Genomic DNA, 57671 nt, shown 5'->3' with positions numbered 1-57671 from the left:
GGCCCAGGATCTCGCCGCTACTCGAGTACAGCCCGACGCCGGTTTCACACACTTCCTTGATTCGGCCATCGGCACAACATATCCGGTATTTCAGCTGAAATGGCTCACGCTTGAGCAGTGCGCATTGCACGCAGTACCAGACATAGTCGCTGTATTCCTCAAGAATCAATGCGCCATAGCTTTGTTCGCGAGTCAGTTGTTCGGCGGAGTAGCCAGTCAGGTGCAGGCAGCCTTCACTGACGTACTGCATGCGCCAGGCGCGCGCGTTTTCACCCTTGTAAATCAGCGCCGGCAAGTCGTTGACCAAGCCGCTGACACTGATCGTAGTGGTGGCCTGCGGGGCCTGTTCAGTGAGCGTTATCGGGTCATGCCCTTGGGGCTGCGCTTCATGACGATGCATCCAGGACGCCAGCTCCAGGCGTGAGTGCAGGTCAAACTTGCGCAGGAGGTTGCGCACATAAATCTTTACCGTGCCATCGCTGATGCCCAGCTCCCGGGCGATCTGCTTGTTGTTGAGGCCGTCCCTGATCAGGCTGAGGGTTTGCGTTTCGCGTTCGGTCAGCGAATGGGTGGTCGATAACGGCGAAGGCGCGGGGCTGATTGTGTGCATTTTTTCCTCCCGTCTTGTCGATATGAATGCTGTAAGACAGCAAATTCCATGCCCCTGACTGTCAACTACCCCTTTGGGAGTAGCTCATCGTGAGGATTGAGCATGCATGCCGCATAGGAAATTATCTTGCCCATGAGGAAACACCTCAGGGCAATTCCGCCCTCGTCAGCACGAGGATCGACATGAACAATCCGATTCCAGCGTCGCGCCCTGTCAGCCTGCCGACGTATGACGCAGTACCACCCATGCAGTTGTGCCGTGATTACTTGCTGGTGACCCAGACGCAAGGCCTTAAACTTCATGCCGAGCTACAAGACCGGCTTGCACAAGCCCGCCGCCTGACGCACCTGGCCTTGCCCGAACTGGAAGATCTACAGACGTTACAGGGGGTACTGGCCGAGCATTTACGCAACAGCCATGTCGGTGTGCAGTTGCATGTGCAGGGCGATGAGTCGTTTCTCTGGAAGGTGCGCACGGTGGCCGTTGACGCGGGGCTACTGACCGATGAAATCACGTTGAGCCTGAACTCGGGACCGGGCGAGGGCGGTAACCGTTCGGTGTTCTGCGTGCACTGTGCCACATTGCAGGACGCTACTGATGCCGCACTGCACACCTGTTGCCAGTGCGCTGTAGTGCTCGAAGTTCGCCAGCACTTTTCCCAGCGTTTGGGCGCGTATATTGGCGTTTGCGCCGACGCCGACCGTCCATACGGGGAGGCCTGCGCATGAGCCGCACGATTGCTGTTCGAGTGGCGCAAACCCACTTGCTGACGCCGATGGTGCGCGAACTGTTGCTGGAGCCGCTGAGCGGTTCTTTGCCGGCGTTTTCAGCGGGCAGCCATGTACAAGTGCACTTGCCCAATGGTCGGCGCAATGCCTATTCGCTGCTGGGTGATCCCGCTCAGACGGGCCATTACCGCATCGCCGTGCGTCGTCAGTCTCAGTCGCGGGGTGGCTCGCACTTTATCCATGACGAACTGGACGTCGGTGACCGGCTGACTATTTCGGCCCCGGCCAATCTGTTTCCGGTACACAGCAAAGCGCGCCTGCACCTGTTGATTGCCGCAGGCATCGGCATTACGCCGTTCATGGCGTATTGCGCGGAGCTAACGCGTCAGGGCCAGGATTTCGAGCTGCATTACGCCTGCCGTCCCGGCATCAGCGATGCCTATCTGGACACGTTGCGCGAGCAGTTGGGGCCACGCCTGCATGTGTATGCCAGCCCCACGCGACGACTGGATCTGAACACGTTGCTGAGCCAGCGCCCACTGGGCACACATGTTTACGCCTGTGGCCCGCAAACGTTGATCGATGCCTTGCGCGAGCAGAGCCAGGCGCTGGGCTGGCCGGCCAGTCGCGTGCACTGGGAGGCGTTCGCCGCCCCGGAGCCTGGTAATCCCTTCGATGTGCACCTCGCACGTAGCGGTCGACAGTTAAAGGTCAATGCCGAGGACAGCCTGCTAGAAGCCCTGGAAGCGGCTGGCATCGAGGTGCCCAACCTCTGTCGCGGCGGGGTCTGCGGGCAGTGCCAGACAGCCTATATAGACGGCGCGGTCGAGCATCGGGATCTGTTTCTCAGCGACCACGAACGCAGCACTCACCTGATGCCCTGTGTGTCGCGCAGTTGCGGCAGAGCGCTGGTACTCGATATCTGATTGTGGAGTTTTGTCATGACCCTAGCCTTCAAAGCGCCGCAAACCTACTGCGACGACTTCAGCTTTCGCAATAGCCCGCAGGCCATCGCGCGCTTCCCGTTTCCGTTTCCTGAAGACCAGTACATGTATTCAGTGAACATCGAGCCGGCGATTTCCCGTGATCCAGGGTCGATCTTCGAGCACCCGTTCGACATTGACGAACATTACCTGTCCGAGACCGCCGAACGAGCCCGTGTACTGGAACGCGACCCCGGACGCTGTCTGGTCATGCCGCATATGACGCTGGCCGCCTGGGACATGGTGCAGGTGCTGATGGAGCATCTGTCTGAAGACTATCCGCAGCACTTTCATCTGCAGCGCGACGGCGACGCCTGGCACTGGCAGAACCTGCCCATGGGTATTGATCAGCGTTTCACGTTCGGTGATCCGGCGAGTCTGCCGTGCGAGCCACTGGAGTACATCACCCGCCAGTTGCAGGGCGACTTCGCTGTGCTCGATCAGCGCGATGGTGACTTGTTCATGGACGCGGGCATGGTCACCTGTCCGGCCGACTGGTCATTGCGTTTCGACGCTGGCATGAGCTTCAAACAATGGCACTCGCCGGTACCGATGGCGCACCAGATGGGCATCTTCGACCGGGCGCTGAAATACCTGCTGAATGTGCAGGTCGGCCAGCCGGTGCGTCGCCTGAACTGGACGTTGACGATCAATCCGCGACTGGATTCGTCGCCCGAAACCTTTCATGAATGGGGCAACGACCGTGGCAAGGTCACCGCCGAAAACGCGGGGCGGCTGGTTCATTTGCGCGTTGAGATGCAACTGATGATGCGCCTGCCGCGCTCCAATGCGCTGATGTTCGGCATTCGCACCTACCTGATCAGCATGGACGAACTCGTCACCAACCCGGCCTGGGCGCAACGCATGCACCGGGTAATTCGCGATTTGCCCGAGGCCATTGCCGACTACAAGGGCATGACCCGTTATCGGCAGGTCCTGATCGACTGGCTGCGACGCTTTGATTTCGATACCTGAGATCAGGCCTGACCTCCAGCTCTGACCTCAAACCCTCACTCAATCCAAGAGGAATACTCCATGACTCATTCATGGCGCACCCCTGCGCTTCGCGAACGGCATCTGGCCCTTGGCTCACAGCTGGAAGACTGGAACGGCATGCCCACCGCCTGGACCTACGCCAGCGACCTGGCTGACCACCATGAGGCCATTCGCACTCGCGCCGGTTTGATGGACGTGTCGGGCCTGAAGAAGGTGCATTACGTCGGGCCGCACGCCGAAAACCTGCTTCAGCAGGCCACTACTCGCGACATCGCCAAGCTGTATCCGGGCAAATCGGTATACGCCTGCATGCTCGATGAAGACGGAAATTTTGCCGACGACTGCATTGTGTACCGCACCGGCCCCAATGCATTCATGGTTGTGCATGGAGCGGGCAGCGGCCATGAGTTGCTGGTGCGTTCGGCACTGGGCCGTCAGGTCGCGGTGTTGTTCGATGACGACCTGCACGATCTTTCACTGCAAGGACCGAAGGCCGTGGATTTCCTCGCCAGTCACGTACCGGGTATTCGTGATCTGGCGTATTTCCACCATCTGCAAACCCGCTTGTTCGACCGCCCGGTGATGATCTCGCGCACTGGCTACACAGGGGAGCGCGGTTACGAAATTTTCTGCAAGGCTGCCGATGCCCCGCTGATCTGGGACGGCATTCTTGAGCAGGGCCGCGACCTGGGCATTATCCCGTGCGCTTTTACCGCACTGGACTGGCTGCGTGTCGAAAGCTCACTGCTGTTTTTCCCCTACGACAACTCGCAGATGTATCCCTTCGCCGATCAGAAGGCCGGCGACAGCCTCTGGGAACTGGGCCTGGATTTCACCGTGTCGCCCGGCAAACAGGGGTTTCGGGGTGCTGAGGAGCATTACCGACGCCAGGGCTCTGAGCGCTTCAAGATATTCGGTGTGCTGCTCGACGGTCAGGTGGCGGCTCAGGCGGGCGACACCCTGTGGTTCGAGGGCCGCGAGGTGGGCTTGATCACCTGCGGCATGTACTCGCGTCTGACCGGCAAATCCATGGCGATCGCCCGGGTCCAGCCGCACATTGCCGAGCAGGGCGTCGCCCTGGAAGTGCGGGGCAGCCTGAGCGTCAAGGCAATCAGTCACAGCCTGCCGTTCGATGACCCCGAGAAGAAAAAACGCACGGCCAAGGGCTGAGTACGCGATTTTTTCATGACAAGAGAACATGCCATGTCCACCTCGCACTACATACTCAACGTCCAATGCCCGGCGACCTCGGGCATTGTTAGCGCCGTGACCACATACCTGGCCGAGCGCGACTGTTACCTGAGCGAACTGGCGCAGTTCGACGACGAGCACACCGGGCGCTTTTTCATGCGGGCGGTGTTTCGCTTCAATGCTGGCATCACTGGCGATATTAATGCTCTGCGCCAGGGCTTCGACGATGTTGCTGTGCCCTTCGACATGCGATGGGCGCTGCACGCGGGTGATAAACCGCTGCGGGTGCTGCTGATGGTCAGCAAGTTCGACCATTGCCTGACTGACCTGCTGTATCGCCACCACAAGGGCGAGCTGAGCATGCACATCACCGCCATTGTTTCAAACCATCTGGACCTGCGGCCGATGGCTGAGCGCGAGGGCATCCGCTTCGTGTATCTGCCCGTTACGCCCGACACCAAGGCACAGCAGGAAGCCGAGTTGATGAGCATCGTCGAGCAGACCGGGACCGACCTGGTGGTGCTTGCGCGCTACATGCAGATTCTGTCCGATGATTTGTGTCACAAGCTCGCGGGGCGGGCGATCAATATTCACCACTCGTTTTTACCCGGCTTCAAGGGCGCCAGGCCCTATCACCAGGCCTATGCGCGGGGCGTCAAACTGATCGGCGCAACGGCGCATTACGTCACCGGCGACCTCGACGAGGGGCCGATCATCGAGCAGCAGGTGCAACGGGTCGAGCATGACCATAGCCCGGACGATCTCGTCGCCATCGGCCGGGATACCGAGACCGTGGCGCTCTCGCGGGCCCTCAAATACCACCTGGAACATCGCGTGTTCATCAACCACGACAAGACGGTGATCTTCCGATGAGCCCCCGATGTTCGTCACCTGCCTGATACGCAACGCCTTGGTTGCCAGCCGCTTGTACTGCCTGTGAGGCATCGAGCTTTTCTCATTGCGGAGAATCGAACATGAAAAAACGAGTCGCGATTATTGGTGCGGGCCCCTGCGGACTGGCTCAGTTGCGGGCATTTCAGTCGGCCGTGGAGTCGGGTGCGTGCACGCCGGAACAGGCGCCCGAACTGGTCTGCTACGAGAAACAGGCTGACTGGGGCGGTATGTGGAATTACACCTGGCGCACCGGGCTGGATGAACATGGTGAGCCGGTTCACGGCAGCATGTATCGCTATCTGTGGTCGAACGGCCCAAAAGAGTGCCTGGAGTTTGCCGACTACAGTTTCGATGAGCATTTTGGCCGTCCCATCGGCTCTTATCCGCCGCGCGAGGTGCTCTGGGATTACATCAAGGGTCGGGTCGAAAAAGCCGGTGTGCGTGACTACATCCGTTTCAACACGGTGGTGCGCAGCGTGAGTTTTGACGAGGTACAGGAGCAGTTCACTGTCACCGTTCATGATCACGGCAGCGACCTGACCAGCAGCGAAGTCTTCGATTATGTGGTGGTCGCGAGTGGGCATTTTTCCACGCCCAATGTGCCGCATTTTCCGGGTTTCGAAAGCTTCGCCGGGCGCGTGCTGCATGCGCATGACTTCCGCGATGCTCTGGAATTCAAAGACAAGGACGTCTTGATCGTCGGCAGCAGTTATTCGGCCGAAGACATTGGCTCGCAGTGCTACAAGTACGGCGCGCGGACCATCACCAGCAGCTATCGCAGTGCACCGATGGGCTATCACTGGCCGGAGAATTGGGAAGAGAAGCCACTGCTGACTCATGTGCAGGGCAATCGCGCGTTTTTTGTCGACGGCACGAGTAAGGCAGTCGATGCGGTGATTCTGTGCACCGGCTACAAACATCATTTTGCTTTTCTGCCCGAAGAGCTGCGCCTCAAAACGGGTAACCGCCTGTGGCCGCTGAACCTGTACAAAGGCATTTTCTGGGAAGCCAACCCTCGGCTGATTTATCTGGGCATGCAGGACCAGTGGTACAGCTTCAATATGTTCGACGCCCAAGCCTGGTACGCCCGCGATGTCATTCTGGGGTGCATCGATTTACCGGATAAAGCCCACATGGAGGCGGAAAACCTGGCCTGGCGCCGTGAGGAAGAAACCCTTGAAACCGCGCAACAGATGTTCGAATTTCAGGGCGAATACATCCGCCAATTGATCGAAGCCACTGATTACCCCAGTTTCGATATCTCGCAGGTTAATCAGACTTTCCTGCAATGGAAGAAAGACAAGTACGAAGACATCATGGGCTATCGCAACAACTGCTATCGCTCGCTGATCACCGGTACGCTGGCCACCGTTCACCACACCCCGTGGCTCGACGCGCTGGACGATTCGTTAGAGACCTATCTGGCCAGCGATGGTTTTGATCGCCTCAAATCTGCAGGTTGAGGTTGCCATGAATCTTCCTGTCACAAGCCGGCCTCTGGAACCGGCCTTGTTTGCCCGCACGCCTGGCTACGAACGCCACCGGGTTGCGCCGGGTGGGTTGACGGTGATTGCCTTGCAGGCTGGGGATCGCTTGCAGGTCATTGATCTGGAAGGTGACCAGGCCGCTGAATTGCTGGCCTTTCTCGCCAATGGCCGCGAAGCGCTCTCGGCGTTGGGTTTAAAACGCACCCCCGGGGCACGCTTTATCGGCCAGAGCCTTGGCCAGTCCAGTCGTGAGGCGCAGCATGCTGTGGCGGGCCTGACGCAGCGCGGGGTGGATTGCCGTCATCTCGCTGATGCGTGCAGCCTCTGGCCGAGCGCCACACCGGCAGGCTTCAGCCGCGCAATGACCGCCAGTGCCGATCTGTTGGTGGTGGTCGCCGCACCGGGTGGGCGCACATCGGTGGATGAACAGGGCAGGGCCAGCGAGTTGCGTCTGATCATTGAACGGGCCAATCCGACAGCATTGTGGGTGCCACCGCTGCCAGCGCCTTTGGGTGAGGTCATTGACGAGTTCACCATTACGCCGGGTACCGCGCGGGACTATCGAGTGGGCGCGGGTCAGTTCATTCAGGTAATTGACGTCGCCGGACGCCAGTGCTCTGACTTTGTCGCCTTCGATCGGCGCGGGCTGGATGTCGGCCGAGAAATTGACCTGGACCCCACGGTCACCCGCACCCTCAACGGCAGCGCCTATCCGGGGCCAGGCCTGTTCAGCCGTTTCTTCGACCGCAACCTGCAACCGATGCTGGAAGTGGTGCGTGACACGGTCGGCCGCCATGACACCTTTGCCTTGGCCTGCACCGCACGCTATTACGAATCCCAGGGCTACTTTGGCCACGAAAACTGCAGCGATAACATCAGCCGCGTGCTGGCCGCGCATGGTGTACAGGGGCGGGCGGGGTGGCCTGCGATCAACTTCTTCTTCAATACCGGCATCGATGCCCATCAGCACCTGACCCTCGATGAGCCATGGTCTCGTCCCGGTGATTACGTGTTGCTCAAGGCTATGACCGATCTGCTCTGCGCCAGTAGCAGTTGCCCGGATGACATCGACCCGGCCAATGGCTGGCAGCCCACCGATATTCATGTTCGCGTGTATTCCGAAAAGGAGCGTTTCAGTATCGCCATGACCACACGACAGACAGCTGACGCCGACCCGGTGCTGACCCGCAAAAGCGGTTTTCATGCGGGCACTTCAAGCCTGACCCGACAGTTCACCGACTATCGTGGCTTCTGGACCCCAAGCCGCTTTGATGGCTACGGCGCCCTTGAGGAATACCACGGCTGCCGTGAACGGGTAGCCGTGATGGACCTTTCGGCGCTGCGCAAATTCGAAGTGCTTGGCCCGGATGCCGAAGCGTTGCTCGACTATTGCCTGACCCGTGACGTACGCAAACTTGCCATCGGCCAGGTGGTGTATTCAGCGATGTGTTACGAGCATGGTGGCATGCTCGATGACGGCACTTTACTGCGACTGGGCCAGGATGCGTTTCGCTGGATCGGCGGCGAAGACCATGCCGGTGTATGGCTGCGCGAGCAGGCCGAAAAACTCGGCATGAAAGTGTGGATCAAGAGCGCTTCCGAACAGATTAGCAACGTCGCGGTGCAAGGCCCGCTGAGCCGTGAATTGCTCAAGCAGATGATCTGGACACCAGGCACCCAGCCTGCCCTGGAAGAACTTGGCTGGTTCCGTTTTCTGACTGGACGCCTCGATGACCATAACGGCCCGGCGCTGATGGTTTCGCGTACTGGTTACACCGGCGAACTGGGTTTTGAAATCTGGTGCCACCCCGATCACGCGATGCAAGTCTGGGAACGGCTCTGGGCGCTTGGCAAACCCTTGGGGTTGGTGCCACTGGGGCTTGAAGCCCTGGACATGCTGCGCATCGAGGCCGGGCTGGTATTTGCTGGTTACGAGTTCGACGACCAGACCGATCCGTTTGAAGCAGGGATTGGGTTTTGCGTGCCACTCAAAAGCAAAACCGCCGATTTCATTGGTCGCGAAGCGCTGTTGCGGCGTACCGCTCAGCCTCGACACAAGCTGGTGGGACTGGTGCTGGAAGGCAATGAAGTGGCGGCACATGGCGATTGCGTGCGGGTGGGAAGAGCTCAGGTAGGGGTGATCACCAGCGCGACGCGCTCTGCGGTGCTGGGGCGCAACATCGCGCTATGCCGACTGGACGTTGCCTATTGCGAACCGGGGACCACTGTGGAAGTCGGCAAGCTCGATGGCCAGCAAAAGCGTATTCGCGCGCAGGTGGCTGCCAGTACCGTAGCGTACGATCCAGACAAACTCCGGGTTCGTAGCTGAAGTCTTTCCATCGGTTAAAGGCGCCAGTGCAGGATGTATCTTGCACTGGCGCTTTTTTCTTTTAATTGGAGAGGAGGGAGGGGGCGTGTAGCTGCATCCCCCTCAGAGCCATAGCTTCTTCATCGTCAGAAATGCCGCCTTCCCGGATGAATCCGGTCCCACAGGATCGCGGTGGATCTGAGGTTGGCACATACCCCGTGGGAGCGAATTCATTCGCGAAGAGGCCGTTACATCCATAGCCTCTTTATCGTCAGGAATACCGCCTTCCCGGATGAATCCAGTCCCACAGAGATCGCGTCGGTGCAAACCCCGTGGGAGCGAATTCATTCGCGAAGAGGCCGTTACATCCACAACCTCTTTATCGTCCGGAATGCCGCCTTCCCGGATGAATCCGGTCCCACCGAGATCGCGTTGGTGCAAACCCGTGGGAGCGAATTCATTCGCGAAGAGGCCGGTGCATCCATAGCCTCTTTATCGACAGGAACACCGTCTTCCCGGATGAATCCGGTCCCCCACAGGGATCGCGTTGGTGCAAACCCCGTGCAGACTGTGTGAAAACCTCCCGAGCCAATTAGCTGGCTAAAAAACGCTCAAAAAACCGCGCTCCTACGTGAGTTTGAGGTCTGTGACCCACACAAACTTTTAAAGATTTCACGTGAGCGCACGCAGTTTTTTTTTGTCTGAGGGTTTTCACACAGTCTGCGTGGGAGCGAATTCATTCGCGAAGAGGGCGGTGCATCCATAGCCTCTTTATCGTCAGGAATGCCGTCTTCCGGATGAATCCAGTCCCACAGGATCGCGTTGGATTTCAGGTTGGCGCATACCTCGTGGGAGCGAATTCATTACTTTTGCAGGGCAATCAAGACACTGATTGTGCAGCAATGCCGAATCGAAAGCAGTCGGGCTGAATACCTTCAGCCCGACCATCAACCCCGAATAATCCTGAGAGTCAGTTAGAGTATTTGTACCCGACCTCGCCGTGGGCGGCCAGGTCCAGGCCATCCACTTCGGCATCTTCATCCACACGTAAGCCACCGCATAGCATCGCAGCGATCTTGAACGCCACCAAACTGCTCACCGCCGAGAACACGATGCTGAACAGCAACGCGCCGCCATTGACCATCAACTGACTGATGAGGTCACGGCCTTCAGCAAATCCTTGACCACCCAACGCTGTCATGGCAAATACCGGGGTCAAAAGCCCACCCAGAATACCCGCGACACCGTGCACGCCAAATACGTCGAAGGCGTCGTCCAGGCCCAGCATAGGCTTGAGTTTTTCCACCGACCAGACACACAGAGGGCCTGCGATGAAGCCAAGGACGATGGCGCCCATGGGCCCGACGAAACCGCATGCCGGGGTAATTGCCACCAGACCCGCGATAGAGCCCGATACCGCACCGAACAGACTTGGTCGGCCACGGTGTTTCCATTCCACAAGCATCCAGCCCAGCGCACCGGCACAGCTGGCCAGCATGGTATTGACCATCACCAGCATGGCGAAACCATTGACGGCCAGCACGCAGCCACCGCAGAAACCCAGCCAGCCAACCCACAACAGTGAACCGCCGGTCATGGTCATCGTCATGTTGTGCGGTGCCAGCGCTGAGGTGCCGAAACCGCGTCGCCGACCGATCAGCCAGGCACCGACCAGCGAGGCAATACCGACATTGAGATGCACGACGTTACCGCCGGCAAAATCCTGCACGCCCAGACTGAACACCCAGCCACCGCCCCATGCCATGTGCGCCATGGGAATGTAATTAATGGTGATCCACACCGCCATGAACACCATCACCGCTGCAAACTTCATGCGTTCGGCAAATGCACCGACAATAATTGCCGGGGTAATGGCGGCAAACAGCAACATGAACAGAAAGTACAAATACTCAGGAATGGTCCCCACCACTGTATGAATGGTTACGCCCTGCAAAAACAACTTGTCGAAGTTGCCAATGATTGCATTCAGCGAGCCGCCGTCGCCAAACACCAGACTGTAGCCATACACCGCAAAAATGACCGACATCAAGGCCGCCGTGCAGAACACCTGCATCATCACCGATAGCACATTCTTGGTTCTGGCCATACCACCGTAGAACAGCGCAAGGCCGGGCAACGTCATCAACAACACGACCAGCGAACACAGCGCCACAAACGCTGTGTCACCCGTGTTGATCACTGGCGTAGCTTCATCGGCATACCCTGAAGAGCAAGCCACAACAAGAGGGAGGCCGCAGATGGCGCGGCCTGTGCGAGTAAGGCGGATCATGGCTGAGTATCTCCAGAGGTCAGGAATTTCGCTGGCACGACCCTGCGGGGCAGAGTGCGTCAGCGCTTGGATTTACGCCTCAGGGTGAAATTATTCATTCCCTTTGAGTAAATTAGTTTCCTGTAAGGAATAGCAATTTGCTTGCCATTTCCGCCTAGGTCAGCGGCGTGGATCGCCGTTATTGCCGAGAACTCGGCGTTTGCCTGTTGTGAGGAAAGGTTTTTGTTTGCGGCAGGTGGTGGATGCCAGCAACGGCAATTATGCAGGCTGGGAATATGCACTGTTACTGCACACTTTCTCGAGTCGAGCGCCTTTATGGCTATATGCATAATGGGGTATTGCCAAGACATTCCCAGGTGTCGATCGCCAGCCAGCAAGTTGCGACTTATCCAAAAATAGCAGCTACATATTTGCTAATTTCTTCCACTGCCAAAACAGGCATGTATGAAAAAGCTCAAACAGACGATGTAGCCAGCCGCCCGCGATCAGCACGTCTCACCACGTTCGTTACACGGCAAAATGTCCAGGGCACGCCATTCGTTGATCATCTGGCGGCGATTGCGGGAGTAGCGTTCTGCAAGCACTTCAACGTGTGTCACGTTATCCAGGTCTATCATGCGAAATTTGCCGTCAGCCTCGCACCAGGCTGCTACTGAACGCCGGTTTTCAATAAACCCCAACATGATTGGCCAGATGATCTGGTCCATATCGGGTGCATGTGTGATCGACAACGTGATACGCAGCTTGCACTGGTTGCGCAGGGCACGGCGAATCTCGCTCAAGTCGATGGGTGTGGCATGGGATGCAGGGCCGCTGACATAAAATGTTTCATCGTCGAAGGCCGGTCGCATGTCCGGAGGCAGGACAGCGTTAATCTTCGCTAATGCATTTTTAACGGCGAAGGCAAACTTGTCGTCGGTATGACGACTGACCCATAAAGCACCGGTTACCAGTGCCTGTATTTCTTCCTCCGTAAATGAGAGCGGAGGCAGAAGAAAACCCGGCTTGAGCACGTATCCCAAGCCGGGTTCACCCTCAATCTCGGCCCCCATGCCCTGCAATGTCAGAACGTCGCGGCGTATGGTGCGAAGCGACACTCCCAGCTCTTGAGCGAGTGTTCGTCCTGATACCGTTCTGCGATGACGCCGAAGCACTTGCATCAGCTCAAACAAACGATCACTTCTGGCCATAGCTACCCTATCTCGTTAACCATCTCGATGACGGCCTTACCGCCAGGTTTGCGACCGTTTTCGATGTCCCCGATCAGTTGTATAGCATCGTGTAGGGCCACAGATATGCCTATCGGGATTCTGAAGCTTCCTGCACTGGCAGCCTTGGCGAGCTTATCCAGAATTTCTGCGCGGGGCGACCCAATGATGGGTTTGAGTCGGCGATCAAAGATCGCTCGAATGAATTTGCCAGGGCCTGGGTTCAGATCCAGAAACACGCCTCCCGGGCGCAACATTGCAACCCCTGTAGAAACAGCTAGCGTCGCCGCGGTGTCGTAAACGACATCGAATTGGACCGCGATACTGGATACCTGTGTATTGCGGTAGTCATAGACGGTTCGCACACCGAGTGTTTTTGCCCTTTGTATGTCCCTGGCGCTGCAACTGCCTGACACGATACCGCCATGCATAAGCCCTATTTGTACAGCGGCTTCGCCCACGGCACCGGCACAACCGTTGATGAAGACCTGCTGGCCTGCTTGCAGCCTGGCTTTGTCGATAAGGCCGTTCCATGCGGTTACGCCAGGCGTACCAAGGCACGCAGCTTCCTCGAATGAAACATCGTCGGGCTTATGGGTTAGAAATGCTTCTTTCGTGATAACGGCCTCGGCAAACGCGCCGCTTTCCTTGAATCGGGCCAACCCGAAAACCGCATCGCCCACTTTCAAACGTGTCACACCTGGGCCGACCGATAAAACCGTTCCGGAAAAATCCATACCCATCGCACGAGGAAATTTCTTCCCGGTGACGATTTTCATTTGCCCACTGCGCAACTTCCAGTCAATCGGATTGATCGCAGCAAACCTGACACTGACTGCAACTTCGCCTTCGCCTGGGGGAGGGAGGTCAAAATCCTCGACCCGCATCACTTCCGGCCCGCCGTACGTGTGATATTGAATGCGTTTCATGATACGTCTCCGAACCTGGTCCAATAGTTGAGCTGGCTTCGGAGTTGAATCTATAGCGGGATGTGGACAGTTTTTGTCACCATTCGGATGGGGCATGCCAACGCTATGGAAGGGGACCCATCGGTTCGAGTTCGCGGATGAGGTCAATGAGCAGGCGAAGGCCTACAGGAACCAGCCTGAAGCTTGAGTAGTAAATGTGAAAACCCGGATCGTAATGAGTCCAGTCTTCCAGAACTCGCTGCAGCGAGCCTTCCGCAATCTGTCGTTCAACGACCGTCGCGGGAACGTACATCAAGCCGGCGCCACGCATCGCCATTGCTACACCGACGCGGGTTTCATCGATGGTTATCGTGCCGGGCGCGTCAATCTCCATCTGTTGATTCTCTTTCGAGAATTGCCAGTGATAGATGCGTGCGTTACCCAGGCGTACGCGTAGACAACGGTGTTGGTATAGATCTTCCGGATGTTTCGGGGTACCGAATCGCTCAAGGTAATCAGGCGCTCCAACAACGGCCCATGCCACATCGGGAGACAGGCGTTGAGCGATCATGTCTTCGGGGACCGTGCCACCAAAACGAATGCCTGCATCGTGTCCGTCGCCGATGATATCGACCATCCGGTTGGTCACGGTCAGGTCGACCTCGATGTTCGGATAGCGATCGACGAATACCGGCAGCACAGGCCCCAACAGCAATTTGGCTCCGTCACTCAAGACGTTCAGACGAATACGCCCGGCGGGCTCATCACGTAAGCGGTTCAGAGACTCAAGCGCTTGCCCGATATCATCTATCGGAGAGCTGATGAGGCCCTGCAACTCCTCACCGGCAGCCGTGAGCGTCACGCTTCGGGTTGTGCGATTAAGCAGCCGAACACCAAGACGCGCCTCAAGGCCTTTCATGGCATGGCTCAGCGCTGACGCACTGATGCCCACCTCCAGGCCCGCCTTTCTGAAGCTCTGATGCCGAGCGATGGCGAGGAAATAAACAATATCGGCCAAATTCGTCCGGCTGAGCTGCATTGATGACTCCGAAGCCAAGTGAGTTGAAGGTAAGGTCAGCCCAGAGCGGGCAAATGATCAATGAGCTTATCGAGCGTGATGGGGTAATCGCGAACCCTTATGCCGGTCGCGTTGTAGACAGCATTGGCAATCGCCGCGGCAGCTCCGGAAATACCAAGCTCGCCGACACCCTTGGCCTTGAGAGGTGTTGCGTAAGGGTCTACTTCATCCAGAAAAATAACCTCTTGATGAGGGATGTCGGCATGCACCGGTACCTCGTAGCTGGCAAGATCGTGATTAACAAAAAATCCCAGGCGATGATCCACAATCATTTCTTCCATAAGCGCTGCACCAGCGCCCATGGTCATCCCGCCAATGATCTGGCTGCGGGCTGTTTTGGGGTTGAGTATCCGTCCTGCTGCACAGACCGCCAACTGGCGGCGAATGCGAATTTCTCCTGTGGCGGCATGGACGCCGACCTCGACAAAATGAGCGCCAAAGGTTTGCTGGGCATACTGTTTTGCCAGGTTGCCGAACTCCATGACGTCCTCGGCCATTACGTCGCCGTCCATTGCCGCTTGTGCCAATGGCATGCTTTTCAGACCATCACGAATCTGGCCATCGATAAATTCCGCTGTGGTTGGGTCCAGTCCCAACTTCGTCGCGATGGCTTCCCTGAGTTTCACACAGGCAGCGTAGACGCCCGCCGTGGATGAGGCTGCACCCCATTGGCCGCCTGACCCGGAGGACTCCGGGAAGCGTGAATCCCCTAAATGCACGTTCACCTTATCCATGCCCACACCCATCATTTCCGCTGCAGTCTGGGCAATGATTGTGTAGGAGCCAGTTCCGATGTCTGTCATGTCGGTTTCGACGGTGACGATGCCATCGCGATCCAGCCGGACGCTAGCGGCGGATTTCGTGGTGGGCGCTCCACGGATGGCGGATGCCATGCCGATGCCGCTCCACCAGCCGTCATGTAGCTCCTTGCCGGGCAGGGGATTACGTCGAGCCCAGCCGAAATGATCAGCTCCCGTATTCAGGCACTCGACTAACTGGCGCTGCGAAAATGGGCGATCTGGCTGCTCCGGATCTACCTGAGTGTCGTTGATGACGCGAAACTTCACAGGATCCATGCCCAGTTTCTCAGCCATTTCGTCCATGGCAATTTCCAGCGCCATCATGCCTGGAGCCTCACCGGGCGCTCGCATGGCGCTGCCTTCAGCCAAGTCGAGTTTGGCCAGGTACAAACGGGTCATGCGGTTCGCGCCCGCGTACAACGTTCGGGTTGATGCGGTGGCGGCTTCAGTACGACCACCGCGCAGATTGCCGGACCAACTCTCATGGCCGATGGCGGTGAGTGTGCCGTCCGGATTGGCACCCAGCCGTATTCTTTGAATCGTCGCTGGCCTATGGGTCAGGTTGTTGAACATCAGCGGGCGGGGAAGCGCTACTTTTACCGGCCGCCCGGCTTCTCTGGCCGCAAGAGAGGCCAACACGGCGTCACACAGAATGGTGCCTTTCCCGCCAAAACCGCCGCCAATGTAAGGCGAGATCAAGTGAATGTTGTCTTTGGGGATTCCAAGTGTCTTGGCCAGGTCTCTGACGCCCCAGTTCATTTGCTGAATGGACGTCCATAGCGTCAGTTTGTCTCCTTGCCATTGAGCAATGGTGGCATGGGGTTCCATCATCGCGTGGGCATGATCCGGGGTGGTGTAATGACCGTCGAGGGTGAAAGCTGCTTGCTTGAACGCGCCTTCGAAATCCCCGATAGCGGTTTGTGGAGGAGGGCCGAACGCACCCGGCGGGGGTGTCTTGGCCGACTCTCGCTGCGCGGCAAGATCATAGGCTCCAGCTTCCTTGACGTAATCGACGCGAAGCAGTGCCGAGGCGGCGCGGGCTTGTTCGAACGTGTGGGCAACGACGATTGCTACTGCCTGGTGATAGTGATCCACCTCAGGACCGGCAAGTGCGCGATCAACGTAAAATTCCCCCTTGTCCAAATGCCCGGCATTTTCATAGGTTACGATTGCAATAACACCGCTGGCCTGGCGTGCTTCGCTCGAATCAATTGAGGAGATCCGGCCTTTTCCAATGGATGCACCTAATACATAGCCGTAGGCGGGCGCGCTGGCAGTGGCCTGCTGTTCGTAAGCATACGTCGCCGTGCCGGTTGTTTTCAGTCTGCCTTCAACACGATCCTTGGGTTGACCAATCACTTTCATTTGATCGATGGGGTTGGTGCTCGCAGGCGTCTCAAACTTCATGGGGCTTACTCCTTGTCAATCGACCGCCGTCTTGCGTCGCAGGTGCACTGAATGAAAACAGGTGTGATGGACTTTTCCATGGCTGGAGCCTATGGCACCAGGCTTGCGCTGATAACAGGGCTTTACAACATGAATCCATGAGCAGGGCTCAGCAGTACTACGTGAACTTCATGCAGTCTGTAGGACCGAATTTATTCGGGAAGAGATCGGTACATCCGCCACATCATTGCTGTCTGGAATGCCGTCTTCCCGGATGAATCCGGTCCTACCAGCCTCGCGGCAAACATAGGGCCTGTAGGAGCTGCCGAAGGCTGCGATCGCGGCGTGTCAGGAGAAAGGCTTCGCAGCCTTCGGCAGCTCCTACAGAAAATGCATCGCCCGTACATCACCTAAAAACCGCCCAAATCCATTGCTGAACAGATTTCTGGCACATGTTGCATCATTCGAGGTCAGAGTTTTGCTCGGTCGTCCGACATCTCGGCGAGCGCCCTTACTCCACTTTGACGTGGACCCCATGACGTTTAAAGGATTGGCAACATGGAAGAGCAACGCACGCATACCGTGACTACAGCCCCTGGGCAGGTTTATGTAGCCCCCACAAACTTGGGTGATAAGGCCAACAGCGTCGCCATGCAGGCGGATGGCAAGATACTGGTTGCCGGCTTCAGTACCTATGTTCTGGGGCGCTTGGGCGATTCTTATGAAGAGCACGAAACACGCGACAACTATTCGGTGATTCGCCTCAATACGGACGGTACGCTGGACACCACCTTTGGAGAAGACGGCGTGGTGATGGTTCAGGCTAGCGTAGACCAGGACCAGGGTATCTATATGACGGTACAGCCGGACGGCCATATCCTGTCAGCCGTCGCCGGGCCGTTGGGCGTACGTGTTCAGCGCTTCAATGAGGACGGCGTAGCGGATACCTCCTTTGGTGGCGCGGGGGTTGTTGACGTCGATATCCCGCCCGCCGACAACGGCGGACATATTACGGTGAACCCGGACGGGACCCTCTACATCACGGGCATGGAGGGTGACTACCCTGCCGTGGCCAAGCTCAACGCTGACGGTTCCCTGGCCACTGAGTTTGGTGATAACGGCAAGTTCACCTTTACCGGCGCAGGTGAGTTCATCGGAGTATACAATTCGACGACAGTACAACCGGACGGCAGCTTTCTGTTCGGCGGCAATTACTCGGCAATGAGTGACTACTCCTACAGCATCGTCAGAGTCTCTGCTGATGGTGAACTGGACACCAGCTTTGCTGACAACGGCACCCTGGTGTTCGAACAGTCGTTTGGGCTACAAGGGCAATCTGCTGTCACTGTGCAGCCCGATGGCAAGATCATCGTTGCAGGTACCAGCACGACTTACGACGCCGCTACTGTAGTGCGCCTCAACGCGGATGGCAGCTTTGATACGAGCTTTGGCGACAACGGTGTTGTACACCCGGCATTGGGTGCTAATGAAGGCTACTCTGCGCGCGGCGTAACCGTGCAGGAAGACGGAAAAATCGTGGTTGTCGGCCAGGCTGGTTACGCTATTACCCGGCTTAATGCTGACGGATCTCTGGATACTACGTTCGGTAGTCAGGACGGTAATCGCCACATTGATGGATGGACCGGCGCGGACAACCTGATTGGTAACGATCAGGCTGAAATCATAAAGGGTCTGGGCGGCGATGACGTATTGCAGGGTAACGGCGGGCGGGACGTCCTGATCGGCGGCACCGGCGCTGACATTTTCAGGTTCGACGCGGTGGGCGACAGCTACCGTACCGGCACCACCACTGGCAGTGACCGTATTGTTGATTTCGACGCGACTCAAGATCGTATCGACCTGATTGGTCTGGGCTTTACCGGCCTGGGCAATGGTCTGGACGGCACGCTTTCACTTCAGGTAAACGCTGAAGGTACGCGTACCTACCTGAAAAACTTTGAGACCAACGCTCAAGGGCAACGCTTCGAACTGGTGCTTGAGGGGAATTACCTCGATCAGTTGAACACCGACAACCTGGTATTCGAACCGGTGAACATCAAAGGCACCGCAGGCGCTGACGTGATCAACGGCTCGGCCATCGCCGAGATAATCCAGGGACTGGGCGGTAACGACCATATCAATGGCGGCGGGGGAGATGACGTTATTCAGAGTGGTGCCGGTCGCGATATTCTGGACGGCGGGGAGGGCGCAGACACTTTCCTTTACACCTCCATCCGCGATAGCTACCGCACTGCCACGGACAGCTTCTCCGACGTCATTGAAAACTTCGACAAGAGGTTTGATCACATCGATGTTTCGGCTCTGGGCTTTACCGGGTTCGGAGATGGTACTGGCGACACGCTTAAACTCAGTTACAACGCAGAGTTGGGCCGCACTTACCTCAAGAACTACGAGACCAACGATCTGGGCCAGCGCTTTGAGTTAACCCTGGACGAACGCTGGCCGTTGACGGAGCTGCAAGACACCGTAATCTTCGCGCCGCAGAACGTCGCCGCCGCAGCTGTAGAGGTGGAGCTGGTGGGCGCTCAATCAGAACCTGCGCAGGATTGGGCGTTCTCCTGAGTTATAGAGCCTGAGTTAGAAAGGCTGAGTTATAGAGCCTGAGCTGCTCTTTCTAGCGTTTGTGAAACAAAGAGCCCCGGTAGCTTTGCAGGCTACCGGGGCTCTTTAGTGATGTCCGTGCGCACAGAATTAACGTTAAAGGTTGTGCCGAAGAATATAAAAATTCAGCGCTGCCGCTACGGAGAGCCACGCCAGATAGGGCAGTAAAATGAGCCCCGTAACGATGTCCAGCTGAAAAGACATCACGACCATGGTGGCGACCACTGCCCAAAGCAGCGCAAGCACTACCATCGCAATGGCGATGCGGTGCGCGCCAAAGAATACCGGTGTCCACAACGTGTTCAGCGCTATTTGTGCAGCCCAAAGCGCGAGCACGATCTCGCTGCCGGGGATCAGGGTCAAGCGATACCCTGCCCATGCGAGCAGCAGATAGATCGTCGTCCACGCCACCGGGAAGGCCCAGTTCGGTGGGGTGAATCCTGGCTTTTGAAGTGACTCGTACCAGGCCCCGGGTTTGAAGATGATGCCCGTTGCGGCTGCAGCACAGCATGCGAGTAGATAAATGTAGAAGGTCATAGGTATCCCTGAACGGAGAACGTGTGATTCTGAAAAGGCAGTGCCTGTATCGGAATTGGATACTTATGCGATGAAAAAGTCCGTGCGGGATTCAACAATCAGCGGCGTTCGGTGGTAGATACCTTTGACTATTGATTGATGCGCACTCAGGGCCTGCTCGGCAGACCCGTTTTCCTGAAGCCTTGGTATAGTCACCGCTCATTACGCGCAAGGAGACGTTGCAGGATGTTGAAGCTCAAGTCGTTTCGTGAAACCGTCGAGGCTATTGCTGCATGCTCCGATGATCGGGCTTTATGGAACCGATACGTCTGGGTCTACGTTCAGGGTGACACAGCATTGCTGGACAGCCGCTTTTACCTGGTTACGCGCGATGAAGAGGATGAGGACGAGCGTCGCGTGTCGGAGTTTGGCGCTCAGCACGATCTGTCGTCGTGCCTTGAGGCGGCTACTTTTGCAGACGTGTTATCCGTACAGAAACGCCAGCAGCCGCACTCTAGCCTTGAAGACTACGCCATCGCCCTTGAGCATTATTCTGAGCGGGATGCCTTTCTGGAGGTGCCAGGCGGTGATGAACCAAAGGCAGCAGAACCCGGTTTGGCGCGGGACTTGTACGCTGAGTACGACCTGTTTCTGGCTGAATGCGCGCCTGACCAGTTGAGTGTCGCGGCGCGGGAGGTTAGCGCGATTCTTGAGATCAACATTGCCAGTGCGCTAGAGGGATGTCGGGCGTTGCCCTTTTGCCTGGGAGAGCGCATAACCGGCGATCAGTGTATGCAGATCGAAGCGCGTTTTTCCGCGCTCTCGATTCCGTTGCAGCGAGTGACCCATCGCTCATTTCCCTGGCAGTAAGCAGGCGTCAGGTCTCCCGGCGAATGAACGGGTAGTCGTGATCAATCAGTTGTTGCAGGTAATGATCGAAGCTGGACGCAATCACTTCATAGTTATCCGGGTCATGCAGAAAGCGCATGATCTGACCCACTGTCCCGCCCGGTGACGGATTGAAATCAATATACAGTCTGGAAGTGCCCCCGTTGTTGAGGCAATTTGAAAAGCAAAGCCGCTCGTTCATGCCCACCGTGCGGTCAATGCCTTCTCCGGCGAGTTCGCCTTCCTCATCCGGCCAGCCTTCATAAATTTCTGCGATGCTTTCGGTACAAAAGCCGTCAGCCTCGGCAAGTATGTCTTCTACCGAATTCAGGTAGTAAGGAAAACGGGCCAGGTCGGAGCCCAGTATCAGCGCTACGAACTCGTCGTCCGGGGATTCCCAATGCGTGCCGTCGAAATGGCCAAGCAGTTGCAACAGGCTAGCCGGGCACAACGGATAACGTTCGGTGAGCCGCTGCAAGTCTGCCGCAGAAGCACCTTGTGCGTGTTTCAGTAGATCGAGATCTTCGGCCGGTAACACCTCGCGCAGACCGGCAAGATAAGTTTCGACGAGGCTCATGATGGGGTGCCTTTAAAAAGAAAAACTGGATTCAGGTTGCCACGTTTATCGTCCAGGCTGAGCTGTAAAACCCTGGACTTACAAAACGTCAGTAGTCTTCATCCTCGAAAACGAAGGCGTAATTATCGTCAATCAACTGTTGCAGGTACTGATCGAAGCTCGGCGCAATCACCTTGTAACTGTCAGGATCGTGAAGGTAGCGCACGACCTGACCCACAGTGCCACCGGGCGCTGGATTAAAGTCGATATACAGTCTGGAACTGCCGCCATTGTTCATGCAATGCGAGAAACACAGACGCTCATGCATGCCCAGCGTTATGTCGATCCCGGGGCCGACGAGGTCGGGTTCGTCAAGATAGCCTGCATAAATTTGCTCAATGCTTCGGGTGTAAGTCTCAATTTCTTCAAGGATCTGATCGACCGAACTGAGGTAGTAGGGGTACTCGAATACATCGGAGCCAAGTATCAGGACCATGACTCTGCCGTCCGGATAATCCCGGTAATGCGTGCCGTCGATCTGGCCGAGCAACTCAAGAAGGCTTGCCGGGCACAACGGATAACGATCGGTGAGCCGCTGCAGGTCAGCCGCTGAAGCGCCGTGTGCATGTTTCAGCTCATTGAGTTGTTCGGCTGGTAAGGCTTTGTGCAGGCCGACGAGGTAGGTATCGACGATGCTCATGATTCAAGTCCTTGTATAACTATTGGATATCCCGGTATTCGCGGTTTCAGCTGGAGGGTGACTCCATCCATGTCCTGAATTCGTCGGCCTGTTCTGGAGTGTTGAGAGCTGTAACCCAGGCAATCTCGTCTTCCGGGCACTCAAAGTCCGAAACCGCAAACACGTAAATGGCATCGTCGAAGGTCGTTGTCAGCTTTTTCAGGGCGATGACACATTGCTCAAATACATGTTTGCGGTGCGCCACGAAATTGTCCTCGGTGGTCGCGTCGGCCAGGTTCCAGAGCATTTTGCACAGATCGTTGAAGTAATCCCCAGCGTAGGCTTCGTGGCTCCATTCGGCGGGATACCACTTGAGGTATTGCCATTCCTCGGGATATTCAGCTTTGACACGTTCCAAATGGTCTTGAGTGTTAAAGGCGGGTACCAGCGTTCGTGCATCGCCATCGGAATACAGCGCGAATCCGCAGACCTTTGCGTTCGGGAAGTCCGCTCGAAACTGTTCGATGGCGCTCATGGAGGCCTTCAGTACATCCCGTTGAAACTGCTCAATGTTCAAAGTCGACATGGGGTTCTCGTGGCAGCTTATGGCTAGCGATCATTGTTCATCAGCGCGGGTCTGGCTGAAACTCCATGAACGCATCGTTTTGGTAAAAGAATTCAAAGGCCTGGAAGTAGTTCTCCAGCGATGCTTGAGGCAATTGCTGGTCGGCGTTGAAGATGACGTCCTCAATCATGGCCTTCTCCAAGGTCTCCACCCAACCTTCACTGGCCACCTGCGGGGGCAGGTAGTCGGTGGAATCGGGTGCGAAATCCCGGCTGTCCAATGAGAACGCGCCGCGGGTATCTAGCGTCCATTGAGTCGCTGGCAAGTAGTACCAGCTGTCGGGCATGTCTGCGATGTTCTGCAGTACTTCGCGAATGCTGTAAGTTTTCATCAGGCCTCACTCAGGCTGTTCAAGCAGCGGTATCAAATCATTCCATCAGGTTGAAAAACAATCACAGCCTGTGGGGTGAAGTCATTGCTTCGATTAATTCAAATGTGGCGGGCTCTGCCGAAGAAGTGGTTGCTGCCTGCTCCAGCAAGTTATAGAGAACATGCTGCTCTGCGGCCGTCAGTTCCATTTGTAGGTAGTCAGGGTCGCGTTCGTAATACAGCAAGTCAACGTTTTGCAGGGTCATGTCGACACTGCGCTGCAATAGAGCAGCGTCCCCGGTAGCTGTCGCTTCCATCAGATAAAGCAGGGCGATAAACGCGTTTTGTGCATAGCTCGCTTCCTGCTCACTGAACTCATCGGTGTCAGGTATGTGGGCCTCGATCTCGGTGTGCAGGTCGCTTATATCACTGGCACGCCCGGCGACGTAAGCCGATAAGCCACGGCAAAAGATATCTGCCAGACGTTGGTTATAACGACGATCAAACATCTCGACCAAACGCTGACTTCTGAGCGTATAGCTGGCGATCATCAGTCTTTGTTGTTGCGCGGACAGCGCCTGATAGTCAGGCTGGTGGATAAGGTCTTGTGAGGGTTGCATGTCAGCGATGTGCTCCATGTGGTTATGCTCAGTCTCCGTCAACGACAGCTCTGACCAGTGCGTCAAGGGACGAAAAAACCTCTGCGTCCTCGATGAAAGGATCTCCCGAGTCCTGCAGGTAAAACCGGGGTTCTGCCGAGCGCTCCAGTAATACAAAACGACCGCCAGAGTCGTCACCAATGAGCAGGTGATCAGGAAAAGACGTCGCTATGTCGAAGGCCTGTTGGCGTTCAGGGATCTCGTCCGTGGCATAGATAAGCACAAGGTCTTCGATCATCGCGCCGTTGCACTGTGCCCAGAACCCGGTTATCCATGCCTCCGGTTTTATATCGCACTGCTGCATGGCCATAGCGATGTCTTCGGCACTCGCAGGCGGATTTTTGTAGTCGTAGCGCAAGCTCATTGGGTTACACCTATTGGGTGGGATTGAAAGACCGGGGCGGCCGCTGAATATAAGATCAGCCCCACATGTTCATTCAAAAAAGAACTTCATAAAGCCATCCACGTCGGCGCCCTCAACATTGCCCACTACTTCTCTGACTCTATCCAGAAAGGCAGGTTTGGGACTCATGTCGTCGTCGAGGGTGTCATCATTGAATTCCTGCAATTGCACCGTGATCCCGGCTTGTAACGCTTTTAGCAATGAAACGATGTCTGATGCGACCTTGAACGACCTTTTCTGAATCGATCCGTAAATGGCAGAACAGGCATCGTGGCGGTCATAAACCAGCACATCGCCGTTGCGATCCGCGAAGACAGTGAAGCCTTCTTTCCAGCCCCACGCAGGGTCGTCATTGTCTGTTCCATGCCAACCTTGTTGTGCTTTTTCCAGCCTCAGTGGACCATAAAGTTCCAGGCCGAAGTCTGCGCCAATCATGGGGTCCGCCGAGAGGTCTATGTGCTCGAAATACCTGCGCATGAGGCCCGCTTGCGGCATCTCGGCGATGGCCGGAAGATTAGCCGGGGCGGCGTTAAAGGTGAGGTGCCCGAGGGAGTCAGGCCACGCATTGAATTGCGCTACAAACCGTTCAAATGCCTGCAACGACTCATCCATTCTATTTCCCTCTGACCGTACGTTGATGTTGAAGAAAAGCGTAATGCTCGTCGCCAGGCTCGTTCAAACAATATGTTCGGGCCGCCCGGCCGCATTCCAGGCCGCAAAGCGTGCATCCATCGCGGCAGAGAGTTGGTCGTAATGGTCCCAGCTGTCCTCAACGCTGTAGAGGGTTTTGATGCTGACGCCAAAGGTCTGCAGGTAGTCGTCGACGTAGCGACTGTCGTTATTCAAACCTTCGTAATAGGAAACGGCAAATGCATTGCCTGTTTCAGAGAACTCCTGGTCCGTCAGCTTTTCGTCCAGTACGGTCATTAGAAACTGTGCGCCGGTGAGGGTGCGAGCCTTGAGTTGGGCAAGTTCGCTCTCGGCATCTTCTTCCAGTTCTTCGCTGGCCAGGTTATTCATCAGCATCCACGCGAGAAACATACCGATATGAGTGGCGCCAGCCGCTTTTGGCAGATGCTTGGGGAAGGTGCCCAGGTAGTGCCAGGAAGCATCGTCGTATTTCATGTATTGCTCCAGTCAGAAGGTACATATGAGTCACGAAGAGCAAGTCATGCAGGTGATGACCAAAGTCGATCTCAGTGCGATATGCTCATGCCATAAAGACGTCGTGCAGCAGTTTTGTAGTGGGGGCACTGAGTGTTGCGTGTCCTCGGTTATGGATTTTCGGAGATGTTTTTCATGATTGTTCGAGATTTGAATGCATTGTGGAGTCTCGTTCGCGCAGACGGTTTTTTTGAAGCGTTGTGTGCAGGCAACCCTGACTGGGACTCGATGCTTGATGCCCGCGATGAGGCGGGGTTTGATGAGCAATGGACCCAGCATCACCTCATTGTGCAAAGCACTCCACTGGCCGGTGAGGTGATTGAAAACATCACCCTGTTGAGAGAGTGGGTATTCAAAAAAGTTTTTTCAGTCTCGGACAATGCCGAGCTTGCAGGGTATGTCAGCGATGATTTCGGTCTGATTGCTTATCACCTCGAAAGCAATACGGACTCTGCGTGGGTAACGGGGCTACTGGATGCTTATGTCCACAACCAGTTCCCCCACAGCCCTTGATGCGCAGCCATCAACCTTTAGTCAGCACGGTGCCGGGCATGTGCAGTTGCACATAGCCGATGACACACAGCATCGAAACGCCAAACAGCCATTGCAACGGGCTGAGTCCGGCAATCCGATAGATCGCCTGCAACGGCTTTCGCCAACGGTACTGACGGTCTGCAGGCGCGGCACCGGCAAACCGCAGCAGGCCTATGGCTCCGGTCAGCACATAAGCCGCGAGGCCGAGTATCCCGAGCAACTTCCATATTAGAAATCCGAGTGCTAGATAACCGCCGCTGTTACGGATCACCAGGTATCGACGATCCTTGATCAGATTGTGTCGCACACACCATAGGCTGATTTGCAGGTCCACGTCATACAGGTATTGCGTCAGCGACGCCCAGTGGCTCAGTAACCATTTACCGACGTAAGCCGCCAACACGCCGCCCGCGATATAGAGTGGCAGCAGGATTAGTGTGACCGTGAACATGAAGTCGGGTTGATCCATGCTGTTCAGTATCAGGGCGAGGGTGATGACGCAGGCGCTGCGTTTCAGCCCGTAGAGCGGCGCCTTGTGTAAGACAAGTGCCTTCCAGAACCTGGGGTTGTGGTTAGGGAATATTCCCAGCAGGTCAGGGTACTGACTGGCAAAAATCTCCGACAGTTGTTCGCAGGCCAGCCAGTCTTCCTCGCCAAAATCAGCAGCCAGTTGCGCTTGCTGTGCAGGGGCGGTGCAGAGCAGAAACAGAGTGGCGGCATTAGCGCGCGCACTGGGTTGTTGTTCGCGCAGTTGCATGAGGCTGCGTAACTCGTTAAGCCAGGCTTGTTGCTCGCAGCGCCGACGCAGGTATTGCCATGACTTATCCGCAATGGGCACCACTGCCGCTTCATCGTCCCAACCGAACAACTGGCAGACGCGCTGGAATAGTGCGGGCGACCAGCTTTCAGTGTTGAGGAACAGATTCAGGACGTGCACCTGCAGTGCCTGGCGGCGTGAAAAATCACTGAGCCAGCCTTGACGGCTGTGCTGCTCCAGGCAGTCGAAAAAATACGCGTCTTCGCCTGCAGCCATGTGCTGATCAAGGCGGTTATAAAGCACTGTGGTGAGAGCAAAGGCAAGCCGTTGTTGCTGAAACTCGCCACCAATGATCTGCTGCCACGGCGTCAGCCATTGACGTTTTTCCAGACCCCACGTCAATAGCGCAGTGTGCGCTTCAGGGTCGTCTGCACATCGCTGGAACAGAAGACGCTCGAACTCAGGGCCACAGCCTTTGGCCGAGGCTGTATCCCAATACTGCTCAACGTCTGCGTCATCAAATCTGGAGAACAGCTCGACGGCTTGCTCGTAGGGTGAAGGTGTCGGGTTGAGAGGCTCATGGGGGTGGCTTCTGACAACAAAGGGTTCAGCCATGAAGTCAGCAGCAGCTTGCTCGCTCTCGTCCAGGCCGCCATCACGCATGATCTGCAGGGCTTGCTCATACGCTTCACGCAGTCGCTGGAAGGCGACCGGATCTTCGTCCGGGCGCGTGGTCTTTAGCTGTCTGGCGTATTGGCGCTTGATGCTGCGCTCATCGGATCCGGCAGGCAGGCCCAGTATTTCCCAGCAATCGAAAGTCGACACCATGGCTCAGTATCCGCCGCCTCTTTCCAGCCGCGCGATGCGCTCGCTCAGGTCACTACGGGCCTGACGAATGATGTGTTCGTCCTGGGTTGCCAATGCCTGCTGAAACCGATTCGCACAGCGGTCAATCTCCTCACGAAGATCGCCCAGGCTCTCCTGATACATGCGCTCCAGACGGGCGACCAGCAGGGTATTGATCTGCTGATCACGGGGATGCACTTTCAGTGCGGCAAGCGCTTGCAGACGCTCGGCAATTTCTTTGGTGCTCAGTACGCCCGGGTTATTTTCGATGACCAGTACGTGCTGCTCTCCGGTGGCAGGGATGCTCACCTGACATTCCAGAATGCCGTTGTTGTCGTAGGTAAAGCGTACGTCGAGATCCACGGGGCCTTTTTGTGGCGGGACGGGAATATCCAGTTCACCCAAGGCAATGTTGTCGCGTACCAGGCGACTTTCGCCCTGGTAAATGCAGACCATCACACTGTCCTGAAAATCATCAACCGTCGACACAGTTTTAACCCGGCTCACCGGGACCGTGCTGTTGCGTTCAATGATCGGTAAATAGTGGCCGTTCTCACGATCCTTGCCGACTCTTTGCGAGATCTCGATGCCCATGGTGTAGGAGCAGACGTCCGTAAGTATCACTTCCTCAAGTGCAGCACTGCGTGATTTCAACGCAGCCTGTATGGCTGCGCCGTGAGCCACGGCTTCGTCAGGGTTGAGATGAATCGAAGGAAAACGACCGAACAGGCCGGCGGCAAGTTTACGAACCAGCGGCATACGTGTGGTGCCGCCCACCAGCAATACTTCGTCGAGTTCGTTGATGCGGATTTTGGCATCACGCAACGCGCGTTCGATGGGGTTGCGCAGACGTTCAAGCAAGGGCGCAAACAAGGTGCTCATATCGTCCTGGGTGAAAACGTGCTTCCACTCTTTGCCATCTACCCGCAAAACGAACTCGCTGTCGTTATCCTGCCCGAGTGCCTGGCGCACACGTTCGGCTTCGCGGCGCAGCGGCTGGATGATCGACTGTGGGGCGGGAAAATCAGGCTGATCGCGTTGGGTCTGGATGAAGCGCTCGGCCAGCAAATGGTCGAAGTCTTCACCGCCCAGGTAGTTGTCGCCGGCGCTGGCACGGACCTCCACGACGCCGTCGAAGAGCTCAAGAATTGACACGTCAAAGGTGCCGCCGCCCAGGTCGAAGACCAGGAACGAAGTCTCTTTGTCGCGCTGAGGCAAGCCATAGGCCAATGCGGCTGCGGTCGGTTCGTTGATCAGTTTGTCGACTTTCAGCCCGGCCAGTTCACCCGCGATGCGGGTGGCCTTGCGCTGGGCATCACTGAAATAGGCCGGGACGCTGATGACAGCCTCGGTCACCGGTTCGCCGTAAGCGCGCTCAACATCTTCCTTGAGACTGCGCAGTACCAGCGCCGACAATTCCTCGGGGCGAAATGACCGTGAACCCAATTGAACGGTATGGGCGCTGCCCATGTGTCGTTTGAACAACGCTGCGGTCTGGCCGGGATGAGTATGCAGGCGCTCGCGTGCAGCCTGGCCAACCAGTATCCGGCCTTCCTCATCCAGCCCTACGACCGAAGGGGTCAGGACATGGCCCAGTACATTGGGCACCAGCACGCTGGCATCGTTATGCCAGACGGCAACCAGACTGTTAGTGGTGCCCAGGTCAATTCCGACAATCATTAATCTATTCCCTATCCCTGGTTTGACGGCGCGTTGCTGTTAATGAGCCTGAGGGCTGAACGTAGCCATTTGAGATCACCTTTTGAAATGTTGGTTCAATACTGGCACGCTCAAGTAATTGGTGAGAGATTCGATGTTTGTCTGCAAACACAATTCTGGTAGACGAATTCATTCGCGAAGGGGCCGGGACAACCGCAGCCTTTGTATCGACTGGAATGCCGCCTTCCCGAATGAATTCGGTCCCACGGATCAGTCATCAGAGCGAGATCCTGGTCAGCCTTTGGAAGTGACGAATGAAAACTGAGGCAAACATAGAAACCTTCAGCCCCGGTGTGGTTATTTTCGACCCCGTCGTGTTGCACCGTTTTGTCGCTGAGCAGTGTTCTGATGCTTCAAACCTCTTTGAGGTGTTCGTCGAAAAAAGCGAAACAGGGCGGTTGGCAGTGCAGAGCGGGGCGGTTGTACCCTTGTATCCACTGCCCGAAGAAGACTATGTGTTTCGTTTGCGTGATGAGCTCACGTTTCCCTTTGAACAACGCAGCGAAGCGGTTTTTCGATACACGGATATTCCACTGAACGTCACCAGCGGCCTGTTGATTATTGCCGATCTGCATGCCTTGACGGATTGGGACCCTGAGTTCTTTCTGAATTACAAAGCCCGGCTCTCAGATCGCCTGGGGAATAGTGATTATCTGGATATTTTGCCGGGGCTCTACGCATTGAGCATCACTGGCCTCAGTGAGTTGAATGAAGGATTCTCACGAAGCGTCTATGAGTTGGGGATCACTACTGTCGAGTCGTTACCGGTTGTGCGTGATGAGGAAAATTTTGATCAGTGGGATTTCAGGATCAATCGGGCATAAACAAGTTTTTGCGCCAGCAGGAGGTTTTTCCTGAGTAAAAAACATGCATAGAGAACTACAACCCGATTCATGAGTCCATGACAGGCGCATGCAAGGATGTGCAGTTTTTATTGGCTGATCAGTCACCAGAGACAACAGTATCAGTATTGATTGTTTACGCTGGCGAGGTGTCAATGGCAGACAGTAATGAGTACGTTGCGGACAGCATACGGATGTGGGTGTCGTCTGGCTTCTACACGGCTGAAGAAATGGACGCGATGATCGATGACATTATTGACGGCGACTGTGATGTTCCCGCGCTGAAGGCGTTGATCCTGCCGGAGCTGCAACGCAAGCTCGACGCAGAGCGTAACTGGCCGCAGGTAACTGCCTGCGATCGACTCGATGATGTGTTCTATCACCTCCATGAAGACGGTATCTGTGCCCTCCAGAATGCGGGCTATGAGACGTCGGATGGTTTTACGGAAGTGGCTGAAGCGCTTGACGAGGCCCCCGATGATCATTATCACGGCTTTTGCTTTTATCATGGGCAAGACGTTGAATGTGTTATCAAGAGTGATGTTCTGTACATCGCCTTTGGGGCGATCAGTGATGATCCTGCACAGGCTCTCAAGGTGGGGCAACGGCTGGCCACAGTGTTGAAAACTGCTGGGTTTGAAGTCGTCTGGAATGAAACCGTCGAGCGGTGTGTGGAAGTTCACAACTTCAAGTGGCAACGCAGAAGTCCAGTGACTGACAGCGGACTGGATGCGTTATCCACGCTTCATTAATGTTTTTATTTATGTATTATCCCCGGACTTTTTCTCGCTAAGGAAGACAATCGATGTCAGTAATCAGGAGTGTTTGGGCAGTGCTTTTCAGTGTCTGCCTGTTGGGTTCATCCGTTGCAATGTCCGAAGAGGCCCGCCCGGAAGTCGCTGATAAAATTTTCGCTTACAGTGGCGAGAAGGGCGTCAAGGTCTGGGTCCTGCGCATCGGCGATCGGTCTGCCAATGAAGCATTGGTGCAGGTGGCGGGTGTCGATCACGAGTGGAACTTGCGCATTCAGAAGATGAAAGTCGAGAACACCAACAAGGACACTCGTTATTCCGTTCAGAGGGACGGCAAGCCCTACGAAGTACTCCGACTTGATCGAGATAATGGCGAGCTTTACCTGCCTGGTGAAAGCCATGAACTGCGTGTCAGCTACAACGACGAGTTGTCTATGACCGGCCGTCCGCAGTGGTTCCTGACAGAGTTCCTTGACCAGAAGTAAGGTTGTTGTCTGGCCTGATCGCATCGCATGTGCGCTCGGGCCGTCAATATCAGGAGATCCTGTTCATTGGGAAAGGTCGACAGCGTGAACAATGCACCTGAAGCAGCCATGATCTGCGTAGACATGAACGGCAAGGATCCGATGCTGGACATTCCCTGGCCAGAGATACAAGGCAACCAGGCTGTATTTATCGAGCGGATTAAACTCGAGCAGGCCGACCTGGAGATTTTGGGCAGCCAGATTGAAAGGGAACTCTATCTGTTTGGCGGTAGTGTCAGCACCGGTGACGTCCACCCTGAATATGGTGAATTGTTCTCGGTTCATTACCTGGTCATAGAGAAACAACTGAACAGTGGAACGCTGATTTACCACCCGCTCTCACAAAATGGAGAAGTGACGTACAGCCGCAACGGGGAGGCCGCGCGGCCTGTTTGCGTTGACATGATCAAAAAGAAAGACATTCTCTTTCTGCGTCGCCCACCCAGATGGAATGCGTCCGAGGCCAGCATCCCGACCTGTAACGGACAAATGTTCCATTTCTGTTCACAGGTGTACCTTCCGCAAACCGCGACTAATCGTAAATACCTGACCTTTGTTACCACCGTGTTTTTATTTTTACACGTACTGGAGCAGGATGAATTACGGGTGCAGCTTTTCGCTCAGGACACTTCGGAGCAGACCGCTGAAGGGCACTATCGGCTGGAAAGCCAGATGATGCGCTTTGAAGAAGACTACAACGAACCTACGGTTGTTTTGCAGCTCATTCGGGCCGGCAACAAACTCTTCCACGAGTACCTGCTCAATCATCCCAAAGCCAGCAAACAAACACTGGAGTTGCTGGCAGAGCACGGTAAAACCAAAGCGCTCAAAGCCGAGGCCGCTAAAAGGGCGTCGACCAAAACCTGATGCTCTAATGGTGAAGCGGTTACGTCGCAAGGTTTCTCGATCAGCCCCCCGCGCGGGCGAGGGTTAATGTATTTAGCCCGTTAGCAAACCTTTAAATGGCGTCTTCAACGGACGCTGCAGGACGCAGAATGTCGTACTCATTTCTTACTCGCCGACGCTCGTTGGTGATGTGGCTTTATGTGATGGTGTCAGGGCATCTTCTGGCGAGCGTGGTACTTACATGGACCGCTCAGTCTGGCCTGTTCGATAGTTATCTGAGCTCCCTTGAAGAGGTTTTCTGGACCGGCGCGGCGCCGACGTCTGCCCGGGCCCAACAGACGTGGTGGCTCGCCTTGTTTGGCGCGACGCTGCAAAGCTATTCGTTATACATGCTGGCCCTGGTGCACATTGGCAATCGCCAGAAAACGCCGATGGTCTGGGGTTGGCTGATTGCAGGTCTGGTGCTCTGGGCACCTCAGGACATACTGCTCTCAATTCAAGTCGGGGTCTGGTCGCATCTGTGGCTCGACACTTTTGCACTGCTCATGCTGCTGCCACCTTTGGTGTGGCTGTATCGCCTTGACCGTAAGCATCAACGTGGCGCCATAGGGCAGGGACCCAGCAATGTCTGACCGAATGCTTCTGAGTCTGGCTAATTTGCCTGAGGCGCGCGCATGAGCAAGCCACTTCTGTATCTGTTGGCGGGCAACGGCAGTAGCGCCGAATGGTGGGACGACGCGCTGCCTTACTTCGAGCACTATCAGGTTACCGCCCTGGAGCTGCCAGGCTTTGGCAGCAACCCTGAGCCGCCTTGCGAAGACCTGGCGAGCTACTCCGAGGCACTGTTAGCCGCGACCGTGAGCGGCAGCGCTATCGTGGCGGTGGGGGTCAATGCTCTGCTGGTGATGCATGCGCTGCAACGTCGGCCTGGGCATTTCTGCAGGAGCGTCTTGCTGGCGCCGGTGGGTGCGTTTCTCTGGCAACGTCGTTTGCCTGCATTGATGTCGCCACTGCCGATTCGCAAAACCATCCATTGGCTATTGGCCAACAAGCCCACATTGTTTGCCCGCAAGTTCTCTCGGCAGACCTGGCCCGCCAGTCACTATCAGCGCATGGGTGAAGGGTATGCCCGCTGCCGTGCGTTCATGCCGTATTGGGACTTGTTGCGGGCCGACACCGCGTTGCCTTTGCTGGAGTGGGTGCAAGACCCGATCGAGCTGGTCTGGGGCGATCAGGATGGAGTGTTGGGCATTGAGCAGGCAGCGGCATGGTCCGCTATTCTGGCCCGCGCTGACCTGACCATCAGTTTGCAGCCGGGCTGGGGCCATTATCCGTGGATCGATTCGCCCGCTGCGTTCGTACAATGGCTGGAATCGAAGCAGCTCGGATTTGTCGCCCATACCAAAGGTGGACGCTTGCGTCTGGCCGCCTGCGCCGGGCAACCGGTACCGCCGGCGTTGTCACTGGTACAGGGTGACGATCGCGGCCTGTCTGCATTTCTAGCCAGCCAGCCGGATGCTACCTGGGCGGTGCGTTCCTCCAGCTTTGGTGAGGATCAGGCGGACTCTGCGAACGCGGGCCTGAGCACTACTTTCCTGCGCGAACCTTCGTCTAACGTATCTGCACGTGTCACCGAACTGCACGACGCGGGCGTTGAAGAAGTGGTGGTGCAGCGGTTCATCGCGCCGGTGCTTTCCGGAATTGCTTTCGCTCGTCATCTGGCCGTCGAGCTGGAGTGGGTTGAAGGCCACCTTGAATCTTTGGCTGACGGCCAGGCAAGCCCTGAACGCGCTGTTATTTCCCGTCTGGGTGAGTCCTGGAGCAGTCACGCGTTCAAGTCAGCTCACGGTTTGACCCAGGAAAAGCTCTGGGATTTTCTGCAAGGTGTACTGCGGGTCTTTCACTATGTGCCGGGCGATGTCGAGTGGGCGTGGGACGGCCGACAACTGTGGCTGCTGCAGTATCGACCGATCAGTGATTACGGCTGGCGTCGTCACTTGACCGCGGCCAACATCGCCGAGATCCTGCCGCCTCAGCCCAGCCGTCTGGTGGAGTACGCTCAGCGCCGCGCTGCTGGCAGTATTCCGGCAATCATGGCGCGCTGGGATCCTCGGGTGTTGCAGGACAACGAACCGTTTACCGCCTTGTTCGGCGGTGCTTCCTATATCAACAATGATCTGTTTCTCGCTCGCCTGGCCGACTGGGGCGTTGCCTCCAGCAGCTACGCCGGTGAAGTCGGCGGCGCAACGCCGCACCTGCCTTGGCGGCCCATGCGATTGCTGCGTTCGCTGCCACTGTTCCTGCGCATGCAACGCATCGCGCGCGGGCATTTGCTGACGCTGGAAAAGCAATTGCAGCGTTTTGACCGGGAACTCAGCGCCCTCCAGGCACAAGATGCTGATGGCAGGCAGTTTGCCGACTGGTTCACCCGTTTTTATGTGTTCGTGGTGCAGGGCAACCTGTGCATTGCAACCGCACTTGCCAGCAGTGGCGGCGACCTCTTTGGCCGCCCGCCGACCGCTTACCATGACCTTGAGCACTGTCCTCATCGCTTGCCGTGGGAAACTGATCCGGCTACTGCTCGTCCGCCTTTGACAGACCTGCCGTTGCAGCCATTCCCGACATGGTCGAGCGCTATAAAACTGGCGCATTGCGCCGGTTTGCCCGGTCTGCGTGGCTATTATCTGCAAGTGCGAGAGTGGTATCGCGACAATCTGATGAGGGTGTTTTTTCGTCTGCATCACGCCATGCCAATGACTGAACGAGCTTACTGGTTTAAGCCGCACGCGGATGTTCGCAACCGTGCTGGCAGTTTTTGGCAGGACGGCAGTGAGGGAACCGAACACGCCGCCGGGTTCATGATTTATCCGGGGCAAGTGCAGGGTGTTCTGGGTGAGGATATTTTGCTCGAGGACACTCTGGACCCCGGACGTCACGCTCATTATCAGAATGCCCGTGCGGTGATTGCACGCATGGGAGGGCGTCTGTCACATGGCTCGACCCTGCTGCGTGAGCTTCGTAAACCCTCGGCGGTGATGCCCGATGTCGACCCCGCGTGGCTGGGGCGCGAGGTGCGGTATGTCGATGGTGCATTGACGCTGGTCGAGTGAACAGGCGCGCCCCCCCTTGGCGGCGTCAACAGGTTGCTGTGCATGGAGCAGGAAATGCCAAACAGAAGTCGTTCCCTGGAACGCTGTTCGACGGCGCAAATAGTGGTGCTGTGTTTTACGTGTTGGCTGCCGCTGACGAGTCAGGCGTTTGAGACGTTCAGCTGTACCGAAAGCTGGTTTGATACGACCTTTGCCGAGACCTTCGCGAACCCTCGCCCACCTGATCGGGAGCGCGACTGTTCGAAGGAGAAAGATGCTGTGCAAAAAGACAGTTTCCAGATCGTTGATGGCCGCGTGTACTTGGGTGCAGTGTCCCGCGAGCGCGAAAGCCCCTGCAGCGGTACAGGCGTTGGATCAGTAGCGCAGGGGCTCAACCCGGTGTGTTACCTGCCTGCCAGGTTGCAAATCCACGAAACGTTCGAACGACGCACATTCTGGTTGCTCAGTACCGATGCGGCACACTTTCGAGTCGCACGCTCCAGTCAGGCTGGCTTGACGCCTGATCAGGCGAATCAAGTCGCTGCTTACTCAATGGACAGCACCACGGTATATCTCGGTGCTACCCGGATTGAAGGCGCCGATCCCAAGAGTTTTGAAGTCATTTTTCCTTTCGGTGACTATTCAGCGGTCAATCTCAATGCCAAAGATAAGTTGCAGCGCTACTCGTATGCCAGGGATAACCAGCATCTCTTCATTGGTGAATGGTCGCTCCCACCCATCGACCTCACCAAGGTTGAATGGCTGAGCGGGCACTGCACCGGGGAAATAATGGAGTGCCAGAACACCACCTACGCCAAGCCACTGGTAGGTAAAGTCGGGAACGACATCCTGTTTCTTTACAAGAGCGCGCGTCCTACGCTTTTTCGTAACCTCGCTACTGCAGATTTTGAATTGTCGCGGGAAGGTTTCAAGAGCTATGTCATCAGTGGTGGGAAGCGCTACCTGATTGAACACGGGTTCATGGAAGAAGCGAAGCTGGTTGCTCAACCGCAAGGTTGAACCTAAGAAAAGAGGCGTCTAAACAGTGAAAACAATCAAGTGGGTTGATGATGCCGTGCTCGTTGTTGAAGTGGCTGAGGGTGTTTATACCCTTGCCCAGATGCGAGAACATGGCTTGATAGAGTTTTTTGACACCTTCAGAACGGTCGATGAATGGGAGGGCATTGATTTAAATAACAGTCCCATTCTGTTCTGCCTCTTTATTGCCTCCAAGCCGGTCAAGAAACTTTTCCTGCGTTTTTTAGCCGCAGATGAAGTGAAGGTCAATGAACGCCCGATACTCAAAAAAATGCTGAGTTTCAGATGGGTCTCAGAGGACACATACACCGCTGACCTCATAGAACTGAGCGACCGTTACTCGAGTATCGGGGCGAGGGTGCTGAAGTCTGATCTATGCCCTGAGAAAGACCTTGAGATCATTGAAAGTCATGACTTCTGCGGCGTTGCCGGCGACCCGGTCAAGCTGCAGGAAAGGCTGCGGTTTTTTTACGACACGGGGATCAACTGGGATGACAGCAAGCAATTTATTTTTCCGGCACTAAAAACCCCAGAGGCGCTGCTTTTGTCTCGCAAGAAAAGCGCCGAGGCTTTGATATCTGCACCGAATGTAAAAACGGGACTTCAGTTACTGGAAGGGGATGAAGAGCTTCTGGCTAAAATTTATCCTGTGGTCTCTGCACTTTATGCTGAAGTGCTGAAATTACAGGGCGCCGATGCGGCTGATCGCGCGCTGCCGCTGTTCGAAAAAGCAGTGCTGCACATTAATCAGTTTGAAGATGAGATTGAAACGGTAGAGCGCGAGTCCCTGATGGAGGTTCTGTACCAATTAGGGGAAAGAGTCGGCCTGTCCAGAGACACTGAGTTTCTTGAACAGTGGCGGGGCGACTGGTAGCGGCGGGGCGGTTCAATGTTCGAAAAGCCCCGGCGCCAAACATACAAGGGTGCGTCAATGATCACGTACGATTTCGATAATTATGACAAGGTCCATGTGTGGATAGGCACTAGCTTTGCGCCCGAAAGCGAATATCAAAGATATTTTGAACTGGATTACTCCACGGAGGATGGCTTTGATGACCCTGACTACCGGGTATGCGGGTTCTGCAAGGATGTGGGCATCAAATGGTATGACGAAGATTTTATCGGCATCATCCCGCGGCGCGACAACCTGGTCACGGTTGATGAAATCCTGCAGGACGCTCCGATTGATGCAAGTGATTGGGAGAGAGCCAAGGCTGCCTGCGCAGCCTTGGGCATCACCGAAGCCAACGCGATTTTCTGGTACACCGACGGTGATGGGGTAATCAGCGTGCCACCTGAAAATAGTTATAACGGTTTACGCTATCTTGGGTTGTTCGAAGGGAGCTGATTATCGGGCTGTGGTTTGCATGCAAACCTCCTCAAACTTTTGCGTGAAAACCAATGACCCGGCCGAGGAGTGCAGGCTTCGGCAGATCGGACTGTTCAGCGCTTATAGCGTCCAGTCTTTCCCGTGTGGCCTCTGTAAAAACTGTCGCATGCGGACCGGCCAGATCCACGTGTAACAACATCTGCTCATTGCCAGCCAGCTCAGTATCATCGCCGACCAGATGCAAGCTGTGATAGAGATGCAGGCGCTTGGAGTCGTGGGCGATCAGTTGGGTATGTACCTCAACCTCGGCGCCGAGTTTGACTTCGTGCAGATAATTCAGGTGCAGTTCCAGAGTGAACAGCGAGTGACCGCTGACTTCGCGGTTATCACTGTCCAGGCCCAGAGCATCCATCAGCCCGTCAGTGGCGTAGCTGAAGATCAGCAGGTAGAACGCGTCGCGCAAGTGGCCGTTATAGTCGACCCAGGCGGGTTCAACTTGGGTGGTATAGGTGGTCAGTGCTGGCATGTCGGCGATTCCGGGTCGGTGCTCGGGCAAATGTGGGAGCCGGCTTTGCTTGCGTTAGTGATACACAACTCACCGCCGCCAGCTCCAGAGGGTTATTCGGCAAAGGTCATGCCGTGCTTTGTCTTGGTGGTTTTCACTGCCTCCAGTACCGCGAGCAGACAATCATCACGGTAGCGCTCCAACGCTGAAATACTGCGTTCACCTAGCTGGTGACTCGTGCCGTCGACCACATCGTCGATCAGTTTTTCGGTCAGATCCGGCGCAGTCAGGTAGGTCCACGGCAACTGCAACGCCGGGCCGAACTGCGCCATGAAGTGACGCATGCCCGCGTCGCCACCTGCCAATGTGTAGGTGAGAAAGGTGCCCATGAACGACCAGCGCAACCCGGCACCGAAGCGAATCGCGTCATCGATTTCGCCGGTGGTCGCCACGCCGTCATTGACCAGGTGCAGCGCCTCGCGCCATAGCGCTTCGAGCAAGCGATCAGCGATAAAGCCGGGGACTTCCTTACGCACATGCAGCGGGCGCATGCCGAGGGATTCATACACCTTGATCGCCGCTTGAATAGCCTCCGGAGCGGTGTTTTTGCCGCCCACCACTTCAACCAATGGCAGCAGGTACACCGGATTGAACGGATGGCCGACCACGCAGCGCTCCGGATTCACGGAACCTTCGTAGAATGCACTTGGCAGCAGCCCGGACGTACTTGAACCAATCAATACATTCGGCCTGGCTGCCGCGCTGATCTTGCTGTGCAAATCCAGTTTCAATTCCAGGCGTTCCGGGGCGCTTTCCTGGATGAAGTCGGCGTCTCTGACACATTCTTCGATAGTGGCGACAAAGCGCAAGCGGGTCTGGGATGCACCGGGCGCCAGGCCCTGTTGCTCCAGGGCGCCCCAGGCATTGGCAATACGTTTGCGCAGCGCGGCTTCGGCACCGGGCGCAGGGTCCCAGGCGACCACATCCAGGCCATGGGCGAGGGCGCGGGACACCCAGCCGCTGCCGATGACGCCGCTGCCGAGCGCGGCAAAGGTTTTGATTTCAGTGATAAAGCTCATGGCGACGTTCCTGAAGAGTTCGGTGATCAATGTAAAAGCCGACCCGGATAAGGGAGTTGGCTTGTATCTGATCTGGAATACTTTCTGGAGCTCACTAGCATTGCGAGGCAGCGATGGCGGTGGGTCAGACAGGACGCCATCGCTGCCTCGCGGTGCTCGTGAGCTCCTACAGATCCTGTGTTTTCTGCGCAGCGAGTCAGGTCGCGGCAGGCGTCAGCCGCGCTTGGTAAGGCCCATCCTGATGCGGCCTTCCGCCGGGGTCATGACCCGCGCGCCAAGGCGGCTGAGGATTTCACCGGCGCGTTCCACCAGTTGGCCATTGGTGGCAAGCACGCCCTTGTCCAGCCACAGGTTGTCTTCCAGGCCGACCCGCACGTTGCCGCCCAGCAACACCGCTTGCGCGGCCATCGGCATCTGCATGCGGCCGATGCCAAAACCGGCCCACACCGCGTCGGCGGGCAGGTTATCGACCATGGCTTTCATGGTGGTGGTGTCGGCCGGTGCGCCCCATGGAATACCCAGGCACAGCTGGAACAGCGGGTTATCGAGAAGCCCTTCCTTGATCATCTGCTTGGCGAACCACAGGTGGCCGGTGTCGAAAATTTCCAGCTCAGCCTTCACGCCCAGTGCCTGGATACGCTTGGCACCGGCACGCAATTGCGACGGAGTGGACACATAAATAGTGTCGCCATCACCAAAGTTCAGGGTGCCGCAGTCGAGGGTGCAGATTTCCGGCAGCAGTTCTTCGACGTGGGCCAGACGCGTCAGCGGGCCGACAAGATCGGTGTTGGGACCGAACTCCATCGGGTGCTCGCCGCTGCCAATCTCCAGATCGCCACCCATACCAGCGGTGAGGTTGACGATAATGTCGATATCGGCCTCCCGGATACGCTCCATCACTTCGCGGTACAAGGCCACGTCGCGGCTGAATTTGCCGGTATGCGGGTCGCGCACATGGCAGTGCACCACCGTCGCACCTGCTTTGGCGGCCTCGACTGCGGCTGCAGCGATTTGTTTGGGCGTGACCGGTACGTGAGGGCTTCTGGCGGTCGTGTCGCCAGCACCGGTGAGTGCGCAGGTGATGATGACGTCGTGGTTCATGGGGTTGGCTCCTTACAGACGTGGAGATGCCGTTCGCGGCCGGGGTGACCGCGAAACGGGGGTTCAAATCAGGTTATTTACTGCTCAATTGAAGGTTCGCCGCTGCCGGTTTGCCGTCGAAGGTGGTGACGCCTTCCAGCCAGCGCGCCAGATCTTTCGGATTGTCCTTGAGCCACTGCCTGGCGGACTCGAGTGCGTCCTTGTGATCCAGTATCGGCTGCATCATCCGGCTCTCGTCCGCGGAAGTGAACGTCAGGTTGGTCAGCAATTTGTGCACGTTGGGGCACTGTTTGGCATAAGTCGGCGAAGTGACGGTCCACACGGTGGCCATACCCTCGTTCGGTCCCAGAGCGCCATCACTGCCGTTCAGGTACGTCATCTTCAAGTTGACGTTCATCGGGTGCGGCGCCCAGCCGAAAAATACCACGGCTTCCTTACGACGCACGGCGCGGTCTACGGCGGCGAGCATGCCGGCTTCGCTGGATTCCACCAGCTGGAACTTGCCCAGGCCGAACTGGTTTTTGGCGATCATCGCCTTGATCTGCGTATTGGCGCCTGAACCCGGCTCGATGCCGTAAATCTTGCCGCCCAGCTCCTTCTCGAATCTGGCAATATCGGCAAAGGTCTTCAGGCCCTTTTCTGCAAGATAGTCAGGGACGGCGAGGGTGGCGCGGGCGTCTTCCAGACTTGGTTTGTCGAGGACCTTGACTGTCTTCGCCTCAACGAACGGGGTGATGGTCTGGGTCATCAGCGGATTCCAGTAGCCCAGGAACAGGTCCAGGCGCTGGTCGCGGATGCCTGCGAAGATGATCTGCTGGGAAGCGCTGGTCTGTTTGGTCTTGTAGCCGAGGCCGTCGAGCAACACTTGGGTCATGGCGCTGGTGGCGATGACATCGGTCCAGTTCACCACGCCCATGCGCACGTTCTGACAGGATGCGGCATCCGCTGCCATCACGTTGGAGCTCAAAATAGCGGTGACGCTGAGTGCAAGTACGTTACGGCTGATCAGTCGGTTCATGGTGGGGCCCTGGGCAGGTTGTTATTATGGATTTCGGCGTCTTCGTGCGCCGTGAGATCAAGTTACGCGGCCTGACAGGCGACGAAGCGCACGGCGGCGACCGGCTTTTGCACTACGGCGACCTGCCACCCCTTGAATCCGCCCATAACCGGAAGTATCACAGCGTCACGATGCCGGTCCGACGAGAGCGCCACATGGCCCAGGATTTCTATTTTTTGTTGATGCCGGGCTTTTCGGCCATCGGCTTTATCTCCGCTCTGGAGCCGCTGCGGGTGGCCAACCGCTTTGGTGGCGAGCTATATCGCTGGCACGTCTTGAGCGCCGACGGCGGGGCGGTACTGGCGAGCAATGGCATGTCGGTGAACGCTGACGCGGCGCTGGTGCCGCTGGAAAAAGACACAACCTTGCTGGTGGTGGCCGGCTTTGAACCGCTGCAGTTCGTCACCCCGGCCCTGGAGCAGTGGCTGCGTCGGCTCGACCATGAAGGCGTGACCCTCGGTGCCATCGACACAGGTGCCTGCGTGCTCGCCAAAATCGGCTTGCTCGAAGGCTATCGACTGACCCTGCACTGGGAGGCCATCGACGCGTTTAAAGAATCCTATCCACGGCTCACCGTGACCCAAGAGCTGTTCGAGATCGACCGTCGTCGCATCACCTGCGCTGGGGGCACCGCGTCCATAGACCTGATGCTTGATCTGATCGCTCAGGCCCACGGCCCAGAGTTGGCGATTCAGGTGTCCGAACAATTCGTCCTTGGCCGCATCCGGCCGCGCAAAGACCACCAAAGGATGCAGATCGCAACGCGCTACGGCATCACCAACAAGAAACTGGTTCACGTGATCGGCGAGATGGAGCAGTACACCGAACCGCCCCTGAGCACGTTGGTGTTGGCCGATGCGATCAAAGTCACCCGACGCCAGCTGGAGCGCCTGTTTCGTCTGCATCTGAACGACACGCCGAGCAACTTCTATCTGGGCCTGCGCCTGGAGAAAGCGCGACAACTGCTGCGTCAAAGCGGTCTGAGTGTGCTGGAGGTGAGCATCGCCTGCGGGTTTGAATCACCGTCGTATTTCACGCGCAGTTATCGAGCAAGGTTTGCGAAGTGTCCGAGGGAGGATCGGAGGCGGGAGGTGGTTTGAATATCGTTCCTTCGAGCGATCCCTTTCCGATCCGATCCTGGCTTGGGTAACGGTGCTTTCGGCAGCTTGACCCCAGCGAACGCCGCACAAATGAGCACATACGCACCCGATATGAACACACTCGCCATTTACCGTAGCGATTGGTAGCGGTTCCCGACGTGCACTTGCGTCACCCCGATTTTCACAATTTCTCCCATCCCTCTGATTCAAAACACTTTTCAATCCCTCGCTGCATTCGCTCTGCGCCCTGTGGCACGTTTTCTGCTGTTTATTCCGTTGTTACATACCATGTTCCACTATAGCGGAACAAACATCATCCTGGAGTGCTTGCCATGCATCGCCGACCTTCCTTGTTTAAAGCGTGTGTTTTTCTCTGTGCGGCTTCGGCTGCTGCCGTGGGCGTGGCCCAGGCGGCGGACAGCAAGCTCGATAGCGTGCTGGCCCGCGGGAAATTGATCGTGGGGACGGGCAGTACTAATGCGCCGTGGCACTTTCAGGGGGCGGATGGCAAGTTGCAGGGTTTTGATATCGACATCGGGCACATGATTGCCAAGGGTTTGTTCAACGACCCGAGCAAGGTCGAGTACGTGGTGCAGTCGTCCGATGCGCGGATTCCCAATCTGCTGACTGACAAGGTCGACATCAGTTGCCAGTTCATCACCGTGACCGCCAGCCGTGCGCAGCAGGTGGCGTTCACGCTGCCTTACTACCGCGAAGGGGTCGGCCTGCTGCTGCCCGCCAAAAGCAAGTACAAGGAAATCGAAGACCTGAAAGCGGCCGGTGACGAGGTGATCGTGGCGGTGTTGCAGAACGTGTACGCCGAAGAACTGGTGCATCAGGCGCTGCCGAAAGCCAAGGTCGATCAATACGACAGCGTGGACTTGATGTACCAGGCCGTGAACTCCGGCCGTGCCGATGCCGCGGCCACCGATCAATCGTCGGTGAAATACCTGATGGTGCAGAACCCGGGACGCTATCGCAGCCCGGCCTACGCCTGGAGTCCGCAAACCTACGCCTGTGCGGTCAAACGCGGCGATCAGGACTGGCTGAACTTCGTCAACACCACCTTGCATGAAGCCATGACCGGCGTTGAGTTCCCGGCCTACGCGGCGTCCTTCAAGCAGTGGTTCGGTGTGGACCTGCCTACGCCAGCTATCGGTTTCCCTGTTGAATTCAAATGATCCCGAGAGAGCGGGGCGGTGATGAGTCGCCCCGTTCAAGGTACTGCTGACCATGAACTATCAGTTGAACTTTGCCGCCGTGTGGCGCGATTTCGATACCTTGCTGGCGGGGTTCGGACTGGGCCTGGAGCTGGCGCTGGTGTCGATCGCCATCGGTTGCGTGATCGGCCTGATGATGGCGTTCGCTTTGCTGTCAAAGCATCGCGCGTTGCGGGTGCTGGCGTCGATATATGTGACAGTGGTCCGTAACACGCCGATTCTCGTGTTGATCCTGTTGATCTACTTTGCTTTGCCAGGCCTAGGGATTCGTCTGGATAAAATCCCGTCGTTCATCATTACTCTGTCGCTGTACGCCGGAGCGTATCTGACCGAGGTGTTCCGTGGCGGTCTGTTGAGCATTCCCAAGGGCCAGCGTGAAGCCGGACTTGCCATCGGTCTCGGCGAATGGCAAGTCAAAGCCTACGTCACCGTCCCAGTGATGCTGCGCAACGTGCTGCCAGCTCTGTCGAACAATTTCATTTCGCTGTTCAAGGACACGTCGCTGGCGGCTGCGATTGCCGTGCCGGAGCTGACCTATTACGCGCGCAAGATCAATGTCGAGAGCTACCGGGTGATTGAAACCTGGATGGTGACCACAGCGCTCTATGTTGCGGCCTGTTACCTCATTGCCATGGTGCTGCGTTATTTCGAGCAGCGTCTGGCGATCCGCCGATAGGAGGCCCCATGTACGAATCCCCCAGTTGGTTAAATGAGTTGTGGGTTGCCCGCGAAGTACTGTGGCAAGGCTTTTTAACCAGTGTGCAAGTGTCGGCACTGGCGATTTTGCTGGGCACGATGGTAGGTATTGTCGCCGGTCTGGTGCTGACCTACGGCAATATCTGGATGCGTGCGCCGTTCCGTTTTTACGTGGACATCATTCGCGGCACGCCGGTGTTTGTGCTGGTGTTGGCCTGCTTCTATATGGCGCCGACACTGGGCTGGCAGATCAGCGCGTTTCAGGCTGGCGCATTGGGACTGACCTTGTTCTGCGGTTCCCACGTCGCCGAAATCGTGCGCGGTGCATTGCAAGCATTGCCAAGCGGTCAGATGGAGGCGAGCAAGGCGATCGGTCTGACGTTTTATCAATCCCTCGGCTACGTGCTGTTGCCGCAAGCGATGCGGCAGATTTTGCCGACCTGGGTCAACTCGTCCACCGAGATCGTCAAGGCTTCAACGCTGTTGTCAGTGATCGGTGTCGCCGAGTTGCTGCTAAGTACCCAACAGATCATCGCCCGGACGTTCATGACGCTCGAGTTTTACCTGTTCGCCGGATTTCTGTTTTTCGTCATCAACTACGCCATCGAATTACTCGGCCGGCACATTGAAAAGCGGGTGGCCTTGCCATGACTCAACCTTCGCTCTCTAACGTAAAAAGCCCTCAACACGGCCAGGCGCTGCTGGACATTCGCGGTCTGCACAAACAATACGGCAAGCTCGAAGTGCTCAAGGGCGTCGATCTGACCATGCAACGCGGCAACGTGGTTACGTTGATCGGTTCCAGCGGTTCGGGCAAGACCACGCTGCTGCGTTGCGTGAACATGCTTGAAGAGTTCCAGGGCGGGCAGATCGTGCTCGATGGCGAGTCCATCGGCTATGACGAAGTCAACGGCAAGCGCGTCCGGCACTCAGATAAAGTCATTGCCCGCCACCGCGCGATGACCGGCATGGCGTTCCAGCAGTTCAACCTGTTCCCGCACCTAACGGCGCTGCAAAACGTCACGCTGGGTCTGTTGAAGGTGAAGAAACTGCACAAGGATCAAGCCGTGGCCCTGGCCGAGAAATGGCTGGAGCGCGTCGGCTTGCTGGAGCGCCGCGATCACTTTCCCGGCCAGCTGTCCGGCGGCCAGCAACAGCGTGTGGCGATCGCCCGGGCGATTGCGATGAACCCGAGCCTGATGCTGTTCGACGAGGTTACTTCGGCCCTTGACCCGGAACTGGTCGGTGAAGTACTGAGCGTGATCAAGGGTCTGGCAGACGAGGGCATGACCATGCTGCTCGTGACCCACGAAATGCGTTTCGCTTTCGAGGTTTCGGACAAGATCGTTTTCATGAATCAGGGGCGTATCGAAGAGCAGGGGCCACCCAAGGAGTTGTTCGAACGTCCGCAATCACCGCGTCTGGCCGAGTTTCTAAAGAACACGCGGTTCTGATTTTATTCAAAACCATTCTTCACATTTCAAACAGGAAAAACACTCATGAGCATTACTCGTTACGGCACCGGCAGCTCCGCCGCCGGCGGTACGCCTCGTCCTTTTGCACGCGCCGTTGAAGCCGATGGCTGGCTGCACGTTTCTGGCCAGGTGCCTGCAGTAGAGGGCGAGATCATTGTGGGTGGTATCGTCGAGCAGACCCACCAGACCATGAAGAACCTGATCGCGATTCTCGAAGAGGCCGGTTATGGCCTCGAAGATGTGGTGCGTGCCGGTGTATGGTTGGAAGATCCAAGGGATTTCACGAGTTTCAACAAGGTATTCTCGGAGTACTTTAAAAGTGAGCATGCGCCGGCACGGGCTTGTGTGCAGGCGAATATGATGGTCGATTGCAAGGTTGAAATCGACTGCATCGCTTACAAGAAAAAGGCCTGAACACTGCGCTCGTTTTGGTAGGAGCAGCAGGCTGGTTGCTGTTGGAGCGAGGCTCGCCCGCGAAGAACGATGACGCAGCAGGGCTGACTTACCGCCTTGTCTTCTTCGCGGGCGAGGCTCGCCAGCAGATCCATGTTTGCTGCGCGACAGCGCGGCGCCTGGACGACGAGGGCGCTTCTACAGGACGAATTTGATTGGGAAAACACCGACATGACCGAAGACACCATCAAGCGCCGGGCACGCGGTCTGGACCGGGCGTTCGATATCCTCGATTTCCTCAAGGAAATCGGCCAGCCGTTGCGTCCGAATGAAATCGCCAGCGGCATCGGCAGCCCCAAGTCCACGGTCTACGAACTGGTAGCCTCGCTGCTGGAGCGGCGCATCCTTGAACCGGTTGGCAAGGACGGTCACGTCTACCTCGGTCGTCAGCTGTACTTCCTCGGACAAGCGCATTTACGTCATTTCGACCTGACCCGCGAGGCAGATCATGCCCTCCAGGAAATCGTCAGCCAGACACATGAAACCGCGCAGATGTGTCTGCTCAACGGGCGCAAATACACAGTGGCCTTGATGAAGGAGGGCGAGCGGCATTTTCGCATCTCCTCGGACATCGGTGAAAACGCCCCGATCCCGTGGACCGCGTCCGGGCGTCTGCTGCTAGCGCATTTGAGCGACCAGGCAATCATCGACCTGATCGACCACGACGACTTCATCCTGCCCAACGGCGAGCGATTGCCGCTGGAGCAGTTTCTGGGTGAGATCCGTCAAGCGGGCATCGATGGCTTCTTCTCCTTCGATAGCGTCGCCGACACCTTCACCCATTGCTTCGCCGCGCCGGTCAAAGACCCGAACGGCATCGCCATTGCGACCCTGTGCATCGTCGCGCCACGTGCCGATGCGAAGAGCAATTATGACCAATATCGCCGGGTACTGATCGACAGCGCCAATAGCCTTGGCCGGCGTATCAACGAATAACCGCGGCTGTCTGCGCTCGCAAAAAAGCCCGCTAAGGCGGGCTTGTCTTGTGGGGTATTAACAGAATGTCGCGTAAAGCAGGACTCCCGCTTGCCTTGCTTGTTTTAGCTCACATCAATCCTCAAACGTCACAACATTTTGACGGCGCCGGTCAACGACAAGTCGCGTCACGTCTGGTCGGGAATAATGCCCAACCTGATCAAGGTTCTGCCGCTCGCGGCGTACTTCATTGCGGTCCAGCGTCGCGACCAACAAGCACTCTTCACCGACGGCGGGTGGAATGACCCAGTCACCATTTGGTGCAGCAATACATGAGCCGCCGTTTGCGAGGATCTCTGGGCAATTTGCGAGGATCAAGTCCAGGTGCGGCGTATCGGATGGAAAATCTTCACGCCGCATCAGCGCCGATACCGAGATGGTGAAGCAACGCCCCTCTTTGGCAATGAAGCGAGTGATGTCGTCAGTATTGCGCAGGTTGCCGGGCCATAGAGCGACATGCAGATCTTCACCTTGGGCATACAGTGCGGCACGCGACAGGGGCATCCAGTTTTCAAAGCAGTTGAGACCGCCGACGGTAAATGACCCGACCGGGTGGACTTGCAAACCATGCCCGTCACCCGGTGACCATGTCAGGCGCTCTTCGTAGGTAGGCATCAACTTGCGATGCACTGAACCAATCACGCCATCGGCGCCGATATGAACCCGCGAACAATACACGCTGTAGCCGCCACGATCTGCTGCCCGCTCTATACAACCCAGCATGACAGCGATGTTGTGTTTGGCAGCGGCAGCACAGACGGCATCCAGATGCCCGGCCTCTATCTGTACTGCCTGCTTTAGGTAGTAAGCGTGGATATCTTTTTGTATCGAGCAGTTGAAGCGCGCTCCATCGGTCAGCTCCAGCCAGAAAGGGTAGCCGGGCAATAGGGCTTCGCCGAACGTGACGAACTGGCACTGTTGCTCTGCAGCACGTCCAATGTAATCGACTATTTTCTCAAGCGTTGCTTCGCGGTTAAGCCAGATGGGTGCAATCTGTGCCAGACCAACAGTTAATAGATCCGGATTTTGAGTGTGACTGGATGACATCGGTTATTTCCTTAATGAAGTAAAGTAACTCGCACGCGATAGAAATTCGCTTGATTAATAATGCACCCGGGTTGGGCGGTTATTAGTACAAGACAATACTGTAGCGCTCAGGGCGCTGTTCTCGCCTGATGAGTGACATAGGTTTAAACGGACATATAAATTTCTGAAAATGCTAATTGAGCATCGATCAGTTATTAACAAACTGTTTGATATCTGGCAGTGCAACAGTTGCTATGGAGTTACTGTCTACGAGCATATCCTACCCGGTGCAGCGGCAGGTGCCAGCCCCCCACAAATCAAATGCGCAAGATTATGCAAGTCTCCGATCAAGGCGGAATCGGTGGGCGTGCCGCTGATGTAGTGGAGTCGCGGCTGACCAAATTTGGGAGAGATTGAAAAGGGGCCACGAAGGCCCCTTTTCAAGATATGCGTTTTTGAAACGACTTAAGGTATCAAGCGCATCTCGCGTAGTTTGTCGAACACGTCGAAAAAGGCTTGATCGCTTGCTTGGTGAGCAGTGAAGCCCAATGCACGGCTTTTCGACATGTCCGTTACAACTTCGATGGGGCGACCGAGGTCTGCATCGGTATGCCATGGGGATATCAGGCGACCAATATCGGATTCTTTCAGGCCATGCTCTGCGACTATCTGCGTCCATACGGCCTGGTCTTCGGCCATTTGCTCCTCAAGGGGAGAAAGTGAAGCGGGATAATCGGCAGCAGACAAACCGAAGTACTCGGCGATCCTGCTCCACATCCATTTCCAGCGGAACACATCGCCATTAGTGATATTGAATGCCTGATTGGCCGCAGCCGGTGTAGTGGCCGCCCAAAGCTGTTGTTTCGCCAACTGCCGTGCGTCCGTCATATCGGTGAGGCTGTCCCACTGAACTCTTGATCCGGGAAACACAAAAGGGCGATTGGTTTTTTTGCAAATCGACGCATAGACGGCGAGGGTGGTTGCCATGTTCATCGCGTTGCCCACGGCAACCCCTGTGACGGTGTGCGGGCGATGAACGCTCCAGGTGAAGCCGTCCTTCTCAGCAGCGGCGAAGAGTTCGTCTTCCTGGGCATAGTAGAAGTTTTCGACATCCAGCCGACCCTGTTCCTCGCGGAACGGTGTTTGCGGAAGGCTACCTTTACCATACGCTTCGAATGGGCCGAGGTAGTGTTTCAGCCCGGTAACCAATGCTACGTGCTCAACGCTCCTGGCCGGGCGAATCGCAGCGAGTACGTTACGTACCATGGCGGCATTAACGCGAATGTTCTCGGCTTCCGTGGCTTGCCGTGACCATGTGGTAATGAACACGTGGGTTGGCTTCAAATCCGCCAGCGCTTTTTCCAGCGAAGCAGGATCCTGAAGATCTGCCGCGACAGGGATCACGCCTTGCACTTGCGACGGGCTCCTCGATAGCGCGGCGACCTGCCAGTTGTTGTCAATCAGTAACTGCGTGATGGCGCTGCCGACGATGCCGCTGGCGCCCACAACCAATGCTGTCTGGGTCATAAGTTTCTCCTGGATTTAGGTTTGGGAGTCCTCTAAGCAATAGAGGTTCAACCTAAACCGGATTCGCATTGGCGGTAAAGGTTTGACAAGTAGCCCTTACGAATCCACGTGGCCTGATCATAAACGCGGCATCTGAAGCCAAGGGTAAGAGGTGTCGTGGATGAGCTCGGGCTGAAAAGAAGCCTGAGCTTATCGATAGCAGTCCTGTCCATCGGGAAGTGATTTCGAGGATGAGTTGGGCGAGCAATGAGGACTCGATCGGGCGGCGCAGGTTTGGGAAGCAGAGATGAGAAATGTTGAGGTACGGGTGGCGAGGTTGCTGAGGTTAGTGGACTCAGACAACCTCATGACATATCTAACATAATACCCTATTTAACATAATATACATTATGCGCACCCATGTGTTTACCCTTGGGGGTACGTTGCTGGACAGATTTAGAGCCTACTAGCGGCGTCTCCTTGTGACGATCACCTAAATCCCGAACGAATTTCAGGTAAATCACGGAATCCAAGAAAAATCAGTACGTTACATAAGAAATCCGAATCTCGGATAGAGAACATTGCTGGCGCCCTTTTTGACTATGTGGATGTTGCTCAGGTGTGAACAACGACCAAAACCATTGAATTAGAGGGCTTTGCACCTGCTACCTGTCCGATGTCAGCTAAAAGACGGAAAACACTTCGCAATCCGTTTCCGTCAAACAAATCGCGGACTATTACCTTTGACCACCGGCGACGGACACGTACGAACACAGTTAACATCAATTTGGGAGGTTCGTGAGTGATATTTACGGTGATTGATAGCATTTTTTGGAACACGAATGGCCCATACACGCTGATGGCAAAAGAACTATTAAATGCGGAAAAAACTATTCCTTAGCGATATTATCGGAATTAGTGAACCTTAATTTTCGCTCAAATGCCCTGAACCCCCCTAATTAGACAGTTCGAGAGAGATCAATTAAATAGCGGAAGAAACGTAAAAAATCAGCTAAATCGCGGAATCGAATGCCTGCTATTTCATAGCCAAACATCTTGGGTGCCTCAGATTAGTTCCTGGGTAATACCCAATGCATATTGGGTTTCAGGGCTTGTTGATGCTACAGATCGAAGCTATTATCGATCAGCTGAGTTTTACGTTATTCGCACGATGCATCTAATCGTTCAGCCAGCACTTAACACGACCAGATGTTTGATCGATTAATTCGTAAGACGAATAGCAGATTGACCTCGTTCCTTTCTCCAATATCCGATAATGCCCAGACCCGGATATTCTCCGTTCCGCCCGATCTTCCGCTTGTCAGGTTAAAATCCATGCCGCCTGTTCCGCAGCCGCTGTTTGAAAGTTACCGCCGTTTCGTTGAGCTGAACTTTCATCAGTTAAGCCAGGAGCTTCCTGCTGTCATCGTTTTTTTAGAGAGCACTCCGGCAGCCACCGATGCGCGCGAAGGATACTTGGCCGTGCGTGGTTTTCTGAAGTCGTACGCTGGAAACGAAGCCACGTTCAATTCCTACAGAACGCACGTTGAGCGGCTGCTTTTGTGGTCCTTGCTCGTGGCCAAGAAGCCGTTGCTCGAATTGCGCCGCAGCGATGCCGAACAGTTCATGGAGTTTTGCCTACGCCCTCCGGAAGCCTGGATCGGTCCAATGGTCAAATCACGATTTTTGGCCAGCCACGGGGCTCACAGCACTGGAGGCAAAACCTTTCACGTGAATCCAGCCTGGCGGCCTTTTAGCCAAACGGTGCCTAAACGCCAAAAGCATCTGCTGGAGGCGCCACCGACCGGGCACTACAAAATGGCGCAAGGTTCAGTCGCTCAAGTGTTCGCGGTATGTGGCAGTTTTTTCCAGTACGTAATGGACGAAGGCATCACTGAGGCTAATCCGTTCCGCGCAGTGAAACAGAAGTCGATATACAAGCAGCGCAATATACAAGACGTGTCTGGACGCGCCCTCTCCCATCTGCAATGGGATTATGTAATCGAAACCGCTGAGCAGATGGCTGATGAAGATGTCGATCACGAGCGAACGCTGTTCGTGTTGACCACCTTATTTGCAATGTACCTTCGCGTTTCAGACTTGGTAGGCCGCGACAACTGGGAGCCCGGCATGGGCGATTTTCGGCGTGATAGCTCTGGGAACTGGTGGTTCCATGTCGTAGGAAAAGGCAACAAGGCCGCTAAGATCAGCGTGCGGGATGACTACGTTGATACGTACCTGCGCCGGTATCGCCGACATCTGGGTTTGAGCCCCCTGCCCTCACCACACGAAACCTATCCGCTTCTGACCACTTTGGCTGGCCGTGGCGGGCTTTCAGGCCGTCATGTCCGGCTGCTGCTTCAGCAGGTGTTCGACCGCGCGTTGGCTAAGATGACCACCGAAGGCCGGAGCGAAGACGAGATTGATAACCTCCGGTCCGCCTCCCTGCATTGGTTGCGTCACACGTCCGCAACATTCGATGCTCCGTATCGAGACATGAAGGATTTGCAGGCTGACCTGCGACATAACAGCCTGAGCACTACCCAGAATACCTACTACAACTCGCTGGACGAGCAGCGTGCGCACTCCGTCAAAAACCTCAAGCTGAGATAACACCTCTATGGCAGATTCAGTCTGGGGGTGAAACGTGCGCCAGCAGCATTATGAATGCTCTGGCGCAGCCCCCTTGAATGTCCTGTTATCGGTTAGACCTCACGCTTCGAGTTGGGATTTTTTCGACGGGTACGTTGCTATTGTACGTTTTGATCAACTCCCCAAATAAGACTCTGAAGTCTTCGAGGCTCGAATAAGTGCCAACGCCATGATGAGCCGGGATCATGGATGCCAGCCGTTGGAGGCGATTGATCACTAGCTCTAAACTCCCCTTCGGCACCCCGAATGGGTTCGACTTACGCAGGAACTTTTCCGATGAGACGCCTTGGTATAGCTCAGCGCTCCAGATGCCACCATCAATTCCTACATTAAGCATAGGCATTTGCCGGGAGGCGTCGGATGTCCTGTGCTGTGCGAAGGAGGTCACCGAGGCATCGCGCACCGCGTCCAGTCGAGCTTCACGCTCGGTCGCTGAAATTGCTGATCCAAGGATTGCGCGTGTCTCAATGTTCACAAGGATGCCAATAGTTGGTCGGCAGTTGGTACCGTCACTCATCGTGACAAGTGCGTCGAGACGAAAGGTCTCAAGAAAGGTTCTCCTAGTTATCGGCGGTGCCCAGCTGAAACCGTCCAACTGGAGGATGAGCCCTGCCCGCCCGGCTTTTTGAAATTCCAAGGTCACTGCCGAGGGGCTTTCTGCGAGGTCCACACCTTCGTTATATCGACCGGTGATGTCGGCCTCCAGAGTCCAGCTTGTCCTGGCACTCCATAAAGGGTAGGTAAATCGAAAGCTTCCGACAGCAATCGTCCCAGCCGAGCGCTTAGGTCTCGCTAGATTGGCCGCAGTTGGGTTGTTAGCGAACACCGCCTGCACAGCCAACCGGCCCAGGCTCGCGCAGTACTCCTCGACAGTCAGGAACACCAGGATTGGAACGCTACGATCAAGCGCCGCCAAGCACTCTGCGAACACAGTGACAGCCGACTGGCAGAGCTGCGTCGAACGTTTAAGGCCAAGCTTTTCGTTGAGAATCAGGACCTGTGCATCGCCGAGATGGCGGTCTAGGCTTTGGTCAAGTTCTTCTGCATTTAGCGCTGCAAATGTGTGGTAGCCCAGCAGCGCTGCGACTACCTCGATCAATACGGAATGTCTGATCTCGATGCTTTGTTCGCTTAGTGATTGTTTTGCGCCCGCTGCGGCGACTTTAATGAAATCGGCCATCTCAAATGCTCCGGCGCTGTCGTTGCAACTGGTCGTTTTTTAAGGCAAGACAGCTAGGGAAAAGAGATGCGAAAGGAGACAAAATCTTGACTGCTCAGCCTTCTTCAAGTCGACCATGCTTAGGTGAGGAAACCTTCGTTTAGGCTAGTGCATTCCGCAGTTGCTGCCAACGCCAAGATGGGTTTGCTTTCGGCTTAGGCACAGCTCCGTTCACGGAAGGAGGTGACGCTGTAACAGTCGCCTACCTGACGCCTGATCCCAATCGCATCGAACCCTGGAGCCAAGGGTTGCTGCTTCGGTGGGCTACGTCCGCGTGCGAAAGTAGTTGGCCCATGTGGCTGCTTTCGACGCGCAAATTGACCCTGTCCGTTAAGGCGACGGAAAATCCGAGCGCTGGTGATGATCGTCTCTGGCGAGAAGCATCGCGGCCCGCGATGTTATTCTGAAGCTTTAATAGGTACCCTTCCCTCTCAAATTTTTAACTGAGCCCAGGTGATTTGCATTGCCATCTCCCATTGATGATTTATTCAAAAAAGTCTTCCGATATCAGCCTCCAAAGGCCGGAGTGGCGTTTGAGAAATTTGTGGCGATCGCTACACGTCACCGATCTGAACGGGGCCATGTGACCCACGACGCTGTGCTAAAAGGCGATCATTCGGGAACGGCTTACCAAATAGACGTTCTGCACCGAGATAGCGACTCTCAGTCCATGGGAGAGGCGAAGGATTACTCCCTACGCGGTGGAAAGGTGGGGCGTGCTGACGTACAGAAGCTAGTTGGAGCGCTTTGTGACCTCGATTACATCGATACGGGCGTCTTCTGGTCAGCAACGAACTACACAGAGCCTGCACGGTTGTACGCCGAAGCAGCCTTCGAAATGAGCGGTAAAAGCATCACCTTGATGGTGCTAAGGCCAAGCACACCTGAGGATGAGTCCAGATTTGTCAGGACCATAATAACGACGGGAAGGCATTACTTTCCGCTCGTAGATGAGTCCAGATTCACGGTCCATTGGACCCAAGAAGGTCGAGAAATACTGCTCGCGAGCATTCCTAGGCACCAAACACATATGACGTTTGATGTGAATATGCAGGAAATCTTAGATGCCGACGGGACCGTCGTAACATCGCTGGCAGCGCTGACCAAGAAAGGATACGCGTGGCCTTCAGAAGATAATATCAGTCGGGTCTGCTACTGGCTCCCAGGCCTATTCATGGACGCCAACGGAATGAGGGTTCCAATCCTGGGAATTGAATACGAGATGCCATTTTACGTCCACACTACCAGTGCGGAGGTCACGACCACCAGCCCGTACAGCCTCGTGGTGGTCGATGAAAACGGTAAGCCAGCTCAAGTCCTGACTGAAGCCAATCTGCAAAGCTACCATTTCGACGAACAGAAGAACGTAAATCCGAATGCGTGAAGGTTTCGCACTCAGTGTGAAACCCATTTAGCTCAAAACCTGGAGTTTGAGCCGGCACCCCCGTCAAACCAAAGACACTTTCGACATGATTTGAGGCGACTATGACTTGAACGAAGCTGGACCGGGGACCGAGGCGTCTTCCCCTCTCAAACAAGATCACCTCTGTATCCAAGCACCTGTTATTGCCGCATGACTTTATTCCAGTCAACGACATGTCCCGCAGCCTGTAGTTCACGCCCTAGGGACTGTTTCCAAGCCCCAGCATCATCCATCTGCTCCCAAACTACACCTGCAAAATCACTTGGAATCTCAAGCGCTCCGCGCTTCAGCGCGCAAACCCTGTCCCGTCCAAGTCTGCCGATGAAATATCCCAGCTCCAAGAGCACATTTTGTCGAGCCCTAGGCTCAAGTTCACCGCCTTTCACTCTCCCCTCGTCGTCCGGGGTCAGGAGCACCACGGCGAAGCTTACATCTCCATGAGCTTCCACTTTCTCAATGACCGTTCGACCTCGATTCGCTTGCTCATGCAGGATGATGGCCTCGAAGCCGATCCGTTCGAGAAAGCGGGCAAGGGTTTCGCGCGCACCGTTATCGTGACCATGAACGATAAATATCTTGTTTGAGATGGGTAGGTGCAAGCTCGGCTCAACGTTGCCATTCGATTCAACGTAAAGCTTATAGTCTCTGACAAAGGGAATGAGGAGCTGCTTTGTGAATTCGCGAATACCCGCAATTACCTTGTTCCCGGCATAGAAAAAATTGTGCCCAAAATTAGTTGCAAAGCCCGGATCTGCGGCCAGCTTATCGATCAGAAGCAAAGTTAGCCCAATCGTCTCTTTTGGGTCGTCGGGCCAAAGAAGGGACGCGCTACCTACCATGCTCCCTGCCGTACGCTCGCTTGCTTCTAAAAACTCGTCTACATCTAGGCCTGCTTTGAGCGAGCTGTTGATGCTTTCCAAATCAGGATTATTCAGGAGAGCCGACATTCTTTTCAGAGGGCGCTCGAAGGTTTGGAGATTCGCGCTCTGGAGGTCGAGCAGCGCATTATTCAGTTGCTTGAACAGATCGGCGTGCATTACTCACCTGCTTCCAGTCTCGCGGCCGAAGCACGTTCTAGGATTTCTGCGCGGTAGCGCTCTTTCATTTCGGCTGCAAGCGGCTCAATGATCGGATTGGAGGCATAACGGCCAATGCGTTCATCAATCACTGTCTCGACCTGCTGGACTGCCTCCTCGATGCTCGAAGGATCGCTGGGGTCGAAATTTACCGTGCACAGATCACCGTCGAGATCCTTTAGTATTTCTTGTGCCTCGTTGAGCTGCCGCTGAAGCTTGTCGAGTCCTTTAAGCATAGTCATCACTCCTTCGGGTAATCTCAGAATAATATCACTAATTTTCTGACTGAAGGCTCCCACCAAAAAGCAGCGGGGCCGCGCATGACGGAGCAGCTCCGTACGATTGCGACCAGCACCGCCGGTGCAGACGGTGACCGAGCCACTCGGTGCTCGTAATCACCTGATTGTTGATCGCTTGTTGTCACGGGACATTTCCCCAGCCCACCTACTAACCGGTGTTGCACATCGAGCGACTTTGCTTATGCATTCAGAATTCGCTCTATTCGCTGATGGCGACTTGGCGTTGCCCCATAAGCATTCAGCACAAAGTCAGACCTGCTAACGCTTTACGAATTAGAAGCGTGGGTAAACGAAATTTTGGCAACTGGGTCAGTTTGGCATCAGCTGCGACAAACTGGGCTTTTCTTTGGAACCCGAACCCTGAAAAGGAGACCGGGTAGTGGCATAACGCTATAGTGAGGCCTTTTACGCCATCCGCCTTTGGGAGGCGTGTTGAATTGAGATTTATTGAATGTCAAAGCGCGTAGATTTGGCTGTACCCTTCGAAGAGAAAGATGACGCTAAGCATTTCGGTGTTGAATGGGACGAACAGAATCGCGTCTGGTGGACCACAGAAGACCAGATGTGCGAGGAGTTGGAGCGCTGGCTTCCGTTCACACCAACACCTGACGAGGTAATTCAATCGCTTCCAAGACTCAAGTCGACGGCATCGGAAATAGAGCATGTGAAATTGCTTTCACAGACCTGCGAATTCAGGGAGTGGATGCTTCTGATGCTGCCAGATGGATTATGGGGCGCGTTTTGGCGTGATGATCTGGATACCAACTTCGCCTCATCGGTCGTAATTGGGGACTACGAAAAAGGGTGTCGTTTCGTCTCCAAAAAACCGTCCGAAGTTCTCGACTTTATGCGTGAAAATAGACTTTACACCGGGCCGCTCCGCACATCCGAGCGTGATTGGGCTCGCGACAAAAACGAACCAGAAATCCCAAGCGAAGCTGAAGATGCGCCTTGCTGCTTCGGCCAACTCACCATAGGTGGAAAAACCATTGAGATTCAGCTGCCCTGGGTGTGTGAGGGACTGATTCGGCATCTAGCCGAAAACTCGCCGATGCCGTCGATGTCCAGCCGTCTGTCTGCCGAAATATTTGAGTATCTTGATCGGCACACCCCTGCCAGCGTCAAATATCCTCTCATAAAACAAATCGCGTATTCAGAGGAAATATCGCAAAAATTGCGTGTACCTCTGCCTTGGTCAGCACGCCAGAACCGTGTCGCCTGCCAATCGTTCATCGACATACACA

Annotated in this window: 55 protein-coding genes (2 of these 55 running past the window's edge); 29 read left to right on the top strand and 26 right to left on the bottom strand. The window is 55.9% G+C overall.

The annotated features are described in order from the left end of the window. Positions 1-610, bottom strand: the 5' portion of a protein-coding gene (locus RX972_RS02955; RefSeq protein WP_231666726.1) for a LuxR C-terminal-related transcriptional regulator. Its footprint begins 32 nt before the window's first position; 610 of the gene's 642 nt are visible here — the first part of the coding sequence; the start codon lies at positions 608-610; its stop codon lies beyond the left edge, outside the window. 182 nt (positions 611-792) lie between these two features. On the opposite strand from RX972_RS02955, the gene RX972_RS02950 reads away from it, so the two are divergent. The 7 genes from RX972_RS02950 (at position 793) to RX972_RS02920 (ending at position 9218) form a co-directional block, all read left to right on the top strand. Beyond that, the gene (locus RX972_RS02950) at positions 793-1338 is read left to right on the top strand and encodes a dimethylamine monooxygenase subunit DmmA family protein (protein WP_316872513.1); all 546 of its coding nucleotides are present in this window, start codon (positions 793-795) and stop codon (positions 1336-1338) included. After that, the gene (locus RX972_RS02945; protein WP_316872512.1) at positions 1335-2264 is read left to right on the top strand and encodes a PDR/VanB family oxidoreductase; all 930 of its coding nucleotides are present in this window, start codon (positions 1335-1337) and stop codon (positions 2262-2264) included. The genes RX972_RS02950 and RX972_RS02945 overlap by 4 nt, the downstream gene beginning before the upstream one ends. A gap of 15 nt (positions 2265-2279) precedes the next feature. Further along, the gene (locus RX972_RS02940; RefSeq protein WP_122706644.1) at positions 2280-3296 is read left to right on the top strand and encodes a heme-dependent oxidative N-demethylase family protein; all 1017 of its coding nucleotides are present in this window, start codon (positions 2280-2282) and stop codon (positions 3294-3296) included. A 60-nt stretch (positions 3297-3356) separates the two neighbouring features. Beyond that, a complete protein-coding gene (locus tag RX972_RS02935; RefSeq protein WP_316872511.1) occupies positions 3357-4487 on the top strand; it encodes an aminomethyltransferase family protein in 1131 nt (376 codons plus the stop codon). Positions 4488-4520: 33 nt separating this feature from the next. Then, positions 4521-5381 (top strand): formyltetrahydrofolate deformylase, encoded by an 861-nt coding sequence (gene purU / locus RX972_RS02930; protein WP_027900419.1) that lies wholly within the window; start codon positions 4521-4523, stop codon positions 5379-5381. Positions 5382-5482: 101 nt separating this feature from the next. Beyond that, positions 5483-6865 (top strand): NAD(P)/FAD-dependent oxidoreductase, encoded by a 1383-nt coding sequence (locus tag RX972_RS02925; RefSeq protein ID WP_316872510.1) that lies wholly within the window; start codon positions 5483-5485, stop codon positions 6863-6865. Between the two features lie 7 nt (positions 6866-6872). Beyond that, the gene (locus RX972_RS02920; RefSeq protein WP_316872509.1) at positions 6873-9218 is read left to right on the top strand and encodes a DUF1989 domain-containing protein; all 2346 of its coding nucleotides are present in this window, start codon (positions 6873-6875) and stop codon (positions 9216-9218) included. A 949-nt stretch (positions 9219-10167) separates the two neighbouring features. On the opposite strand, the gene RX972_RS02915 is transcribed toward RX972_RS02920, so the two are convergent. The 5 genes from RX972_RS02915 to paoC form a co-directional block, all read right to left on the bottom strand. Continuing rightward, positions 10168-11487 (bottom strand): ammonium transporter, encoded by a 1320-nt coding sequence (locus RX972_RS02915; protein WP_027900416.1) that lies wholly within the window; start codon positions 11485-11487, stop codon positions 10168-10170. 485 nt (positions 11488-11972) lie between these two features. Next, positions 11973-12677: a helix-turn-helix transcriptional regulator gene (locus RX972_RS02910; RefSeq protein ID WP_231675493.1), complete on the bottom strand. Its 705-nt coding sequence runs from the start codon at positions 12675-12677 to the stop codon at positions 11973-11975. A 2-nt stretch (positions 12678-12679) separates the two neighbouring features. After that, complete coding sequence (locus RX972_RS02905) at positions 12680-13624, bottom strand: NAD(P)-dependent alcohol dehydrogenase (protein WP_231675494.1); 945 nt, start codon at positions 13622-13624, stop codon at positions 12680-12682. Positions 13625-13727: 103 nt separating this feature from the next. After that, positions 13728-14642 carry a LysR family transcriptional regulator gene (locus RX972_RS02900; protein WP_122706654.1) on the bottom strand — a complete coding sequence of 305 codons (915 nt, stop codon included), beginning with the start codon at positions 14640-14642 and terminating at the stop codon, positions 13728-13730. Positions 14643-14677: 35 nt separating this feature from the next. Continuing rightward, complete coding sequence (gene paoC / locus RX972_RS02895; protein ID WP_316872508.1) at positions 14678-16888, bottom strand: aldehyde oxidoreductase molybdenum-binding subunit PaoC; 2211 nt, start codon at positions 16886-16888, stop codon at positions 14678-14680. 537 nt (positions 16889-17425) lie between these two features. Here paoC and RX972_RS02890 point away from each other — a divergent pair. Further along, positions 17426-19450 (top strand): M10 family metallopeptidase C-terminal domain-containing protein, encoded by a 2025-nt coding sequence (locus RX972_RS02890; RefSeq protein WP_316872507.1) that lies wholly within the window; start codon positions 17426-17428, stop codon positions 19448-19450. Between the two features lie 135 nt (positions 19451-19585). Here RX972_RS02890 and tspO read toward each other — a convergent pair whose 3' ends face one another. Next, a complete protein-coding gene (gene tspO, locus RX972_RS02885; protein WP_122706662.1) occupies positions 19586-20026 on the bottom strand; it encodes a tryptophan-rich sensory protein TspO in 441 nt (146 codons plus the stop codon). Positions 20027-20251: 225 nt separating this feature from the next. Here tspO and RX972_RS02880 point away from each other — a divergent pair, with 225 nt between their 5' ends. After that, on the top strand, positions 20252-20875 hold the full coding sequence (locus RX972_RS02880) for a hypothetical protein (RefSeq protein ID WP_122706664.1): 624 nt from the start codon (positions 20252-20254) through the stop codon (positions 20873-20875). A 7-nt stretch (positions 20876-20882) separates the two neighbouring features. Here RX972_RS02880 and RX972_RS02875 read toward each other — a convergent pair whose 3' ends face one another. The 8 genes from RX972_RS02875 to RX972_RS02840 form a co-directional block, all read right to left on the bottom strand. After that, the gene (locus RX972_RS02875; protein ID WP_122706666.1) at positions 20883-21470 is read right to left on the bottom strand and encodes an SMI1/KNR4 family protein; all 588 of its coding nucleotides are present in this window, start codon (positions 21468-21470) and stop codon (positions 20883-20885) included. A gap of 88 nt (positions 21471-21558) precedes the next feature. Next, on the bottom strand, positions 21559-22149 hold the full coding sequence (locus RX972_RS02870) for an SMI1/KNR4 family protein (RefSeq protein WP_316872506.1): 591 nt from the start codon (positions 22147-22149) through the stop codon (positions 21559-21561). A gap of 46 nt (positions 22150-22195) precedes the next feature. Further along, positions 22196-22714 carry a DUF4303 domain-containing protein gene (locus RX972_RS02865; RefSeq protein ID WP_316872505.1) on the bottom strand — a complete coding sequence of 173 codons (519 nt, stop codon included), beginning with the start codon at positions 22712-22714 and terminating at the stop codon, positions 22196-22198. A gap of 40 nt (positions 22715-22754) precedes the next feature. Continuing rightward, the gene (locus RX972_RS02860; RefSeq protein ID WP_122706672.1) at positions 22755-23084 is read right to left on the bottom strand and encodes a hypothetical protein; all 330 of its coding nucleotides are present in this window, start codon (positions 23082-23084) and stop codon (positions 22755-22757) included. Between the two features lie 61 nt (positions 23085-23145). Further along, the gene (locus RX972_RS02855) at positions 23146-23682 is read right to left on the bottom strand and encodes a hypothetical protein (protein ID WP_316872504.1); all 537 of its coding nucleotides are present in this window, start codon (positions 23680-23682) and stop codon (positions 23146-23148) included. Positions 23683-23710: 28 nt separating this feature from the next. Continuing rightward, on the bottom strand, positions 23711-24085 hold the full coding sequence (locus RX972_RS02850; RefSeq protein ID WP_316872503.1) for a hypothetical protein: 375 nt from the start codon (positions 24083-24085) through the stop codon (positions 23711-23713). Between the two features lie 69 nt (positions 24086-24154). Then, positions 24155-24736 carry a hypothetical protein gene (locus RX972_RS02845; protein ID WP_316872502.1) on the bottom strand — a complete coding sequence of 194 codons (582 nt, stop codon included), beginning with the start codon at positions 24734-24736 and terminating at the stop codon, positions 24155-24157. Positions 24737-24799: 63 nt separating this feature from the next. Continuing rightward, positions 24800-25249, bottom strand: a complete 450-nt coding sequence (locus RX972_RS02840) for a hypothetical protein (RefSeq protein ID WP_316872501.1) — start codon at positions 25247-25249, stop codon at positions 24800-24802. Positions 25250-25423: 174 nt separating this feature from the next. On the opposite strand from RX972_RS02840, the gene RX972_RS02835 reads away from it, so the two are divergent. Beyond that, positions 25424-25801 carry a hypothetical protein gene (locus RX972_RS02835; protein ID WP_316872500.1) on the top strand — a complete coding sequence of 126 codons (378 nt, stop codon included), beginning with the start codon at positions 25424-25426 and terminating at the stop codon, positions 25799-25801. Between the two features lie 10 nt (positions 25802-25811). On the opposite strand, the gene RX972_RS02830 is transcribed toward RX972_RS02835, so the two are convergent. After that, on the bottom strand, positions 25812-27407 hold the full coding sequence (locus RX972_RS02830; RefSeq protein ID WP_316872499.1) for a J domain-containing protein: 1596 nt from the start codon (positions 27405-27407) through the stop codon (positions 25812-25814). Positions 27408-27410: 3 nt separating this feature from the next. Next, a complete protein-coding gene (locus tag RX972_RS02825) occupies positions 27411-29105 on the bottom strand; it encodes a molecular chaperone HscC (RefSeq protein ID WP_316872498.1) in 1695 nt (564 codons plus the stop codon). A gap of 293 nt (positions 29106-29398) precedes the next feature. Between RX972_RS02825 and RX972_RS02820 the strand changes: the two genes are divergently transcribed. From RX972_RS02820 to RX972_RS02780, 9 genes are all read left to right on the top strand, one after another. Further along, positions 29399-29968, top strand: coding sequence for a hypothetical protein (locus RX972_RS02820; protein ID WP_316872497.1), 570 nt, complete (start codon positions 29399-29401; stop codon positions 29966-29968). A gap of 173 nt (positions 29969-30141) precedes the next feature. After that, positions 30142-30738, top strand: a complete 597-nt coding sequence (locus RX972_RS02815) for a DUF6891 domain-containing protein (protein ID WP_316872496.1) — start codon at positions 30142-30144, stop codon at positions 30736-30738. 53 nt (positions 30739-30791) lie between these two features. Beyond that, a complete protein-coding gene (locus tag RX972_RS02810) occupies positions 30792-31223 on the top strand; it encodes a hypothetical protein (RefSeq protein WP_316872495.1) in 432 nt (143 codons plus the stop codon). Between the two features lie 84 nt (positions 31224-31307). Continuing rightward, positions 31308-32129 (top strand): hypothetical protein, encoded by an 822-nt coding sequence (locus tag RX972_RS02805; RefSeq protein WP_164706175.1) that lies wholly within the window; start codon positions 31308-31310, stop codon positions 32127-32129. A gap of 128 nt (positions 32130-32257) precedes the next feature. Next, the gene (locus RX972_RS02800) at positions 32258-32740 is read left to right on the top strand and encodes a cell division protein (RefSeq protein WP_122706694.1); all 483 of its coding nucleotides are present in this window, start codon (positions 32258-32260) and stop codon (positions 32738-32740) included. 42 nt (positions 32741-32782) lie between these two features. Continuing rightward, complete coding sequence (locus RX972_RS02795; protein WP_316872494.1) at positions 32783-35218, top strand: alpha/beta fold hydrolase; 2436 nt, start codon at positions 32783-32785, stop codon at positions 35216-35218. Positions 35219-35272: 54 nt separating this feature from the next. Next, positions 35273-36217: a DKNYY domain-containing protein gene (locus RX972_RS02790; protein WP_316872493.1), complete on the top strand. Its 945-nt coding sequence runs from the start codon at positions 35273-35275 to the stop codon at positions 36215-36217. Between the two features lie 25 nt (positions 36218-36242). Then, the gene (locus tag RX972_RS02785; RefSeq protein ID WP_316872492.1) at positions 36243-37109 is read left to right on the top strand and encodes a hypothetical protein; all 867 of its coding nucleotides are present in this window, start codon (positions 36243-36245) and stop codon (positions 37107-37109) included. Positions 37110-37166: 57 nt separating this feature from the next. Then, positions 37167-37583, top strand: a complete 417-nt coding sequence (locus tag RX972_RS02780) for an immunity 22 family protein (RefSeq protein WP_316872491.1) — start codon at positions 37167-37169, stop codon at positions 37581-37583. A gap of 31 nt (positions 37584-37614) precedes the next feature. Here RX972_RS02780 and RX972_RS02775 read toward each other — a convergent pair whose 3' ends face one another. From RX972_RS02775 to RX972_RS02760, 4 genes are all read right to left on the bottom strand, one after another. After that, on the bottom strand, positions 37615-38091 hold the full coding sequence (locus RX972_RS02775; protein ID WP_316872490.1) for a thioesterase family protein: 477 nt from the start codon (positions 38089-38091) through the stop codon (positions 37615-37617). A gap of 92 nt (positions 38092-38183) precedes the next feature. Then, positions 38184-39149 (bottom strand): L-carnitine dehydrogenase, encoded by a 966-nt coding sequence (locus RX972_RS02770; RefSeq protein WP_316872489.1) that lies wholly within the window; start codon positions 39147-39149, stop codon positions 38184-38186. 213 nt (positions 39150-39362) lie between these two features. After that, a complete protein-coding gene (locus RX972_RS02765; RefSeq protein WP_316872488.1) occupies positions 39363-40250 on the bottom strand; it encodes a 3-keto-5-aminohexanoate cleavage protein in 888 nt (295 codons plus the stop codon). A gap of 73 nt (positions 40251-40323) precedes the next feature. Further along, positions 40324-41268, bottom strand: a complete 945-nt coding sequence (locus RX972_RS02760; RefSeq protein ID WP_027900392.1) for a choline ABC transporter substrate-binding protein — start codon at positions 41266-41268, stop codon at positions 40324-40326. Positions 41269-41462: 194 nt separating this feature from the next. On the opposite strand from RX972_RS02760, the gene RX972_RS02755 reads away from it, so the two are divergent. The 7 genes from RX972_RS02755 to RX972_RS02725 all read left to right on the top strand — a co-directional run bounded on the left by RX972_RS02755 (position 41463) and on the right by RX972_RS02725 (position 47187). Further along, complete coding sequence (locus RX972_RS02755; RefSeq protein WP_316872530.1) at positions 41463-42407, top strand: GlxA family transcriptional regulator; 945 nt, start codon at positions 41463-41465, stop codon at positions 42405-42407. A 332-nt stretch (positions 42408-42739) separates the two neighbouring features. Beyond that, positions 42740-43588 carry a transporter substrate-binding domain-containing protein gene (locus RX972_RS02750; protein ID WP_027900390.1) on the top strand — a complete coding sequence of 283 codons (849 nt, stop codon included), beginning with the start codon at positions 42740-42742 and terminating at the stop codon, positions 43586-43588. 52 nt (positions 43589-43640) lie between these two features. Then, the gene (locus RX972_RS02745; protein ID WP_316872487.1) at positions 43641-44303 is read left to right on the top strand and encodes an amino acid ABC transporter permease; all 663 of its coding nucleotides are present in this window, start codon (positions 43641-43643) and stop codon (positions 44301-44303) included. An 8-nt stretch (positions 44304-44311) separates the two neighbouring features. Further along, positions 44312-44974, top strand: a complete 663-nt coding sequence (locus RX972_RS02740; protein ID WP_316872486.1) for an amino acid ABC transporter permease — start codon at positions 44312-44314, stop codon at positions 44972-44974. Beyond that, complete coding sequence (locus tag RX972_RS02735) at positions 44971-45777, top strand: amino acid ABC transporter ATP-binding protein (protein ID WP_316872485.1); 807 nt, start codon at positions 44971-44973, stop codon at positions 45775-45777. Before RX972_RS02740 ends, RX972_RS02735 begins: the two co-directional genes overlap by 4 nt. 45 nt (positions 45778-45822) lie before the next feature. After that, positions 45823-46212, top strand: a complete 390-nt coding sequence (locus RX972_RS02730; RefSeq protein ID WP_027900386.1) for a RidA family protein — start codon at positions 45823-45825, stop codon at positions 46210-46212. Positions 46213-46422: 210 nt separating this feature from the next. Then, positions 46423-47187, top strand: a complete 765-nt coding sequence (locus tag RX972_RS02725; protein ID WP_122706796.1) for an IclR family transcriptional regulator — start codon at positions 46423-46425, stop codon at positions 47185-47187. A gap of 114 nt (positions 47188-47301) precedes the next feature. Here RX972_RS02725 and RX972_RS02720 read toward each other — a convergent pair whose 3' ends face one another. Then, complete coding sequence (locus RX972_RS02720) at positions 47302-48273, bottom strand: carbon-nitrogen hydrolase family protein (RefSeq protein ID WP_316872484.1); 972 nt, start codon at positions 48271-48273, stop codon at positions 47302-47304. Between the two features lie 444 nt (positions 48274-48717). Next, entirely contained in the window at positions 48718-49779 is a 1062-nt protein-coding gene (locus RX972_RS02715; protein ID WP_231675534.1) for an SDR family oxidoreductase, read from the bottom strand. Between the two features lie 1314 nt (positions 49780-51093). Between RX972_RS02715 and RX972_RS02710 the strand changes: the two genes are divergently transcribed. Further along, positions 51094-52371: a site-specific integrase gene (locus RX972_RS02710; protein ID WP_316872483.1), complete on the top strand. Its 1278-nt coding sequence runs from the start codon at positions 51094-51096 to the stop codon at positions 52369-52371. Positions 52372-52456: 85 nt separating this feature from the next. Here RX972_RS02710 and RX972_RS02705 read toward each other — a convergent pair whose 3' ends face one another. Then, complete coding sequence (locus RX972_RS02705; protein ID WP_316872482.1) at positions 52457-53590, bottom strand: hypothetical protein; 1134 nt, start codon at positions 53588-53590, stop codon at positions 52457-52459. A 502-nt stretch (positions 53591-54092) separates the two neighbouring features. Here RX972_RS02705 and RX972_RS02700 point away from each other — a divergent pair. Next, complete coding sequence (locus RX972_RS02700) at positions 54093-55013, top strand: restriction endonuclease (RefSeq protein WP_316872481.1); 921 nt, start codon at positions 54093-54095, stop codon at positions 55011-55013. Positions 55014-55192: 179 nt separating this feature from the next. Here RX972_RS02700 and RX972_RS02695 read toward each other — a convergent pair whose 3' ends face one another. Beyond that, positions 55193-56089, bottom strand: a complete 897-nt coding sequence (locus tag RX972_RS02695; RefSeq protein WP_316872480.1) for a nucleotide-binding protein — start codon at positions 56087-56089, stop codon at positions 55193-55195. Beyond that, on the bottom strand, positions 56089-56364 hold the full coding sequence (locus tag RX972_RS02690; protein WP_316872479.1) for a hypothetical protein: 276 nt from the start codon (positions 56362-56364) through the stop codon (positions 56089-56091). The genes RX972_RS02695 and RX972_RS02690 overlap by 1 nt, the downstream gene beginning before the upstream one ends. A 514-nt stretch (positions 56365-56878) precedes the next feature. On the opposite strand from RX972_RS02690, the gene RX972_RS02685 reads away from it, so the two are divergent. Continuing rightward, positions 56879-57671 carry the 5' portion of a DUF5710 domain-containing protein gene (locus RX972_RS02685; protein WP_316872478.1) on the top strand. The gene runs 392 nt beyond the window's last position, so 793 of the gene's 1185 nt are visible here — the first part of the coding sequence; its start codon is at positions 56879-56881; its stop codon lies off the right edge, out of view.

This window comes from Pseudomonas syringae group sp. J309-1 (assembly GCF_032582135.1).
Lineage (GTDB): Bacteria > Pseudomonadota > Gammaproteobacteria > Pseudomonadales > Pseudomonadaceae > Aquipseudomonas > Aquipseudomonas quasicaspiana.
Note: the sequence above shows the minus strand (reverse complement) of the source record. Positions and strands in the feature narration are given on the sequence as shown.

Coding starts and splice junctions, on each gene's coding strand:
- RX972_RS02835 (WP_316872500.1), top strand. CDS start 25,424: ATGATTGTTCGAGATTTGAATGCATTGTGGAGTCTCGTTCGCGCAGAC.
- RX972_RS02715 (WP_231675534.1), bottom strand. CDS start 49,779: ATGACCCAGACAGCATTGGTTGTGGGCGCCAGCGGCATCGTCGGCAGC.
- RX972_RS02755 (WP_316872530.1), top strand. CDS start 41,463: ATGGCCCAGGATTTCTATTTTTTGTTGATGCCGGGCTTTTCGGCCATC.
- RX972_RS02850 (WP_316872503.1), bottom strand. CDS start 24,085: ATGAGCTTGCGCTACGACTACAAAAATCCGCCTGCGAGTGCCGAAGAC.
- RX972_RS02730 (WP_027900386.1), top strand. CDS start 45,823: ATGAGCATTACTCGTTACGGCACCGGCAGCTCCGCCGCCGGCGGTACG.
- RX972_RS02705 (WP_316872482.1), bottom strand. CDS start 53,590: ATGGCCGATTTCATTAAAGTCGCCGCAGCGGGCGCAAAACAATCACTA.
- RX972_RS02815 (WP_316872496.1), top strand. CDS start 30,142: ATGGCAGACAGTAATGAGTACGTTGCGGACAGCATACGGATGTGGGTG.
- RX972_RS02845 (WP_316872502.1), bottom strand. CDS start 24,736: ATGGATGAGTCGTTGCAGGCATTTGAACGGTTTGTAGCGCAATTCAAT.
- RX972_RS02695 (WP_316872480.1), bottom strand. CDS start 56,089: ATGCACGCCGATCTGTTCAAGCAACTGAATAATGCGCTGCTCGACCTC.
- RX972_RS02875 (WP_122706666.1), bottom strand. CDS start 21,470: ATGAGCCTCGTCGAAACTTATCTTGCCGGTCTGCGCGAGGTGTTACCG.
- RX972_RS02780 (WP_316872491.1), top strand. CDS start 37,167: ATGATCACGTACGATTTCGATAATTATGACAAGGTCCATGTGTGGATA.
- RX972_RS02790 (WP_316872493.1), top strand. CDS start 35,273: ATGCCAAACAGAAGTCGTTCCCTGGAACGCTGTTCGACGGCGCAAATA.
- RX972_RS02945 (WP_316872512.1), top strand. CDS start 1,335: ATGAGCCGCACGATTGCTGTTCGAGTGGCGCAAACCCACTTGCTGACG.
- purU (WP_027900419.1), top strand. CDS start 4,521: ATGTCCACCTCGCACTACATACTCAACGTCCAATGCCCGGCGACCTCG.
- RX972_RS02880 (WP_122706664.1), top strand. CDS start 20,252: ATGTTGAAGCTCAAGTCGTTTCGTGAAACCGTCGAGGCTATTGCTGCA.
- RX972_RS02810 (WP_316872495.1), top strand. CDS start 30,792: ATGTCAGTAATCAGGAGTGTTTGGGCAGTGCTTTTCAGTGTCTGCCTG.
- RX972_RS02935 (WP_316872511.1), top strand. CDS start 3,357: ATGACTCATTCATGGCGCACCCCTGCGCTTCGCGAACGGCATCTGGCC.
- RX972_RS02830 (WP_316872499.1), bottom strand. CDS start 27,407: ATGGTGTCGACTTTCGATTGCTGGGAAATACTGGGCCTGCCTGCCGGA.
- RX972_RS02740 (WP_316872486.1), top strand. CDS start 44,312: ATGTACGAATCCCCCAGTTGGTTAAATGAGTTGTGGGTTGCCCGCGAA.
- RX972_RS02865 (WP_316872505.1), bottom strand. CDS start 22,714: ATGTCGACTTTGAACATTGAGCAGTTTCAACGGGATGTACTGAAGGCC.
- RX972_RS02870 (WP_316872506.1), bottom strand. CDS start 22,149: ATGAGCATCGTCGATACCTACCTCGTCGGCCTGCACAAAGCCTTACCA.
- RX972_RS02735 (WP_316872485.1), top strand. CDS start 44,971: ATGACTCAACCTTCGCTCTCTAACGTAAAAAGCCCTCAACACGGCCAG.
- RX972_RS02950 (WP_316872513.1), top strand. CDS start 793: ATGAACAATCCGATTCCAGCGTCGCGCCCTGTCAGCCTGCCGACGTAT.
- RX972_RS02825 (WP_316872498.1), bottom strand. CDS start 29,105: ATGATTGTCGGAATTGACCTGGGCACCACTAACAGTCTGGTTGCCGTC.
- RX972_RS02800 (WP_122706694.1), top strand. CDS start 32,258: ATGTCGTACTCATTTCTTACTCGCCGACGCTCGTTGGTGATGTGGCTT.
- RX972_RS02900 (WP_122706654.1), bottom strand. CDS start 14,642: ATGCAGCTCAGCCGGACGAATTTGGCCGATATTGTTTATTTCCTCGCC.
- RX972_RS02710 (WP_316872483.1), top strand. CDS start 51,094: ATGCCGCCTGTTCCGCAGCCGCTGTTTGAAAGTTACCGCCGTTTCGTT.
- RX972_RS02820 (WP_316872497.1), top strand. CDS start 29,399: ATGAAAACTGAGGCAAACATAGAAACCTTCAGCCCCGGTGTGGTTATT.
- RX972_RS02905 (WP_231675494.1), bottom strand. CDS start 13,624: ATGAAACGCATTCAATATCACACGTACGGCGGGCCGGAAGTGATGCGG.
- RX972_RS02765 (WP_316872488.1), bottom strand. CDS start 40,250: ATGAACCACGACGTCATCATCACCTGCGCACTCACCGGTGCTGGCGAC.
- RX972_RS02915 (WP_027900416.1), bottom strand. CDS start 11,487: ATGATCCGCCTTACTCGCACAGGCCGCGCCATCTGCGGCCTCCCTCTT.
- RX972_RS02840 (WP_316872501.1), bottom strand. CDS start 25,249: ATGAAATACGACGATGCTTCCTGGCACTACCTGGGCACCTTCCCCAAG.
- RX972_RS02940 (WP_122706644.1), top strand. CDS start 2,280: ATGACCCTAGCCTTCAAAGCGCCGCAAACCTACTGCGACGACTTCAGC.
- paoC (WP_316872508.1), bottom strand. CDS start 16,888: ATGAAGTTTGAGACGCCTGCGAGCACCAACCCCATCGATCAAATGAAA.
- tspO (WP_122706662.1), bottom strand. CDS start 20,026: ATGACCTTCTACATTTATCTACTCGCATGCTGTGCTGCAGCCGCAACG.
- RX972_RS02750 (WP_027900390.1), top strand. CDS start 42,740: ATGCATCGCCGACCTTCCTTGTTTAAAGCGTGTGTTTTTCTCTGTGCG.
- RX972_RS02925 (WP_316872510.1), top strand. CDS start 5,483: ATGAAAAAACGAGTCGCGATTATTGGTGCGGGCCCCTGCGGACTGGCT.
- RX972_RS02775 (WP_316872490.1), bottom strand. CDS start 38,091: ATGCCAGCACTGACCACCTATACCACCCAAGTTGAACCCGCCTGGGTC.
- RX972_RS02795 (WP_316872494.1), top strand. CDS start 32,783: ATGAGCAAGCCACTTCTGTATCTGTTGGCGGGCAACGGCAGTAGCGCC.
- RX972_RS02760 (WP_027900392.1), bottom strand. CDS start 41,268: ATGAACCGACTGATCAGCCGTAACGTACTTGCACTCAGCGTCACCGCT.
- RX972_RS02725 (WP_122706796.1), top strand. CDS start 46,423: ATGACCGAAGACACCATCAAGCGCCGGGCACGCGGTCTGGACCGGGCG.
- RX972_RS02920 (WP_316872509.1), top strand. CDS start 6,873: ATGAATCTTCCTGTCACAAGCCGGCCTCTGGAACCGGCCTTGTTTGCC.
- RX972_RS02690 (WP_316872479.1), bottom strand. CDS start 56,364: ATGCTTAAAGGACTCGACAAGCTTCAGCGGCAGCTCAACGAGGCACAA.
- RX972_RS02910 (WP_231675493.1), bottom strand. CDS start 12,677: ATGGCCAGAAGTGATCGTTTGTTTGAGCTGATGCAAGTGCTTCGGCGT.
- RX972_RS02855 (WP_316872504.1), bottom strand. CDS start 23,682: ATGCAACCCTCACAAGACCTTATCCACCAGCCTGACTATCAGGCGCTG.
- RX972_RS02745 (WP_316872487.1), top strand. CDS start 43,641: ATGAACTATCAGTTGAACTTTGCCGCCGTGTGGCGCGATTTCGATACC.
- RX972_RS02860 (WP_122706672.1), bottom strand. CDS start 23,084: ATGAAAACTTACAGCATTCGCGAAGTACTGCAGAACATCGCAGACATG.
- RX972_RS02890 (WP_316872507.1), top strand. CDS start 17,426: ATGGAAGAGCAACGCACGCATACCGTGACTACAGCCCCTGGGCAGGTT.
- RX972_RS02720 (WP_316872484.1), bottom strand. CDS start 48,273: ATGTCATCCAGTCACACTCAAAATCCGGATCTATTAACTGTTGGTCTG.
- RX972_RS02770 (WP_316872489.1), bottom strand. CDS start 39,149: ATGAGCTTTATCACTGAAATCAAAACCTTTGCCGCGCTCGGCAGCGGC.